At 67.1% G+C, this 57,671-nt stretch carries 51 protein-coding genes, 1 tRNA gene and 1 pseudogene (1 of these 53 running past the window's edge); 41 read left to right on the forward strand and 12 right to left on the reverse strand.

Going from position 1 to position 57,671, the window contains the following annotated elements:
* From DOM67_RS06165 to DOM67_RS06175, 3 genes and pseudogenes are all read left to right on the forward strand, one after another.
* Window positions 1-269, forward strand: a pseudogene (locus tag DOM67_RS06165) (hypothetical protein); the annotation flags it as partial.
* A 385-nt stretch (window positions 270-654) separates the two neighbouring features.
* Window positions 655-1,950 (forward strand): hypothetical protein, encoded by a 1,296-nt coding sequence (locus DOM67_RS06170; protein ID WP_110674781.1) that lies wholly within the window; start codon window positions 655-657, stop codon window positions 1,948-1,950.
* The gene (locus tag DOM67_RS06175) at window positions 1,950-2,981 is read left to right on the forward strand and encodes a tyrosine-type recombinase/integrase (RefSeq protein ID WP_110674782.1); all 1,032 of its coding nucleotides are present in this window, start codon (window positions 1,950-1,952) and stop codon (window positions 2,979-2,981) included. Before DOM67_RS06170 ends, DOM67_RS06175 begins: the two co-directional genes overlap by 1 nt.
* A gap of 32 nt (window positions 2,982-3,013) precedes the next feature.
* Here DOM67_RS06175 and DOM67_RS06180 read toward each other — a convergent pair.
* A tRNA-Leu gene (locus DOM67_RS06180) sits at window positions 3,014-3,100 on the reverse strand.
* Between the two features lie 189 nt (window positions 3,101-3,289).
* Here DOM67_RS06180 and queA point away from each other — a divergent pair.
* From queA to DOM67_RS06210, 6 genes are all read left to right on the forward strand, one after another.
* Window positions 3,290-4,324, forward strand: coding sequence for a tRNA preQ1(34) S-adenosylmethionine ribosyltransferase-isomerase QueA (queA, locus tag DOM67_RS06185; RefSeq protein WP_110674783.1), 1,035 nt, complete (start codon window positions 3,290-3,292; stop codon window positions 4,322-4,324).
* Between the two features lie 206 nt (window positions 4,325-4,530).
* Window positions 4,531-5,649, forward strand: coding sequence for a tRNA guanosine(34) transglycosylase Tgt (gene tgt, locus DOM67_RS06190; RefSeq protein WP_110674784.1), 1,119 nt, complete (start codon window positions 4,531-4,533; stop codon window positions 5,647-5,649).
* Window positions 5,650-5,763: 114 nt separating this feature from the next.
* A complete protein-coding gene (yajC, locus tag DOM67_RS06195) occupies window positions 5,764-6,096 on the forward strand; it encodes a preprotein translocase subunit YajC (protein WP_106419738.1) in 333 nt (110 codons plus the stop codon).
* Between the two features lie 104 nt (window positions 6,097-6,200).
* Complete coding sequence (gene secD / locus DOM67_RS06200) at window positions 6,201-8,048, forward strand: protein translocase subunit SecD (protein WP_110674785.1); 1,848 nt, start codon at window positions 6,201-6,203, stop codon at window positions 8,046-8,048.
* A gap of 12 nt (window positions 8,049-8,060) precedes the next feature.
* Window positions 8,061-8,972, forward strand: coding sequence for a protein translocase subunit SecF (secF, locus tag DOM67_RS06205; RefSeq protein WP_110674786.1), 912 nt, complete (start codon window positions 8,061-8,063; stop codon window positions 8,970-8,972).
* Window positions 8,973-9,111: 139 nt separating this feature from the next.
* Window positions 9,112-10,248, forward strand: a complete 1,137-nt coding sequence (locus tag DOM67_RS06210) for an AI-2E family transporter (RefSeq protein ID WP_110674787.1) — start codon at window positions 9,112-9,114, stop codon at window positions 10,246-10,248.
* Between the two features lie 45 nt (window positions 10,249-10,293).
* On the opposite strand, the gene DOM67_RS06215 is transcribed toward DOM67_RS06210, so the two are convergent.
* Entirely contained in the window at window positions 10,294-11,721 is a 1,428-nt protein-coding gene (locus tag DOM67_RS06215; protein ID WP_110674788.1) for a sigma 54-interacting transcriptional regulator, read from the reverse strand.
* A gap of 177 nt (window positions 11,722-11,898) precedes the next feature.
* On the opposite strand from DOM67_RS06215, the gene speB reads away from it, so the two are divergent.
* The 7 genes from speB (at window position 11,899) to DOM67_RS06250 (ending at window position 21,547) form a co-directional block, all read left to right on the forward strand.
* Window positions 11,899-12,867, forward strand: coding sequence for an agmatinase (gene speB, locus DOM67_RS06220; protein ID WP_110674789.1), 969 nt, complete (start codon window positions 11,899-11,901; stop codon window positions 12,865-12,867).
* An 83-nt stretch (window positions 12,868-12,950) separates the two neighbouring features.
* Window positions 12,951-14,354, forward strand: coding sequence for a sodium:solute symporter (locus DOM67_RS06225; protein WP_110674790.1), 1,404 nt, complete (start codon window positions 12,951-12,953; stop codon window positions 14,352-14,354).
* Complete coding sequence (locus DOM67_RS06230; RefSeq protein ID WP_110674791.1) at window positions 14,351-15,940, forward strand: 5-guanidino-2-oxopentanoate decarboxylase; 1,590 nt, start codon at window positions 14,351-14,353, stop codon at window positions 15,938-15,940. Before DOM67_RS06225 ends, DOM67_RS06230 begins: the two co-directional genes overlap by 4 nt.
* Window positions 15,941-16,004: 64 nt before the next feature.
* Complete coding sequence (locus DOM67_RS06235; protein ID WP_110674792.1) at window positions 16,005-17,345, forward strand: cytosine permease; 1,341 nt, start codon at window positions 16,005-16,007, stop codon at window positions 17,343-17,345.
* Window positions 17,342-18,085 (forward strand): MBL fold metallo-hydrolase, encoded by a 744-nt coding sequence (locus tag DOM67_RS06240; protein WP_198651736.1) that lies wholly within the window; start codon window positions 17,342-17,344, stop codon window positions 18,083-18,085. The genes DOM67_RS06235 and DOM67_RS06240 overlap by 4 nt, the downstream gene beginning before the upstream one ends.
* A gap of 21 nt (window positions 18,086-18,106) precedes the next feature.
* The gene (locus DOM67_RS06245) at window positions 18,107-19,549 is read left to right on the forward strand and encodes an aldehyde dehydrogenase family protein (protein ID WP_110674793.1); all 1,443 of its coding nucleotides are present in this window, start codon (window positions 18,107-18,109) and stop codon (window positions 19,547-19,549) included.
* Window positions 19,550-19,705: 156 nt separating this feature from the next.
* The gene (locus tag DOM67_RS06250; protein ID WP_198651737.1) at window positions 19,706-21,547 is read left to right on the forward strand and encodes an autotransporter domain-containing protein; all 1,842 of its coding nucleotides are present in this window, start codon (window positions 19,706-19,708) and stop codon (window positions 21,545-21,547) included.
* 234 nt (window positions 21,548-21,781) lie between these two features.
* Here the strand turns inward: DOM67_RS06250 and DOM67_RS06255 are convergent, their stop codons facing one another.
* Window positions 21,782-22,576 (reverse strand): inositol monophosphatase family protein, encoded by a 795-nt coding sequence (locus tag DOM67_RS06255; protein ID WP_110674794.1) that lies wholly within the window; start codon window positions 22,574-22,576, stop codon window positions 21,782-21,784.
* A 228-nt stretch (window positions 22,577-22,804) separates the two neighbouring features.
* Here DOM67_RS06255 and DOM67_RS06260 point away from each other — a divergent pair, with 228 nt between their 5' ends.
* From DOM67_RS06260 to der, 13 genes are all read left to right on the forward strand, one after another.
* Window positions 22,805-23,596 carry an RNA methyltransferase gene (locus DOM67_RS06260; protein WP_110675285.1) on the forward strand — a complete coding sequence of 264 codons (792 nt, stop codon included), beginning with the start codon at window positions 22,805-22,807 and terminating at the stop codon, window positions 23,594-23,596.
* A gap of 121 nt (window positions 23,597-23,717) precedes the next feature.
* Window positions 23,718-24,203, forward strand: a complete 486-nt coding sequence (iscR, locus tag DOM67_RS06265) for a Fe-S cluster assembly transcriptional regulator IscR (RefSeq protein WP_110674795.1) — start codon at window positions 23,718-23,720, stop codon at window positions 24,201-24,203.
* Window positions 24,204-24,326: 123 nt separating this feature from the next.
* The gene (locus DOM67_RS06270) at window positions 24,327-25,502 is read left to right on the forward strand and encodes an aminotransferase class V-fold PLP-dependent enzyme (protein ID WP_110674796.1); all 1,176 of its coding nucleotides are present in this window, start codon (window positions 24,327-24,329) and stop codon (window positions 25,500-25,502) included.
* A 44-nt stretch (window positions 25,503-25,546) separates the two neighbouring features.
* Entirely contained in the window at window positions 25,547-25,873 is a 327-nt protein-coding gene (locus tag DOM67_RS06275; protein ID WP_035469853.1) for an iron-sulfur cluster assembly accessory protein, read from the forward strand.
* A gap of 239 nt (window positions 25,874-26,112) precedes the next feature.
* On the forward strand, window positions 26,113-26,541 hold the full coding sequence (gene ndk / locus DOM67_RS06280) for a nucleoside-diphosphate kinase (RefSeq protein ID WP_110674797.1): 429 nt from the start codon (window positions 26,113-26,115) through the stop codon (window positions 26,539-26,541).
* Window positions 26,542-26,623: 82 nt separating this feature from the next.
* Complete coding sequence (gene rlmN / locus DOM67_RS06285) at window positions 26,624-27,757, forward strand: 23S rRNA (adenine(2503)-C(2))-methyltransferase RlmN (protein ID WP_110674798.1); 1,134 nt, start codon at window positions 26,624-26,626, stop codon at window positions 27,755-27,757.
* Between the two features lie 160 nt (window positions 27,758-27,917).
* A complete protein-coding gene (gene pilW, locus DOM67_RS06290; protein WP_110674799.1) occupies window positions 27,918-28,655 on the forward strand; it encodes a type IV pilus biogenesis/stability protein PilW in 738 nt (245 codons plus the stop codon).
* Window positions 28,656-28,692: 37 nt separating this feature from the next.
* Window positions 28,693-29,772 carry a RodZ domain-containing protein gene (locus DOM67_RS06295; protein WP_110674800.1) on the forward strand — a complete coding sequence of 360 codons (1,080 nt, stop codon included), beginning with the start codon at window positions 28,693-28,695 and terminating at the stop codon, window positions 29,770-29,772.
* A gap of 8 nt (window positions 29,773-29,780) precedes the next feature.
* A complete protein-coding gene (gene ispG / locus DOM67_RS06300; RefSeq protein ID WP_110674801.1) occupies window positions 29,781-30,896 on the forward strand; it encodes a flavodoxin-dependent (E)-4-hydroxy-3-methylbut-2-enyl-diphosphate synthase in 1,116 nt (371 codons plus the stop codon).
* A gap of 76 nt (window positions 30,897-30,972) precedes the next feature.
* Window positions 30,973-32,262 (forward strand): histidine--tRNA ligase, encoded by a 1,290-nt coding sequence (hisS, locus tag DOM67_RS06305; protein ID WP_110674802.1) that lies wholly within the window; start codon window positions 30,973-30,975, stop codon window positions 32,260-32,262.
* Window positions 32,263-32,386: 124 nt separating this feature from the next.
* Window positions 32,387-33,046 carry a tetratricopeptide repeat protein gene (locus DOM67_RS06310; protein WP_110674803.1) on the forward strand — a complete coding sequence of 220 codons (660 nt, stop codon included), beginning with the start codon at window positions 32,387-32,389 and terminating at the stop codon, window positions 33,044-33,046.
* Window positions 33,043-34,203, forward strand: coding sequence for an outer membrane protein assembly factor BamB (gene bamB, locus DOM67_RS06315; protein WP_110674804.1), 1,161 nt, complete (start codon window positions 33,043-33,045; stop codon window positions 34,201-34,203). Before DOM67_RS06310 ends, bamB begins: the two co-directional genes overlap by 4 nt.
* Before the next feature lie 236 nt (window positions 34,204-34,439).
* Window positions 34,440-35,843 carry a ribosome biogenesis GTPase Der gene (gene der / locus DOM67_RS06320; RefSeq protein ID WP_110674805.1) on the forward strand — a complete coding sequence of 468 codons (1,404 nt, stop codon included), beginning with the start codon at window positions 34,440-34,442 and terminating at the stop codon, window positions 35,841-35,843.
* Window positions 35,844-35,947: 104 nt separating this feature from the next.
* Here der and DOM67_RS06325 read toward each other — a convergent pair whose 3' ends face one another.
* From DOM67_RS06325 to DOM67_RS06340, 4 genes are all read right to left on the reverse strand, one after another.
* On the reverse strand, window positions 35,948-37,567 hold the full coding sequence (locus DOM67_RS06325) for a diguanylate cyclase (RefSeq protein ID WP_110674806.1): 1,620 nt from the start codon (window positions 37,565-37,567) through the stop codon (window positions 35,948-35,950).
* Window positions 37,557-37,946, reverse strand: coding sequence for a response regulator (locus DOM67_RS06330; protein WP_110674807.1), 390 nt, complete (start codon window positions 37,944-37,946; stop codon window positions 37,557-37,559). Before DOM67_RS06330 ends, DOM67_RS06325 begins: the two co-directional genes overlap by 11 nt.
* 1 nt (window position 37,947) lies before the next feature.
* Complete coding sequence (locus DOM67_RS06335) at window positions 37,948-41,415, reverse strand: ATP-binding protein (RefSeq protein WP_157958799.1); 3,468 nt, start codon at window positions 41,413-41,415, stop codon at window positions 37,948-37,950.
* Between the two features lie 99 nt (window positions 41,416-41,514).
* Window positions 41,515-42,390 carry an ATP-binding protein gene (locus DOM67_RS06340; RefSeq protein WP_110674809.1) on the reverse strand — a complete coding sequence of 292 codons (876 nt, stop codon included), beginning with the start codon at window positions 42,388-42,390 and terminating at the stop codon, window positions 41,515-41,517.
* Window positions 42,391-42,537: 147 nt separating this feature from the next.
* Between DOM67_RS06340 and DOM67_RS06345 the strand changes: the two genes are divergently transcribed.
* On the forward strand, window positions 42,538-43,158 hold the full coding sequence (locus tag DOM67_RS06345; RefSeq protein WP_110674810.1) for a hypothetical protein: 621 nt from the start codon (window positions 42,538-42,540) through the stop codon (window positions 43,156-43,158).
* Between the two features lie 183 nt (window positions 43,159-43,341).
* The gene (locus DOM67_RS06350; protein ID WP_110674811.1) at window positions 43,342-44,151 is read left to right on the forward strand and encodes a M48 family metallopeptidase; all 810 of its coding nucleotides are present in this window, start codon (window positions 43,342-43,344) and stop codon (window positions 44,149-44,151) included.
* Window positions 44,152-44,317: 166 nt separating this feature from the next.
* Here DOM67_RS06350 and aroE read toward each other — a convergent pair whose 3' ends face one another.
* The 3 genes from aroE to DOM67_RS06365 form a co-directional block, all read right to left on the reverse strand.
* Window positions 44,318-45,130 (reverse strand): shikimate dehydrogenase, encoded by an 813-nt coding sequence (aroE, locus tag DOM67_RS06355; protein WP_110674812.1) that lies wholly within the window; start codon window positions 45,128-45,130, stop codon window positions 44,318-44,320.
* Window positions 45,127-46,059, reverse strand: coding sequence for an oxygen-dependent coproporphyrinogen oxidase (hemF, locus tag DOM67_RS06360; RefSeq protein WP_110674813.1), 933 nt, complete (start codon window positions 46,057-46,059; stop codon window positions 45,127-45,129). The genes aroE and hemF overlap by 4 nt, the downstream gene beginning before the upstream one ends.
* 103 nt (window positions 46,060-46,162) lie before the next feature.
* Window positions 46,163-46,711: a Sua5/YciO/YrdC/YwlC family protein gene (locus DOM67_RS06365; RefSeq protein ID WP_110674814.1), complete on the reverse strand. Its 549-nt coding sequence runs from the start codon at window positions 46,709-46,711 to the stop codon at window positions 46,163-46,165.
* 205 nt (window positions 46,712-46,916) lie between these two features.
* On the opposite strand from DOM67_RS06365, the gene DOM67_RS06370 reads away from it, so the two are divergent.
* Window positions 46,917-47,759, forward strand: a complete 843-nt coding sequence (locus DOM67_RS06370) for a 5'-nucleotidase, lipoprotein e(P4) family (protein ID WP_157958800.1) — start codon at window positions 46,917-46,919, stop codon at window positions 47,757-47,759.
* Between the two features lie 87 nt (window positions 47,760-47,846).
* Here the strand turns inward: DOM67_RS06370 and dprA are convergent, their stop codons facing one another.
* On the reverse strand, window positions 47,847-49,001 hold the full coding sequence (gene dprA, locus DOM67_RS06375) for a DNA-processing protein DprA (protein WP_110674816.1): 1,155 nt from the start codon (window positions 48,999-49,001) through the stop codon (window positions 47,847-47,849).
* Entirely contained in the window at window positions 48,998-50,116 is a 1,119-nt protein-coding gene (locus tag DOM67_RS06380) for a LysM domain-containing protein (protein WP_198651738.1), read from the reverse strand. Before DOM67_RS06380 ends, dprA begins: the two co-directional genes overlap by 4 nt.
* Before the next feature lie 188 nt (window positions 50,117-50,304).
* Here DOM67_RS06380 and def point away from each other — a divergent pair, with 188 nt between their 5' ends.
* The 9 genes from def to trkA form a co-directional block, all read left to right on the forward strand.
* Entirely contained in the window at window positions 50,305-50,817 is a 513-nt protein-coding gene (def, locus tag DOM67_RS06385; RefSeq protein ID WP_110674818.1) for a peptide deformylase, read from the forward strand.
* An 85-nt stretch (window positions 50,818-50,902) separates the two neighbouring features.
* Window positions 50,903-51,919 carry a methionyl-tRNA formyltransferase gene (gene fmt / locus DOM67_RS06390; RefSeq protein ID WP_110674819.1) on the forward strand — a complete coding sequence of 339 codons (1,017 nt, stop codon included), beginning with the start codon at window positions 50,903-50,905 and terminating at the stop codon, window positions 51,917-51,919.
* Complete coding sequence (gene rsmB / locus DOM67_RS06395; RefSeq protein WP_110674820.1) at window positions 51,916-53,277, forward strand: 16S rRNA (cytosine(967)-C(5))-methyltransferase RsmB; 1,362 nt, start codon at window positions 51,916-51,918, stop codon at window positions 53,275-53,277. The genes fmt and rsmB overlap by 4 nt, the downstream gene beginning before the upstream one ends.
* A gap of 326 nt (window positions 53,278-53,603) precedes the next feature.
* A complete protein-coding gene (locus DOM67_RS06400; RefSeq protein ID WP_110674821.1) occupies window positions 53,604-53,921 on the forward strand; it encodes a metalloregulator ArsR/SmtB family transcription factor in 318 nt (105 codons plus the stop codon).
* Window positions 53,914-54,279 carry an SRPBCC domain-containing protein gene (locus tag DOM67_RS06405; protein WP_110674822.1) on the forward strand — a complete coding sequence of 122 codons (366 nt, stop codon included), beginning with the start codon at window positions 53,914-53,916 and terminating at the stop codon, window positions 54,277-54,279. The genes DOM67_RS06400 and DOM67_RS06405 overlap by 8 nt, the downstream gene beginning before the upstream one ends.
* Before the next feature lie 23 nt (window positions 54,280-54,302).
* Entirely contained in the window at window positions 54,303-54,911 is a 609-nt protein-coding gene (locus DOM67_RS06410) for an ATP-dependent Clp protease proteolytic subunit (RefSeq protein ID WP_110674823.1), read from the forward strand.
* A gap of 152 nt (window positions 54,912-55,063) precedes the next feature.
* Window positions 55,064-55,855: a nicotinamidase gene (locus DOM67_RS06415; protein ID WP_232825157.1), complete on the forward strand. Its 792-nt coding sequence runs from the start codon at window positions 55,064-55,066 to the stop codon at window positions 55,853-55,855.
* Between the two features lie 45 nt (window positions 55,856-55,900).
* On the forward strand, window positions 55,901-56,107 hold the full coding sequence (locus DOM67_RS06420; RefSeq protein WP_110674824.1) for a dodecin: 207 nt from the start codon (window positions 55,901-55,903) through the stop codon (window positions 56,105-56,107).
* A 254-nt stretch (window positions 56,108-56,361) separates the two neighbouring features.
* Window positions 56,362-57,671, forward strand: the 5' portion of a protein-coding gene (gene trkA, locus DOM67_RS06425) for a Trk system potassium transporter TrkA (RefSeq protein WP_110674825.1). The gene runs 64 nt beyond the window's last position; only the first 1,310 of its 1,374 coding nucleotides appear in the window; it begins with the start codon at window positions 56,362-56,364; the stop codon falls past the right edge of the window.

The following is a 57,671-nucleotide window of genomic DNA, read 5'->3' on the forward strand; positions in this document are numbered from 1 at the left end:
TGCTGCTGGTGCCCACGTTCGCCCTGGCGTTCCGCTATCCCCAGCACACCGCCGCCGCCCTTCCGGTCCTGTTCGCCTCGATCCTCATCAACGCCACCCCGGCCCGCATGGTCGTCAGCCTCGCTACCGCCGTCGTGCTCATCCTGCTGGCCAACGGGTCTCTCTCCTGGCGCATACCGGTCCCGGCCATACCGCGCCCCCTGCGGCTCTCCTGGTACCCGCTGCATCTGGTCGTCATCACCCTGGTCACTGGAGGCATCACGTCATGAGGGGATCAACACGGACTGCCGGGGACCGACGACTAGTGAGTGGGGGTAGACGAATCTGTCGTCGGGCATCGGTAGTCGACCTATCAACTACCCAACCCACTGATTACAGAGGTGAAAGATGAGGGTCACTCGCGAAAAAAACTGCTACTGCCATACCTGCGGCCGAGATTTTCACTACCTGGGCATCACTAACCACCGCAAGTCGCATCGCAATCGCGGTGAAGACTGCACGATCACGTACACCCATGGCGACACCATCACACATCGCGCTCCAACGAGAGATGAACAGACCATCCCGGCGAGACCCTCCCTGTAACACGTCTCGCTAACTAACTATCGATCTGACCATAACGGCTCACTACGTACAGTTTTGGAGTATTCGACAATGAAGACCTGGGAACGCTATTCGCTGGCATCGCTCGCCAAAGGCACGCAGGACGAGAAGGGGCGTTTGTTCATCAGTCCCAAGGGACAGCGCAACCACGGCAACATCAAACTCCTGCACGCCGGCGTCGACACCGTGCGTCAGCTCTACGCCGGGAAGCCCTGCATGGCGCTCTTCGATCAAATCATCGAGGTCTACCGCGAAGGCCGGGGCGCCACCATGGACCTGTTCGGCACCACCTGGAGCGTCGGCGCGGGCAACACCCAAAGCGGCTTTCGCTACCGCCTGCAGAACAACGACCTGGGCGTCATCGTCCTGTTCTACGCCCGGCACGTGAAGGCCGAAGACATCGGCACCCACCTCAAGATCGAGCTCTCCCCGCACTTCATCCACGAGCACAGCACCACCGACGTGCAAGCCTATATGGATGGCATCGCCAAGCAGCTCCTCGCCTACGTCGAGCCCATGGGCTGTGCCGTGCACCTCGCGCTAGACGTTCAGGGCTGGCAGCCCCCCGCCGACTTCATGGAACGCTTCGTCACCCGCTCTAAGAAAGTCACGCGCATCAACGGCATCGACGACTTCAGCTTCAACCACGGCCACATCGCCACCTCCTACGGCAACGCCGAAACCTTCATGTTCGGCACCGCGGGCGCCCTCCAATGCTGCATCTACAACAAGACCAAGGAGGCCCACTACCGCGACAAAATCCACTTCTGGGAGAGCATCTGGCAGAAAGCGGCCAGCGATGACCCCATGGCCTCCGACTACGATCCCGAGCGGGACGTGTGGCGAATCGAGATGCGCTTTCATCAGTCGGTGCTGCGTGAGTTCGCCCAGGGCACCCCCTGCAACGTCGACACCGGCGAATGCCTCGACATGGATCACGGCTTCAAGCGCTTCACCGACACCGTGCCCCACCTCACCGGCCTCTGGCGCACCGCCATGGGCAAGTATCGCCTCGACCATTCGCGTGACCTGATCGACAGCGCATGGCAACTCCTGCAGGAAGACGCCCGCTTCTACGATCACGAACCGCACCTGCTCTACAAGCGAGCGCGAAAGGCCCCGGGACTCGGCAACGAAAAGAACGTCGCCCTGGTCGTGGGTAATCTCATCTCCCTCTACGCACGCCAGGGCTTCACTATCCAGCAAGCCATGCAAGGGCTCTCCCGTTGCGGGGCCTGGGACGACATCGCCAACTACTACCGCCGACGGGGATTGGATGCGGGACAGCTACGCCAGCTCATCGAACAACGGCTGGTAGAGAGGCGATTACTCGGCAAGGCGGCTTAATGGCGATAAAAAGAACAAAGGGTGGATGGCAAGTCGATCTTCGGCCCAACGGCCGTGACGGCAAGCGCGTACGCCGAATTTTCAAGACCCAGGCCGAAGCCAGGCGCTTCGAAGGCAAGATACTGGCTCAGGTCGCCGATGGCAGCCGCTACACGCCCACCAAGCGTGACAACCGCCGTCTCTCTGATCTCATCCAGATGTGGTACGACTTCCACGGCGTCTCGCTGAAGGACGGTAAGCGTCGCTATCATCAGCTCCTGGCGCTCGCCAACAAGATGGGCAACCCACTGGCACGCACCATCACACCGATGGATGCCGCCCGGTTTCGCCAGCTACGGCTCGCGGAAGGCATTACCCCGACCACAGCCAACCACGATCAAGCGCATCTACGGGCCGTGTTCAATCGCGTGGCCAAGCTCGGCCAGTGGCACCTCTCCAATCCCTTTGCCGGCATCCAGCCGATCAGGGTCGACGAAACCGAGTTGAGCTACCTCACCGAATCGCAGATACGTGACCTCCTCGCGATCCTGGACCGCCGCACCAACAAGGATGCCGCTCTGATCACCCGGCTCTGTCTCGCAACCGGTGCCCGCTGGTCGGAAGCCCAATATCTGCGCGCCGAAAACCTCCGCGATGGTCGCGTCACCTTCACCGGCACCAAGAACGGCCGTAACCGCACCATCCCGCTGCCCCAGGACCTTTATCAGACGCTGGTCGCGCACGGTCGGCGCATCGGTAGACTTTTCCCGACCACGGGCTATAACCCGTTTTCGGATGCGATCAAGGAGGCGGGGATTCAGCTCCCCAAGGGGCAGAGAACGCACGTGTTACGCCACACCTTTGCCAGCCATTTCATGATGAATGGCGGAGACGTATTAACGCTGCAAAAGATTCTGGGGCACCAGACCATTACGATGACGATGCGCTACGCACACCTGTCGCCCGATCACCTGACGGACGCGATCAAGTACGCGCCAAAGCTGTGTGGACAAAAAGTGGACACTTTCCAAAAAAGGGAAGAATCAAGCTGAGGGGAAGGGAATGCTAAGTGCTTGATTTTACATGGTGCCGGCGGTCGGACTCGAACCGACACACTGTCTCCAGCGGCGGATTTTGAATCCGCTGCGTCTACCAATTCCGCCACGCCGGCAGCGGAGTGGCATTATACGGACCCCGGCCTTTGCGTCAATCACTGCGCTGACTTCGCTCCCCGCCTGCTTTATCATGGCGCCCTCGCGAGGGTTGCCCGCCGGCCCTCGATGCCGCGTCAGCGGCCTGTTTCGAGTGGCCGCGGTCGCCTGCGGTCACGTCATTCCTTTTTCGCCGATTCATGAGTGCCATGCAGCGCGCCGACTTCCATTTCGATCTCCCCGACGAGTTGATCGCTCGCTACCCTTCCGAGCAGCGCACCGATTGCCGCCTGCTGTGCGTCGATGGCCCTTCCGGGGCGCTGGCGCATGAACGCTTCCCCGATCTGCTCGGACATCTCGAACCCGGCGACGTGGTGGTGTTCAACGACACGCGGGTGATCCCGGCACGTCTGTTCGGCCAGAAGGCGAGTGGCGGCAAGGTGGAGATGCTGCTGGAGCGCCCGCTGGATGCCCATCGCGGCCTGGCCCATATGCGCGCCAGCAAGTCGCCGAAGCCGGGCACCGAGCTGATCTTCGAAGGCGGCATCCACGCTGTGGTCGAAGGCCGGCAGGACGCCCTGTTCGAGCTGCGCTTCCTCGGCGAGACCCCGCTGATCGCGCTGCTCGAACAGTACGGGCATATGCCGCTGCCACCCTATATCACCCGCGAGGACGAACTCGCCGACCGCGAGCGCTATCAGACCGTCTACGCTCGCCGCGAAGGCGCGGTCGCCGCGCCCACCGCCGGCCTGCACTTCGACGAGGCGATGATGGCGGCGCTGCGGGCCAAGGGGGTCGAGATCGCCTTCGTCACCCTGCACGTGGGGGCCGGTACCTTTCAGCCGGTGCGCGTCGACGATATCCGCGAGCACCATATGCACAGCGAGTGGCTGGAGGTCGACGAGCAGGTCTGCGCCAGCGTCAACCGGGCGAGGGAGGCGGGCAAGCGTGTCGTCGCCATCGGCACCACCAGCGTGCGCTGCCTGGAGAGCGCCAGCCAGGACGATGGCCGCCTGGCGCCCTACCGCGGCGAAACCGACATCTTCATCTATCCCGGCTATCGCTGGCGCTGCGTGGATGCCCTGGTCACCAACTTCCACCTGCCGGAGTCGACGCTGCTGATGCTGGTCTCTGCCTTTGCCGGCTATGAGAGCGTGATGCGCGCTTATGCCGCTGCCGTGGAGGAGGCGTACCGCTTCTTCAGTTACGGCGATGCCATGTTCCTCACGCGCCAAGACGCGTGATCGTCCGGGCACGCATCGCCCAAGTGCCGGTGACCTGAGCAAGAGAGAGCCGATCGCAGGGTCGCCGAGCGCTAGCGAGATAGCCAGGTCGCCGAGCGTAGAGAGATAGAAAGAAAGACATTCAGCGGGCCCCGAGTGGCCCCAAGCGTTGCGCACGATTGCCGGCGCGCCGAGAGACAGAGAATTCTATGCGACACGAAAGCTTCATGAAGTTCGAACGCCTGGGCCAGGATGGCCGCGCCCGGCGCGGCCGCCTGACCTTCCCCCGCGGCACGGTGGAGACCCCCGCCTTCATGCCGGTGGGCACCTACGGCACGGTCAAGGGGATGACCCCGCGTGACGTCGAGGCGATCGGCGCCGAGATCATTCTCGGCAACACCTTCCACCTGTGGCTGCGCCCGGGGACCGAGGTGATCGAGGGTCACGGCGACCTGCACGACTTCTCCCAGTGGCAGGGTCCGATTCTCACCGACTCCGGCGGTTTCCAGGTGTTCTCGCTGGGTGCCATGCGCAAGATCACCGAGCAGGGCGTGCACTTCCGCTCGCCGGTGGATGGCGCCAAGGTATTCATGGGTCCGGAGGAGTCGATGGCGGTCCAGCGCTCGCTGGGCTCGGACATCGTGATGATCTTCGACGAGTGCACCCCCTACCCCGCCACCGAGCAGGAGGCACAGAAGTCGATGGAGCTCTCGCTGCGCTGGGCCAAGCGCTCGCGCGAGGCCCACGGCGACTCGCCCTCGGCGCTGTTCGGCATCGTCCAGGGCGGCATGTACCCGGAGCTGCGCAAGCGTTCGCTGGAGGGGCTGCTCGAGATCGGCTTCGATGGCCTGGCGATCGGCGGTCTCTCGGTGGGCGAGCCCAAGGAGGAGATGATCGGCGTGCTCGACTATCTGCCCCAGTGGATGCCGGAAGAGCAGCCACGCTATCTGATGGGCGTGGGCAAGCCGGAGGACCTGGTCGAAGGCGTACGCCGCGGGGTCGACATGTTCGACTGCGTGATGCCGACCCGCAATGCCCGCAACGGCCACCTGTTCACCGCCGAAGGCACGGTGAAGATTCGTAACGCCACCCACCGTCACGATACCCGGCCACTGGAGTCGGATTGTGACTGCTACACCTGCCAGCACTTCTCCCGCGGCTATCTGCACCACCTCGATCGGTGCGGCGAAATGCTCGGCTCGATGCTCAACACCATCCACAATCTGCGCTACTACCAGCGCCTGATGGCCGGTTTGCGCGGGGCTATCGAAGCGGGTACATTGGCCGACTTCGTAGCACAATTCTATCGGCGGCGGGGGCTTCCCGTACCGCCTGGGGTCGACTGACAAGAGACGGGCTGGCCGGTGGCGACGCCGGCGGGCCTGGTAAGTCTCGTAACGTATCACCCGTTCACATCGCAACTCTCGCGACTTTCATCGCGCAACTTCGGAGAACCATCCATGCTGGACTTTTTCATCCCTGCGGCACACGCCCAGGATGCAGCCGCACCTGGCGGTGGTGGCATTGCCCAGATCATCATGCTGGTCGGCTTCGTGCTGATCTTCTATTTCCTGCTGTGGCGCCCGCAGTCCAAGCGTGCCAAGCAGCACAAGCAGCTGATCTCCAACCTCTCCAAGGGTGACGAAATCGTCATCGGCGGCGGGCTGATGGGCCGCATCACCGAGGTGACCGACGACTTCATCAGCATGGAAATCGCCGAAGGCACCGTGGTCAACGTGCAGAAAAGCGCCGTGGCCTCCGTCCTGCCCAAGGGTACCCTGAAGTCGCTGTAATCCTTCGGGCCACCGGCATCACCGCCGGTGGCCTGCCTCATTTCCGCGACAGTCTTCGCACGACGATCCCCCCGATCGTCATTGAATGAAAGGACAGGGCTTCCATGCTCAATCGTTACCCCCTGTGGAAGTATCTGCTGATACTCATCGTCTTCGCCGTCGGTGTCATCTACGCGTTACCCAATCTTTATCCGCAGGACCCCGCCGTTCAGATCAGCACGACCAATGGCACCCTGGACAGCCAGCAGCTAGAGCGTGTGACCCAAGTTCTCGCCGACGACGGCATCGCGGTCAAGTCGGCCAACATGACCGGCAACTCGAGTGCCCTCATTCGTCTCGACAACGCCGAACAGCAGTTACCCGCGCGCGACGCGATCGACAAGGCGCTCGACGACAACTACACCGTGGCGCTCAACCTGGCCGACTCCACGCCCGAGTGGTTGACCAGCCTGGGCGCGACCCCGATGAAACTCGGCCTCGACCTGCGCGGCGGCGTGCACTTCCTGCTCGAAGTGGACATGCAAGCCGCGGTCAAGCAGCGTCTGGAAGCCACCGCCAGCGCGATCCGCGCCGACCTGCGCGACCAGCACATCCGCTACCGCGGCACCGAGATCGACGGCAACGCGCTGCATCTCGAGTTCGCCAACGTCGAGGATCGTAACGCCGCCCGCGACCAGATCCGGCAGAACTTCCGCGAGTTCCAGCTGCAGAGTCGCGAAGAGGGCCGCCGGGCCTTCCTCGACATGTCGCTCACCGAGCAGTCGATCAAGGACATTCAGGACTACGCCGTCGAGCAGAACCTGACCACGATCCGCAACCGCGTCAACGAGCTGGGGGTTTCCGAGCCGCTGGTCCAGCGCCAGGGCCCCAACCGTATCGTGGTCGAGCTGCCGGGGGTGCAGGACACCGCCGAAGCCAAGCGCATCGTCGGCGCCACCGCCAACCTGGAGTTCCGTCTCGAGGCGCGCCCGGATGCGCCGGCTTCCGAGACCGAGACCTTCCCGTTCCGCAACAACCCGCAGCGCACCGCGACCCTGTCGCGTGACGTGATCATCACCGGTGACCGCGTCTCCAGCGCCAGCCAGGGCTTCGACCAGAACGGCCGCCCCCAGGTCAACATCAACCTGGATGGCACCGGCGGCTCGCTGATGAACCAGGCCACCCGCACCAATATCGGCCGCAGCATGGCGGTGCTCTATATCGAGCACAAGACCCAGACACGCACGGTGATGAAGGATGGCAAGCAGGTGGTGGAACACATCCCCTCCACCGAGCGCAGCATCATCAGCCTGGCGACCATCCAGAGTGCACTGAGCAACCGCTTCCGCATCACCGGTCTGGACTCCCCGACCGAAGCGCGTGAGCTGGCGTTGCTGCTGCGTTCCGGTTCGCTCGCCGCGCCGATCTACTTCGTGCAGGAGAGCACCATCGGACCAAGCCTGGGGGCGCAGAACATCCAGCGCGGGATCTTCTCGGTGATCGTCGGCGGGCTGCTGGTGGTGGCCTTCATGCTGATCCGCTACAAGGCGTTCGGCGTCATCGCCAATGTCGCCCTGGCGGTCAACCTCACCCTGCTGATCGCGGTCATGTCGCTGCTGGGCGCCACGCTGACGCTGCCCGGTATCGCCGGTATCGTGCTCACGCTGGGGATGGCGGTGGATGCCAACGTGCTGATCTACGAGCGCATACGCGAGGAGCTCAGGCGCAAGACACCGGCACAGCAAGCGATTCACGCCGGCTACGGGCGCGCCTTCACCTCGATCGTCGACGCCAACCTGACCACGCTGCTGGTGGCGGTGGTGCTGTTCTCCATAGGCACCGGCCCGGTCAAGGGCTTCGCGGTGACGCTGTCGATCGGCATCCTGACCTCGATGTTCACCGGCATCATGGTGTCGCGTGCCCTCGTCAATCTCTCCATCGGCGGCAAGCCGTTGAAGAAACTCTGGATCTAGGAGACGCGAGCCATGCGCCAATTCGATTTCATGGGCAAACGCCGCATCGCCTTCATCGTCTCGATCGTGCTGACGATCGTCTCGGTCGGTGCCCTCGTGCTGCTCAACCTCAACCTGGGTCTGGACTTCACCGGCGGCACCGTGGTGGAGCTGCACTACGCCACCGCGCCCTCGCTGGATGACGTGCGCGCCCTGCTCGCCAGCCACGGCTTCGAGAACTTCCAGGTCCAGACCTTCGGTGCCGCCAACGAAGTGCTGGTGCGCCTGCAGCAGACCTTCAACAACGATGTCGGCAATCAGGTGGTCGCCGCGCTCAACGCCAAAGGCGCTTCGATCGACCTGGTCCGCGCCGAGTTCGTCGGCGCCCAGGTCGGCGGCCAGCTGCGTGACCAGAGCGGTCTGGGCATGCTGGTGGCGATGGCCGGGGTCGCGATCTACGTCGCCTTCCGCTTCCAGTACAAGTTCGCCCTGTGCGCGCTGATCTCGCTGGTCCACGACGTGGTGATCGTGCTGGGGCTGTTCGCGCTGTTCCAGTGGGAGTTCGATCTCACCGTGCTGGCCGGGATCATGGCGGTCATCGGCTACTCGCTGAACGACACCATCATCGTCTACGACCGTATCCGCGAGAACATTCGGCTCTCGCGCAGCGACGACATGGCGCAGATCTTCAACGAAGCGATCAACCAGACCCTGTCCCGTACCTTGGCGACCTCGGGCACCACCTTGCTGGTGCTGTTCGCGCTGTTCTTCCTCGGCGGAGACATGATCCACAACTTCTCGATCTCGCTGATCCTGGGGATCGTCGCCGGTACCTTCTCTTCGGTCTATGTCGCCGCAGCGCTGCTGCTGGTGTTCAAGCTGGAGCGCCAGGACCTGATCCCGGCGAAGAAGGAGAACGTCGAAGGCGAAGAAGAGCTGCCCTGAGCCGCGAGACGTATGCCGGACCCAAGGCCTCTCTCAGGAGAGGCCTTTTTCATGCCAGCCGCCGCGCTCGAGACTCGACGCCAGCGCGCCGAGCTGGGGTATGATGAGTCGCCTTCCACGCTTGCCATCAGGGAGATCCATGGCTCCTATCTTTGCCGATTCCAGCGTCGCCCGCTGGCTGCTGGTGCTGGTGATGATCGCCGGCGTCTACTTCTTCATCGACTTCCTGATTCCGGTACTCGCCGCGCTGATCATCTGTGTCGCCAGCTGGCCGCTCTACCGCTGGCTGCTGGCGCGCTGCGGCCAGCGTCGCACCCTGGCCGCGAGCATCGCCCTGGTGCTGATCATCCTGTGTCTGGTGATTCCCATCGTGATGGCCTGCACCTACGCCTTCCAGGAGCTCAAGGGCTGGATCGGCTGGCTGCTGGCCGCCAATCAGCACGGCATTCCCGCGCCGGGCTGGGCCGCCGAGCTGCCGGGGATCGGCAGTTGGGTACACGAACAGTGGCAGACCTACCTGGCCGAACCGCATGCGCTGGAGTCCTATCTCCAACTGGTGGGTGGCGAGCACATCGGCAATATCTCGCGCTGGGTGCTGGCGCTCGGTAGCAATGCGGTGCATCTCGCGCTCACCCTGCTGTTCATGCTGATCACGCTGTTCTTTCTCTACCGCGATGGGGTGGGCATGGCGCGCCAGCTGGATATCGTCGGCGAGCGTATCCTGCCGGCGCGCTGGCAGCGCTTCTCGCGGGTGGTACCGGCGACCATCAGTTCGACCGTGGTCGGTATGGGGCTGATCGCCCTCGGCGAAGGCGTGGTACTGGGTACCGCCTACTGGATCGCCGGGGTGCAGTCGCCGGTGGTACTCGGGGTGATCACCGCCTTCATGGCGCTGGTCCCCGGCGGCGCCCCGCTCACCTTCACGCTGGTCTCGCTCTATCTGATCGCCACCGGCCACCTGCCCAACGGCATCGGGCTGTTCCTGTGGGGCGCAATCGAGCTGTTCGTGGTCGACAAGACGCTGCGCCCGCGGCTGGTCGGCGGGCCGATCAAGCTGCCCTTCCTGCCCACCTTCTTCGGCCTGATCGGCGGCGTGAAGACCATGGGGCTGGTGGGGCTGTTCGTGGGCCCGGTGCTGATGGCCCTGCTGGTCGCCAGCTGGCGCGAGTGGCTGCACGACGACGAGGCCCCGGACGCCCCCAGCGAGGCGGAGCGCTGGGGCTACGGCAATCCGCGGCTGATCGCCCGTTATACCGGCCAACACCCTGACCGCTAGGCATCCCGATCGCTACGCGCCCTTATCGATGAGAGCAATGGGCGCTCAACTGTCTCCCCGCTCACGCCCCAGGGTGATGGCGTAGCGCTTCAGCTTGCGCACCACGCTGGGCTGGCTGATGCCCAGGCGCTCGGCCAGCGCATAGGTGGAGCCGTGGGTCTGGGCTAGCTGGGCCAGAATACGCTGCTCGTGGGCCGCCAGCGCGGCTTTCAGCCCCTCCCCTTCGCCGAGCAGCGCACCGCTCGCCGGTTCCGTCGGATGCTGCGACGGCGGCGCCCCGGCAGTGCCCGGCTCACCCCCCGCCGGGCCGCCGATCACACTGCTCTCCGCCGCCAGCCAGGCGCGCTCCAGCCAGTTCTCCAGCTCACGCACGTTGCCCGGCCACTCGGCGCTCATCAGCTCGGCCCAGGCCCGTGGGTGGAGCATCTTGTCATCGCCGTAGCGGCGGTTGAGCCGTTCCAGCTGGCGCTCCGCCAGCCCACGGATCTCCTCGCGGCGCTCGCGCAGCGGCGGCAGGGTCACCGGGATCACGTTGAGCCGGTAGTAGAGATCGAGCCGGAAGGCGCCCTCCTCCACCTGCCGCGCCAGATCGCGGTTGGTCGCCACCACCAGGCGGAAGTCGACCCGCCGCGAACGGGTGTCGCCGAGCCGGGTAAGGGAGCCATCCTGAATCACCTTGAGCAGCTTGGACTGCATGGTCAGCGGCAGCTCACCGATCTCGTCGAGGAACAGAGTGCCGTTGTGCGCCTGCTCCAGCAGCCCCGCCTTGCCCTGTCGCGCCGCGCCGCTGAAGGCGCCGGGCTGGTAGCCGAACATCTCCGACTCGAACAGCGACTCGGGAATCGCCGCACAGTTGACGTCGACGAAGGCGCCATCGCAGCGCCGGCTCCAGCGGTGCAGCTGGCGCGCAAAGGCGGTCTTGCCCACCCCCGACTCCCCCAGCATCAGCACCGTGGCATCGGTCGGCGCGCTGCGCTTGAGCAGTTGGGTGATCTCGCGCATCAGGCGGCTCTTGACCACCAGCTCGCCGGCCTCGGCGGGCGTCTCCGCCGGCGCCTCGTGGTGGCGCTTGAGATGATCGGTGAAGCGCTGCTGGAGCAGCGCGTACTCATCCTGCAACAGACGCAGATCGGTGAGGTCCCGCGAGCGGCTGATCACCCGCACCAGACGCCCGCCGACATACACCGGATGCGCCTCCGCGATCACCTGGCGGCCGGTGCCGGTGCGCTGCATCAGCTGCGCCGGCTGGCCGGTACGGATCACTTCGAGCGACACCGAGGGCGAGAGCACGCCGCTGGCCTGCAGCGCCTGCACGGTGGTCGCGCACAGCGCCTCCCGCGGCATGCCATAGACCGTCGCGGCGCCGGGGCTGACATCGAGGATGCGCCCCGCGGCATCGACCACGAACAGATGGTCCTGGGCGGTATGGACCATGGCCCCCAGGGTGGCGCGGTCCGCTTGGGCCTCAGACATCGGCGTCTCCGATTCGACTTTGCATCATTGATACGTCAATGAATCAACAGCGACAAGACATCAATACAAAAACGCATCAATGCGCGTCGGCAGGTTCGCAAAATCAATGGGTTACGGTTGGCACGCTTTATGCGTGGTGATGTCCGATCCCTCGACAATCACAACCCAGGAGATGGTATGTCCCACCAGCCTACGGATCGCGCCCCGCTCAACCAGCCACTGGGCGGTAACGAGATGCCCCGTTTCGGCGGCCCGGCGACCATGATGCGGCTGCCGACCCAGCAGAGCGCTGCCGGGCTCGATGCCTGCTTCGTCGGTATCCCGCTGGACATCGGCACCTCCAATCGCCCCGGCACCCGTTTCGGGCCGCGCCAGATCCGCGATGAGTCGCGCATGCTGCGGCCGTTCAACATGGCCACCCGCGCCGCACCCTTCGAGAGCCTGCAGGTGGCGGACATCGGCGATGTGCCGATCAATACCTTCGATCTCAAGAAGAGCGTCGGCATCATCGAGCGCTTCTACCACGAACTGCTCGGCCACGACGTCATCCCGCTGACCCTGGGCGGCGATCACACCATCGCCCTGCCGATCCTGCGCGCCATGGCCAAGAAGCACGGCCCGGTGGGGCTGATCCACGTCGATGCCCATGCCGACGTCAACGATCAGATGTTCGGCGAGCAGATCGCCCACGGCACCCCCTTCCGCCGCGCCGTGGAAGAGGGGCTGCTGGATACCCAGCGCGTGGCCCAGATCGGCCTGCGCGGCACCGGCTACGCCGCCGACGAGTTCGACTGGGGCCGCGAGCAGGGCTTCCAGGTGGTGCCCGCGGAAGCGTGCTGGCACCAGAGCCTGACACCGCTGATGGCAGAGATTCGCGAAAAGGTCGGCGGCGGACCGGTCTATCTGAGCTTCGACATCGACAGCCTCGACCCCGCCTACGCCCCGGGCACCGGCACCGTCGAGATCGGTGGGCTGACCATTCCCCAGGCGCTGGAGATCATCCGCGGCTGTCACGGCCTGGATATCGTCGGCTGCGATCTGGTCGAGGTCTCGCCACCCTATGATGCCCACGGCCAGACCGCGGTGGTCGCCGCCAATCTGCTGTTCGAGATGCTCTGCGTGCTGCCCGGCGTGAAGCGCCGCTGACGCCAACCAGTCGCAGGTCATCACCGTTCACATCTGAATTCACAACAACAATCGCCGCCGGCACGGCGGCAGGGTAAAACGTCATGATGCTGGATCTTATCGTCGTCGCGCTCTACGCGGCGGGCATGCTGCTCCTCGGCTGCTGGGGCATGAAACGCGCCCGCAGCAGCGACGACTATCTGGTGGCGGGCCGCCGCCTGGGCCCGGGGCTCTATCTGGGCACGCTCTCCGCGGTGGTGCTCGGCGGCGCCTCCACCGTGGGCACGGTCAAGCTGGGCTACGTCTACGGCCTCTCCGGACTGTGGCTGTGCGGCGCCCTGGGCCTGGGGTTGATCGTGCTCAGCCTGGTGCTGGCCAAGCCGCTGGCCAAGCTCAAGCTCTACACCATCACCCAGCTGCTCGAGCGCCGCTACACGCCGGCGGCCAAGAGCGTCAGCTCGGCGGTGATGCTCGCCTATGACCTGATGATCGCGGTCACCTCGACCATCGCCATCGGCACCCTGGTCACGGTGCTGTTCGCGCTACCCTCCTGGGTCGGGGTGGTGATCGGCGGCACCATCGTGGTGGTCTACTCCACCCTCGGCGGCATGTGGTCGCTGACGCTCACCGACATCGTCCAGTTCGTGATCATGACCGTGGGCATGCTCGGCCTGATGCTGCCACTGACGGTGCACTATGCCGGCGGCTGGGACACGCTGGTCGCCAGCGCCGCGCCGGGGCACTTCTCGCTCACCGGGATCGGCTGGTCGACCATCGTCACCTACTTCGTCATCTACTTCCTGGGCATCCTGATCGGCCAGGACATCTGGCAGCGGGTGTTCACCGCCCGTTCGACCCGGGTGGCCCGTTTCGCCGGCACCGCCGCGGGGGTCTACTGCCTGATCTACGGTGCCATCGGCGCGCTGGTGGGGGTGGCTGCCAGCGTGCTCCTGCCCAATCTCGCCGATCCCAACAACGCCTTCGCCGCGGTCGCCCAACTGGCGCTGCCGGACGGCCTGCGCGGGCTGATCGTGGCCGCCGCCATGGCCGCGATGATGTCCACCGCCAGCGCCGGCATGCTCGCCGCTTCGACCTTGATGACGAGGGACCTGCTGCCGGCCCTGGGCGGCGGGCCGCAGAGCGAGCGGGTCTCGAGCTACCGCCTGTGGACGCTGCTCATGGGGCTGGTCACCATCGTCATCGCGCTGCTGGTGGATGACGTGATCGGCGCCCTGACCATCGCCTACAACCTGCTGGTCGGCGGCATGCTGGTGCCGATCCTCGGCGCCCTCTACTGGCGGCGGGCCTCCAACAGCGGCGCCATCGCGGCGATGGCCGCCGGCTCGCTGGGGGTTGTGGCGTTCATGCTCAAGGATGGCCTGCTGGCCAACTCGCCGATCTACGCCGGTCTGGTGGCGAGCCTGGCGAGCTTCGTCGTGGTCAGCCTGCTGCGTCCGGATACTAGCCGCCCCGTGGCCGCCGAGACCCAGCCGGAGCAGCGCGCATGAGCGTGGCACACTGGCTGGTGCGGGCGCTGGAAGCGCTCGGCATCGATACCGTCTTCGGCATTCCGGGTGTCCACACCATCGAACTCTATCGTGGGCTTGAGGGCAGCCGGCTGCGCCACGTCACGCCGCGCCACGAGCAGGGCGCGGGCTTCATGGCCGATGGCTATGCCCGCGCCAGCGGACGCCCGGCGGCCTGCTTCATCATCACCGGCCCGGGGATGACCAATATCGCCACGGCGATGGGCCAGGCGCTCGCCGACAGCGTGCCCATGCTGGTGATCTCCAGCGTCAATCGGCGCGCCGAGCTGGGCATGGGCGAAGGCCGGCTGCACGAGCTGCCATCGCAGCAGCAGACCCTGAGCGGGGTCAGCCTGTTCAGCCATACCCTGCTCGACCCGGCCAATCTGCCACGGGTGCTGGCGCGGGCCTGGACGCTGCTGCATACCGGGCGGCCCGGGCCGGTGCACATCGAGATACCGCGGGACCTGCTCGATGCGCCGCTCGACGCAGAACTGCCGCGGCCCGGGCGCTGCCATCCACCCCAGGCGGCGACGGCGGCGCTCGACCAGGCAGCGGCATGGCTCGACGCCGCCCGGCGCCCGCTGCTGCTGCTGGGCGGTGGAGCGATCGCCGACCCGGCAGCGGCGCGGGCTCTGGCCGAGCGTCTGGATGCTCCCACCCTGACCACCATCAATGCCCGCGGCGTGCTGGGGCGGGCGCACCCGCTCGATCTCGGCGCCAATGCCACCTGGCCCGAGGTGCGCGCGCTGGTGGCGGAGGCGGACGTGGTGCTGGCGATCGGCACCGAGCTGGGCGAAACCGACTACGACGTCACCTTCGATGGTGGCTTCACGCTTCCCGAACGGCTGATCCGCATCGACATCGATCCGCGCCAGCTGTGCGGCAACCATCTACCGGCGCTGGGCATCGTGGCCGAGGCCGGTGCGGCGATGCGCGACCTGCTGCCCCGGCTGGCGCCGGGTTCGCATGCTGCGGCCGCTCGCGTGGCCAAGCTGAAGGCTGCGCTGGCGCTGGCCATCCGGCCGGATTTCGCCCCCTTCGTGCCGCTGTTCGATGCCCTGGACCAGCACCGCCGCGACGCCGTACTGGTCGGTGACTCCACCGCACCGGTCTACGCCGGCAACCATCTGGCCCAGCGCGAGGCAACGCGCGGCTGGTTCAATGCCTCCACCGGCTACGGCACGCTCGGCTACGGCCTGCCGGCGGCCATCGGCGCGGCGCTGGCCTACCCCGAGCGCCCGGTGGTGGCGCTGGTCGGCGATGGCGGCGTGATGTTCACCCTGGCCGAACTGGCCACCGCCGTGGAGCTTGCGCTGCCGCTCACCCTGCTGCTGTGGCACAACGCCGGCTATGCGGAGATCCGCCAGGCCATGACCCACGCCGGCATCGCCCCGCTCGGCGTCGACCCGGCGGCACCGGCGTTCCTGCCACTGGCGCAGGCCTTCGGCTGCGGCGCCGAGCGCGTATCGAACCCGGCGGCGCTGGCAGAGGCCCTGGCCGCACCCTGCACGGCCCCACGGCTGATCGAGATCGATGCCGCGGCGTGGGCAGCGGCCTGCGGCTGAAGCCGGGCCGCCCCGGACATACAAGCAAGACCCAACGACAAAGACAACGACCGAGGATCTCAACATGGCTTTCTTCGACCGCCTGCTCGGGCAGGACACGCTCGACGAGCATCAGCACAAGAGTCTCGGCGCCTTTGGTACCGTCGCCCTGTGGCTGGGTGCCAATGTCGTCGTCACCACCATTCTCACCGGCATGCTGCTGGTGCCGGATCTCCCCTTCACCACCGCCATGGGCAGCGTACTGGTGGGCTCGCTGATCGGCGCCGTGCCGCTGCTGCTGGTCGGGCTGATGGGCCAGCGCACCGGGCTGCCCTCGATGGCGCTGACCCGCCGCGCCTATGGGCCGCTGGGCAGCCGGCTGATCTCGCTGGTCAACATGGGCGTACTGATCGCCTGGAGCTGGATCCAGGCGCTGCTCGCCGGGATGAGTCTCGACTACGCGATCCAGGCGACCACCGGCTACTCCAACCTGGCGCTGATGACCATCCTGTGCGAGAGCGTGGTAGTGCTGATCGTGCTGCGCGGCCATCTGGGCATCGAGCGGGTCGAGCGCTGGGCGGCGGTGGCCATGGTCGGGCTGGCGGCGGTAGTGCTGTATCAGCTCAACCGCCACTACGACGTCAGCGCGCTGCTGGACATGCCGGTCGAGGCGCGCAACGGCATCACCCTCGGTATCGCCTTCGATATCGTCATCGCCACCGCCTTCTCCTGGATCTCCTCCTCGGCGGACTACAACCGCAACTGCAAGAGCAGCGCCATCGCCGTGTGGGGCACCTATATCGGCTACGTGCTGGCGGCGCTGCTGGCGATGGGGCTGGGCGCGGCGGTATCCGGGCTTTCGGTGCTCAACGGCATGCCCCAGACCTACGACCCGACGCGGCTGCTCTCCGGCTTCGGCTTCGGCCTGCCGGCGGCACTGGTGATCTTCTTCTCGGTGATGACCACCAACGTCATGGCGGTCTACAGCGCCACGCTGTCGTGCATGAACGTCTCCCCCGGCATGGCGTTCTGGAAGCCGGCGCTGGTGATCGGCGTGGTGACGGTATTCGGCGCGCTGATCCCGGGCATCCTGGATCAGTTCCAGAACTTCCTGTTGCTGATCGGGGCGCTGTTCATCCCCGCCTTCTCGGTGATCATCGTCGACTACTACCTGGTCGGGCGCGACGGCTACGGGCGCGAACTGCTCACCTCGCCGCACCAGCTGGGTCGGCCCACCGCGGCGGTGGCGATCGGCGCCTATCTGATCGGTGCTGCCCTCGCCGCCTACTGGTCGCTGGTCTCACCGCTGGCGTTCGGCGCCTCGCTGCCGGTATTCGTGATCACCGGCACGCTCTACTGGCTGGGGGCGATGCTGCTGACCCGGCCGCGCCCGCAGACCGACGCCGTCGAGGAGTCGACGCCATGAGCGGATTCAGCCTGCCCCGGGGCGACGCCGCCCGCTGGTATCGGCTGCAGCCCCTTGCCGACGCCATCACGCTGATCGACGAACCGGGGATCAAGCCGTTCTATCGCTGCAACATCTGGCACGTGCGTGGTCGCCAGCGCGATCTGGTGGTGGACTTCGGGCTGGGCGCGGTGCCGCTGCGCGAGCGGGTGGCCCTGCTCAGCGAGCGCGATATCGTCGCCGTGGCCAGCCATACCCATTTCGACCACATCGGCAGCGCCCACGAGTTCGACTGCTGCCACGTGCACGCCGCCGAGGCGGATATCCTCGCCGCACCGGACAACGCGCGCACGCTGGCCGCGCGCTTTCTCGACGACGCCATGTTCGACACCCTGCCCCCGCTGCCCTATGCCCACAGCGGTTATCGTATTCCGGCACCGGCGGCGATCCAGCCCCTCGAGGATGGCGACGTGATCGATCTCGGCGACCGCCGCTTCGAGGTGATCCACACCCCCGGCCACTCGCCCGGGGGCATCGCACTATGGGAAGCGGCGAGCGAGACCCTGATCGCCGGCGACATCATCTATGACGGCGAACTGATAGAAGACGCCTACCACAGCGATCTCGACGACTACGCCGCCAGCCTGCGGCGACTGCGCCGACTGCCCCTGAGAGTGGTGCACGGCGGCCACTTCCCCAGCTTCTCGGGGCAGCACTGCCACGCCCTGATCGACGCCTGGCTCGCCCGCCACGACGCCTGAATCCGCTTCGGAGCCGCTTCCATGCAACGACTGACGCAACAGTTCATCGCCAACCGCTGGCAGGATAGCCCGACCACGCGCCGGCTGACGGTGAGCGACCCCTACCAGCAGTGCACGCTGGCCGAGATCACCGCCGGCGCAGCCACCGACGTCGATGCCGCGGTGAACGCGGCCCGCGACGCCCAGCCGGCCTGGCATGCCCTCGGCGGAGCGCGCCGCGCGGCCTATCTCGAGGCCCTGGCCACCGCCCTGGAGAGCCGCCGAGAGACGCTAACCCGGCTCACGGCACGCAACAACGGCAAGGCCCTGGCCGAGACCCATATCGACCTCGATGACGCCGTGGCCTGCTATCGCTACTACGCCACCCAGGCGCAAGACCTGGAAGCGCGCCAGGGGCGCCCGGTGGAACCCGCGGCGGATATCGATGCCCGCATCTATGAAGAGCCCGCCGGCGTGGTGGGCCTGATCACAGCGTGGAACTTCCCGCTGGTGACCAGCGCCTGGAAGATCGCCCCAGCCCTCGCCGCCGGCTGCTGTGTGGTGTTCAAGCCCTCGGAGGTAGTGCCGCTGCCGGAGCTGGCCCTGGCCGAGATCGCCGAACAGATCGATCTGCCGCCCGGCGTGTTCAACCTGCTGCTGGGCGACGGCGAAGGCATCGGCGCTCCGCTGAGCGCCCACCCCGGTATCGACAAGCTCTCGTTCACCGGCAGCAACGCGGTGGGCGAGACGGTGATGCGCGCCGCCGCCCGCGGCAGCCGCGGGGTCTCGCTGGAGCTCGGCGGCAAGTCGCCAATCCTGGTGCTCGACGATGCCGATGTCGACAGCGCCGCCGACTGGGTGATGGCAGGGATCTTCTTCAACAGCGGCCAGATCTGCTCGGCCACCTCGCGGCTGCTGGTGCACCATAGCCTGGCCGAGGCGCTCTACGCAGCGCTCGCCCAGCGGATCGATGCCCTGTGCCTGGGCGACCCGCTCGCCGCCGGGACCGACATGGGGCCGATGACCAGCGCCCGGCAGCGCGAGCGAGTGGAAGCCTATCTCGCCCTCGCCGCCAGCGAGGGGCTGGTCGCGGTGCGCGATGCCAGCCACCGCCAACTACCGCCCCAGGGCGAGTTCGTCGCCCCCACCCTATATCGCGACGTGCCGGTGACCAGCCGCCTATGGCAGGAGGAGATCTTCGGCCCGGTGCTGTGCGCGCGCAGCGTGGCCAGCGACGCCGAGGCGATCGCGCTGGCCAACGCCAGTGACTTCGGTCTCGCCGCTACCGTGATCGGTGGCGACCTCGACCGTGTGCGTGGCGTGGCCCGGGCGCTGCGCGCCGGCAGCGTCTGGCTCAACGGCGAGCAGCGGGTGCTGCCCCAGGCCGGCTGGGGCGGCTTCGGGCGCAGCGGCATCGGCCGCGAGCTGGGCCCCTGGGGGCTCGCCAGCTACGTGGAGATCAAGCATGTGATCGGCCCGGCGTGAGCAGCGGCAAGAGGACATGCGACCTTTCTCTTACAGCCGCGGCGGCGGCGCTGTGTCATAACGTAAACGCTCGTTTGAGAACCGCTCGTCGCCCCGCTATCAGGGCCGGCCTGCACTCCCACGCGCCATGACAACAGCTCACAAGGGATCGACACCATGCCAATGCCGCGCTCTCGGCAACTGGCGCTGGGGATGATCGTCGGGGCCAGCGCCCTGCCGCTCCCGGCGCTGGCCGCCTCCAGCTTCCATGACACCTTCGACGACACCGTTTTCTTCGGCGATAGCCTGAGCGACACCGGATACTTCCGGGGTGCCATCGGCAGCGCGCTCTCGCTGACCCCGAGCCAGCAGGCCTTCATCGGCCGTTTCACCACCAACCCCGGGCCGGTATGGGCCGAACGGGTCGCCGGCCACTACGCCAGCAACGCCCAGCCCAGCAATGTCGGCGGTAACGACTACGCCGCCGGCGGCGCCCGGGTGACCACCCCGGCGTCGACCCCGTTCGGCGCGGCACCCGCCCTCAGCGAGCAGGTCGCGACCTACCTCGCCAGCACCGGCGGTGTGGCCGATGGCGATGCCCTCTATGCCGTGTGGGGTGGTGCCAACGATCTGTTCGCGGTGGCCGGCGGTGCCGACGCCCAGAGCACCATCACCACCGCGGTCACCGGCACCGCCGGTCTTCTCGCCACGCTGGAAGGTGCCGGCGCGCGCCATGTGCTGCTGTTCAACATTCCCGACTTCGGCCTGACGCCGCGCTTCAATGGCGATCCCGCCACCAGTGCGGGTGCCACAGCGCTGGCGCAGCAGTACAACAGCGCGCTCTATGCGGCGGTCGCCGCCAGCGGCGCCCAGGTGATTCCGGTGGATACCTTCGGCCTGCTGCAGGAAGTGGTCGCCGAGCCCGCCGCCTACGGCTTCACCAATGTCACCGACCGCGCCTGTACCCAGACGCTACCGCTGTGTACGCCCAACACCCTGGTCGCCCCCGGCGCCGACGAAAACTATGTGTTCGCCGACGACGTCCACCCCACCACCGCCACCCATCGGATCATCGGCGAGTACGTGATCTCGCTGCTCGAAGCCCCGCAGCAGCAGCAGTTGCTGACCCATTCGGCGGTTCTCAGCGGACGCTCCCGGGCCAATCGGGTCGCCGAGCACCTGAACGCGGTGCCGCTGGCCAACGGCCTGCGCTGGTGGGGCGATCTGCGCGCCGAGCATCAGCAGCTCGATTCCGGCGATCTGTATGACGCCAGCATGCCGGCGGGGCTGTTCGGGGTGGACTGGTATCAGGATGGGCTGGTACTGGGCGGGTTCGTCGGCTACGGCGATCAGGATGCCGACTTCGGCGACGGCCGCGGCGACTTCCAGCGCAAGGACACGACCCTCGGGCTCTTCTCCGGCTGGTACGCCGACAGCGCCTGGGTCAATGCCCAGCTCAGCTACAGCTGGCTCGATTACGACATCGACCGCGAAGTGCAGCTCGGCAGCGCGACCCGCCACCACCGCGGCTCGCCGGACGGCAGCAACCTGACTGCGGCGCTCAACGCCGGCTACGAGTTCCGCGCCTTCGCGATCCCCGAGGGCGACGTGCGCACCGGGCCGATCGCCGGTGTGACCTGGCAGCGGGTCAAGCTCGACGGCTATGACGAAGAGGGAGAGGCGTCGACCTCGCTGAGCTACCCCGACCAGGACATCGATTCGGTGGTGGGCCGGGTCGGCTGGCAGATCCGCCGCCACGGGCCGACGCTCAACCCCTACCTGCAGCTCACCTACAACCACGAGTTCGAAAAGAGCGAAGGCGTCGCGGCGACCCTGCAGAGCCTGCCGCAGCTGGGCGACTATCGCGTGCCCAAGCTCACCTTCGACCGTGACTATGTCGAGGTCAACGTCGGCGCGCGGGCCACGCTCTGGGGCATCGATACCCAGCTCGGCGCCAGTGTCGATCCCGACAATGCGCGCACCAGCACGCTGTTCGTGAATCTGGGCAAGCGCATCTGAGCAAGCCGGGGCGCCCTCGGCGCCCCGCTTCCGCGCAGCGTAGACAAGCCATCCAGACGCCGGCGTCGGAAACATGCCCTGAAAACGTGAGCTGAAAACGAGAGCTTGAAACGCGAGTGGAAAACGGGGGACTGAAAACAGGGGGCCGAAAACAGAGACACCCCGCCGGCAAAACCGGCGGGGTGTCTTTATATCAGCGGCGCCTGGCGCCCTGCGGGCGTGGCGACCGACGCCTCAGACGCTCGCTTTAAGCTGTTGTGCCAGGGCCTTGTAGAGGCGCGGGCCGGCAGCCATCAGGGTGCCGCCCACTTCCACGCTGGGCGAGCCGTCGATGGCGCCGGAGAGCGCACCGGCCTCCTTGAGCAGCAGCGAGCCGACCCAGTGATCCTGCTCTTCGAGACCGAGCACGAAGGCGGCATCGGTGCGGCCAGCGGCGAATTCGAGCAGGTCGAGCAGCGCACAACCGCTGCCGACGAGCGTGTCGATCTGCGGGCCGAGACGCTCGACCACGGTGAGGTACTGCGGCAGCCAGCGCGAGCGGTACTCTTCGCTGGGCCAGGAGAGCGCAAGACGCGCACCGGGGACGCCGACCGTCTTGGAGACGCGCAGACGCTTGCCATTGCCCTGGGCACCGCGGCCGCGGCTGACCAGGAACTCGTCGTCGCTGAACGGCGCAACGATCACCGCATGCTCGGGACGTCCCTTGACCAGGCAGACCATCGAGATCGCGAACTGGCGACTCCCCACACCGAGGTTGGACTCGCCGTGGATGGGCTCGATGTGCCATACGGTGTCGCGCTCCTCACCCTTGCCTTCACGGTAAGGGGTGAAGCGGCCGGACACGCCGTGTTTGGGGTAACCGCGGGTGAGCTGATGCACGATCAGCGTTTCGGCGTTACGCGCGGTGTCTTGCAGCAGACCGGAGGTGGCCTGCTCATCGTGGCTGACTTCGAGACGGTCGCGGATGCGAACGAACTGTTCAGCGGCGCTACGTGCAGCACGCAGCGCGAATTGAACCATCGGATGCATGGATCTGGCCTTGGTATCTATCGAGAACGGTATCGAGAGCGGGATCGAAAGCTGTTAAAGAGCGCGGCAGAGTCTAACAGAGCACGGGCATGCTAGACTACGCGTTTTCCCGCTTTGCGCCCGATGGCCGACGCTCTCATGCTCGCCACCCCTGGGCTCGGTATCCCGCGACTCGACACTCCCAGGCTCGACAGACCCATGTCCGACACCTCCAGGCCCGACAGCTCCATGCTCGACCGTATTCGTATCGTTTTGATCGGCACCAGCCACCCCGGCAATATCGGCGGGGCCACCCGCGCCATGCGCAACATGGGGCTCGACGATCTGGCGCTGGTGGCACCGCGCTGCGACCCCAAGGATCGCGAGGCCTACTCGCGGGCCTCCGGTGCCAACTCTCTGGTCGACGCCGCCCGCGTCCACGACCAGCTCGAAGAGGCGGTCGCCGACTGCACCCTGGTGGTGGGTGCCAGTGCGCGTTCACGCCATCTGCCGTGGCCGCTGATCGGCCCCCGGGCGCTGGCGGAGAGCCTGCCCACGGCGCTGACCCCGGCCCAGAGCCGGGTCGCGCTGGTGTTCGGCCGCGAGGATACCGGGCTCACCAATGCCGAGCTGCAGCGCTGCCATCGCCACGTGCACATCCCCACCAACCCCGACTTCAGCTCGCTCAACCTCGCCGCGGCGGTGCAGGTGCTGGCCTACGAGTGCCGCCAGGCATGGCTCGCCACCCGCGAAGCGGCCCCGGACGCGGATGACGACGCCGCGCAGCCGTTCGGCGTGGCCTGGGACAACCCGCCGGCCAGCCACGCCGACATGGAGCGCTTCTTCGCCCATCTCGAGCGTACCCTGACCACGCTGGAGTTCCACGACCCGGACAACCCGCGCCAGCTCATGGCACGCCTGCGCCGGCTGTTTCTGCGTGCCCATCTCGACAGCATGGAGATGAATATCCTGCGCGGCATCCTCGGCACCATGGACAAGCGCCTGCGCGACACCGCCCCGGCGCCACGCGACGGCGAGTGAGCGCGCCGACGGGCTCGCCTCGCGGGGTGCCGGGGTGGCGCGACGCCGCGGGGAATGGTTGACCGTTCTACTCGGGTTTTCCATAATGCCGGCATCTTTGCAGCGACCGCCGACTCCTCCGATGCGTCTGACCACCAAAGGCCGCTATGCCGTCACCGCCATGCTCGATCTGGCGCTCAACGCCGATCAGGGACCGGTATGCCTGGCCGATATCTCCAAGCGCCAGGGCATTTCGCTCTCCTATCTCGAGCAGCTGTTCGCCCGTCTGCGCCGGGCGCAGCTGGTGACCAGCGTGCGCGGGCCGGGCGGCGGCTATCGGCTGGGGCGCACCCCCGAGGCGATCTCGGTCGCCGGGGTGATCGATGCCGTCAACGAGTCGGTGGACGCCACCCGCTGTCACGGCCAGGCCGACTGCCAGCAGGGCAGCAAATGCATCACGCACCATCTATGGTGCGATCTTTCCGACGAGATCCAGCGCTTCCTCAGCGACATCACGCTGCAGGAGCTGGTACGCCGGGAAGAGGTGCGAGTGATCGCCGAACGCCAGCGCCAGGCGCCGGTGTCGCGTCAGGATGACCCGGCAACGATCACGGTTTCGTCGCACTGAGCGACTATGTTTTAGAGGCAACTTGTTTTAGAGGCACCCTGCTTTAGAAGCACCTTGCTTTAGACAGGCGTTGATTTGAAAAGACGTCACGCCCCTCGACCGACTCTAGAGATCTACCGTGCCATGAGCGCTCCCCTCTATCTCGATTACGCCGCCACCACCCCTGCCGACCCCCGCGTGGTCGAGCAGATGATGCGTCACCTGACGCTCGACGGTGTCTATGCCAACCCCGCCTCGCGCAGTCATATGCCGGGCTGGCTGGCGGAGCAGGCGGTGGAGCAGGCACGCCGTCAGGTGGCGGATCTCATCGGTGCCGACCCGCGCGAGATTGTCTGGACCTCGGGCGCCACCGAGGCGGACAACCTGGCCTTGACCGGGCTGATGCGCGCCAACCGCGCCCGTGGCCGCCATCTGGTCACCTCGATCATCGAGCACAAGGCGGTGATCGATACGGCCAAGGCGCTGGAGGCCGAGGGCTTCGAGGTCACCTGGCTGACCCCGACCCAGGAGGGCCTGATCACCCCGCAGGCGCTGCGCGAAGCGATGCGCGACGACACCGTGCTGGTGTCGCTGATGGCGGTCAACAACGAGCTGGGTAGCGTCAACGATATCGCCGCCCTGGCCGAGGTCGCCCACGCTCACGGCGCCTTCTTCCATACCGATGCGGCCCAGGCCGCCGGGCGCCTGGCGCTGGACGTCACGGCGATGGGCATCGACCTGATGTCGCTGTCGGCGCACAAGGCCTACGGCCCCAAGGGGATCGGCGCGCTCTACGTACGCCGCGACCCGGCGCTACGCGTGGAGGCACTGATCCACGGCGGCGGCCACGAGCGCGGCATGCGCTCCGGCACCCTGCCCACTCATCAGATCGTGGGCATGGGCGCGGCCTTTGCGCTGGCCCTGGACGAGCGCGAGCAGGATGACGCGCACCTGCGCGAGCTGCGCGAACGCTTCCTCGACGGGCTCGCGCCCTGTTCGGGTATTCACAACCATTCGCCGGCGGCGCACAGCGTGCCCAATATCGTCAATCTCGCCTTCGACGATGTCGACGGCGAGTCGCTGCTGATGGCCCTGCGCGGGCTCGCGGTCTCCACCGGCTCGGCCTGCAACTCGGCCAGCGTCGATCCCTCCTATGTGCTCAAGGGGATCGGCGTGCCCCACGCCCAGGCGCTGGCATCGATCCGGTTCAGCTTCGGCCGCTTCACCCGCGCCGACGACATAGACAGCGCCGTGGCGGAGATCCGCCACGCGCTAGACGGCCTGCGCCGACCGGCCAGTGCCGCCATGCATCAACGCTAGGCGAAGCCAGCCAAATGACTCGCCACGAGCAGGGAGAGATAGGCATGCAAAGCATCAGCATCAGTGAAGCCGCCGCCAACCAGATCCGCCACGTGCTCGCCGAGCGCGGCAGCGGCCTGGGACTGCGGGTGGCGGTCAAGCCGAGCGGCTGCTCCGGCTACAGCTACGTGCTCGATATCGCCGACGAAGCGCGCGACGACGAGATCGCTTTCGAGGAGCGCGGGGTCAAGGTGCTGGTCGACCGCGAGGCGCTGGCGATCCTCGATGGCACCGAGGTCGACTACGTCAACGAAGGGCTCAACCGCTTCTTCCGCTTCAACAACCCCAATGTCACCGACGAGTGCGGTTGCGGCGAGAGCTTCAGCGTTTGAACGCAAGCGTCAGCGTCTGATCCCGCGGAGCGGCCGGGGTGCGTCCCTCGGATGCTTAGGCTACAATGGCGCGATTTTTCGGCCCCTTCTCCCAGAGTATCGAGGTAGAAAGCGCCTGGCCGAAACCGTTTTCGACGACGCGCCACTCCGGTGGCGCGTCGTTTCATCTATCCCAACCGGATACCCGGCCGCCATCGCGGCCGGTTCCATCTTTCTCTACTGATCAGGAGACCGAACTCATGGCTACCGAGCGCACGCTGTCCATCATCAAGCCCGATGCCGTTGCCAAGAACGCGATCGGCGACATCTACAGCCGTTTCGAGAAAGCCGGCCTGCGCATCGTCGCAGCCAAGATGCTGCACCTTTCCCAGGCGCAGGCGGAAGGCTTCTACGCCGAGCACAAAGAGCGCGGTTTCTTCGCCGACCTGGTCGCGTTCATGACCTCCGGTCCGGTCATGGTCCAGGTCCTCGAAGGTGAAGGCGCCGTGGCCAAGAACCGCGAGCTGATGGGTGCGACCAACCCGAAGGAAGCCGAGCCGGGCACCATCCGCGCCGACTTCGCCACCTCCATCGACGCCAACGCGGTACATGGCTCCGACGCCACCGAATCCGCCGCGCGCGAAATCAGCTACTTCTTCGAAGAGAGCGACATCTGCCCGCGCGGCTGATTCGCCCGACGACCGGCCGCTGCGGCCGGTCGTCGCCCGCGTCCCCCGGACACCCCGCCATTCTCGAGCCGGTCCCGTTGCCATGAGCGCTGCCACTGACACCCCGCGTACCAATCTTCTTGGGCTATCCCGCGAACAGATGGAAGCCTTCTTCGTCTCGTTAGGCGAGAAGAAGTTTCGCGCCGCCCAGGTCATGAAATGGATTCACCAGGAAGGCTGCGACGATTTCGAGTCGATGACCAACCTGTCGAAATCGCTGCGCGCGCGTCTGGCCGAGCACGCCGAGATTCGCGGCCCGGGCGTGGTCTACGAAGGCACCTCCAGCGATGGCACGCGCAAGTGGGTGCTCGAGGTCGAGGACGGCAGCTACGTCGAGACCGTGCTGATCCCCGCCGACAACGGTACGCGCCGCACCCTGTGCGTCTCGTCCCAGGTGGGCTGTTCGCTCGACTGCAGCTTCTGCTCCACCGGCAAGCAGGGCTTTCAGCGCAACCTCACCAGCGCCGAGATCATCGGTCAGGTGTGGGTCGCCCAGCAGCGTGCCGGCGGACGCATGAGTGCCGCCGACGGACGCCGCGCGATCACCAATGTGGTGATGATGGGCATGGGCGAGCCGCTGCTCAACTATGACAACGTGGTGCCGTCGATGAAGCTGATGCTCGACGACAACGCCTACGGTCTGTCCAAGCGCCGGGTGACACTCTCCACCTCCGGCGTGGTGCCGATGATCGACAAGCTCGGCGACGAGCTCGACGTGAGCCTGGCGATCTCGCTGCATGCAGCCAATGACGAGCTGCGCAACGAGCTGGTACCGCTCAACCGCAAGTACAACATCCGCAAGCTGCTCGACGCCTGCAAGCGTTATCTCGACAAGTGTGGCGACGCCCGCCATATCACCATCGAGTACACCCTGATCAAGGACGTCAACGACCAGCAGGCACATGCCGAACAGCTGGCCAAGCTGCTCGACGAGCTGCCGTGCAAGATCAACCTGATCCCGTTCAACCCGTTCCCGCACTCGGGCTACGAGACCCCGTCGCGCAATCAGGTCATGCGCTTCCAGCGCTGGCTCTATGAACTGGGCTACACCGCGCCGGTGCGCTCGACCCGCGGCGACGATATCGACGCCGCCTGCGGCCAGCTGGTCGGCCGGGTCAAGGATCGTACCAAGCGCCACGAACGCTATATTCAGTCGATCCAGCTAGACGCCGACTGAACCGGTTGCGCTGCGCCCCATCCGGTGCCGATCGCACCCTCGCCGCCTTGACTTCGATCCGGTGCGGCGCTTTGATGGGGGCCCCAAAACCGCTTTGTTTTCAGCCGTTCGGAACAAAGGCCAGCACGCGACGTGTGTCCGAACCGCGGGAGAGCCGTCAATGAGCCGCCAATTCTGTCCACCACCGGTACGCGCTGTCGCTATCGCCGTGGGCCTGGCGTGCCTGATGAACGGCTGCGCCACCCCGGTGGCCTCCAACGCGCCCCGGGCCGAGAGCAAGAGCGATGCGGCCGCCGCCTACACCCGTCTGGGCAAGGCGTATCTGGCCGAGAACAATCTGCCGCGCGCCCAGCAGGCGCTGGAACACGCGCTGAAGCTCGATGCGCGTGACGCCGATGCGCTGGAGGGCCTGGCACTGCTCTATCAGCGCCAGCGTGAACTCGACCTCGCTGCGCGCTTCTTCGAGCGCGCGCTGGCGGCGGCTCCCGATGCCACCCGTATCCGCAACAACTACGCCGCACTGCTCTATCAGCGCGAAAGTTACGCACAGGCATGCCAGCAACTGGCGCTGGCGAGCCAGGACATCACCTATACCAAACGCGCCCAGCTGTTCGCGAATCTGGGCCAGTGTCAGGGCAAGACAGGCGACATCCAGGCGGCGCAGGCGAGCTATCGCCGCGCGCTGGACATCGATCCGCGCAACGCGCGGAGCCTGCTCGCCCTGGCACGCATCGATCATACGCAGGGTAATAACGAACGCGCCTGGGAACGCTTGCAGCGTTACTTCACCGTGGCCGGCACCAGCACCGAGAGCCTGCGCCTGGCGAGCGACATCGCCAGCGCCCAGGGCGATTCGACGCGGGCGGCCTTCTACCGTCAACAGCTCGGCGGTTCCTGAGGCGCATGGACCCTAGAATGCAAAAGGATTTTCGCGCATGAGCGCAATCGACGAACAGCAGCAAGAGAGCGAACGCAGCTTCCCATCAGAGTCCGCCGGCAGGATGCTGCGTGCGGAACGTGAGCGCCAGGGACTCAACCTCGACGAAGTGGCGCTGCAGCTCAACCTGCGCCCCAGCGTGGTCGAAGGGCTCGAGCAGGACAACTTCGAGCAGGTGCCCATCGCCGCCTACCGCCGCGGCTATGTGCGCGCCTACGCGCGTCTGCTGGGCATGAACGAAAGCCAGGTGGTGAGCGCCTACAACGCCACCCATGGCCAGTCCGATGTCGAGCGCAAGGTCTCGCCGGTGAACACCTCGCGGCCGCCCTCCCGCGTCGGCGCCTGGGTGTTCCGGCTGTTTACCCTGCTGGTGATCGTCGGACTGATCGGCCTCACCCTGCTGTGGTGGCAGAGCCGCGAGGGCAACGACCTGTTCGGTGGCGGCAGCGACGACGCCCCGATCGCGGTCGACTCCCTCGACGGCAAGCGCGACGCGGCACCGACCGCCGACACCAGCAGCCAGCTCACGCCCAACAGCGATACCGCGCTGCCACCGGTGCCGACCCCGACCGACACCCCGGCCGCTGACGGCACCGCACCCAGCGTGGCGAGCGCAGGCGGCAGCGCTGCACCGACCAGCGACAGCACGCCGCCGGCGGCGGACGAGCGCGAAGCCCAGTCCGTCGCCGCCAGCGCCCAGGGCACGGGAACTCAAGGCACTGCCGCTCAAGGCTCTGGCACTCCAGGCAGTGCCGACCAAGGCGCCGCGACCCAGGTCAGCAGCAGCGGGGGTAGCGACACCGCCGAGAGCCCCCAGAGCGGACCCAGCGCCGACGTCAACACGCTCGCGCTGACCTTCAAGCAGCAGTCCTGGACCGAAATCTACGACGCCACCGACAAGCGCATCTTCAGCGGTCTGCAGTCCGCCGGCAGTCAGGCGACTGCCCGCGGCAAACCGCCCTTCCGTCTGACCATCGGCAACGCCAGCGGTGTCTCGCTGCGCTATCGCGGCCAGACGGTCGACCTTGGCCAATACACCGGCGGCAACAACGTCGCCCGCTTCACGCTGGGAGACTGAGAAGCACCATGCACATGCACTCTCCGATCACCCGCCGACTCTCGCGCCAGATCCATGTCGGCAACGTCCCCGTCGGCGGCGGTGCGCCCATCTCCGTGCAGAGCATGACCAACACCGACACCCTCGATGTCGATGCCACGGTCGCGCAGATCGAGCGCCTGCAGGTGGCCGGCGCCGATATCGTGCGCGTCTCGGTGCCGGACATGGACGCCGCCGAAGCGTTCGGCAAGATCAAGCGTCGGGTCAGCGTGCCGCTGGTCGCCGATATCCACTTCGACTACAAGATCGCCCTGCGCGTGGCCGAGCTGGGTGTCGACTGCCTGCGCATCAACCCCGGCAATATCGGCCGCGAGGAGCGGGTGCGTGCGGTGGTCGACGCCGCGCGCCACCACGGCATCCCGATCCGTATCGGGGTCAACGCCGGCTCGCTGGAGAAGGATCTGCAGAAGAAGTACGGCGAACCGACGCCGGAAGCGCTGGTCGAATCCGCCATGCGCCATATCGATCACCTCGATCGCCTCGACTTCCCCGACTTCAAGGTCAGCGTCAAGGCCAGCGACGTGTTCATGGCGGTCGCCGCCTATCGCCAGCTGGCGACCCAGATCGAACAGCCGCTGCATCTCGGTATCACCGAGGCCGGGGGTCTGCGCTCGGGCACGGTCAAGTCCTCGATCGGCCTGGGCATGCTGCTGATGGATGGCATCGGTGACACCATCCGGGTCTCGCTGGCCGCCGATCCGGTGGAAGAGATCAAGGTGGGCTATGACATGCTCAAGAGCCTGCGACTGCGCTCGAAGGGCATCAACTTCATCGCCTGCCCCAGCTGCTCGCGCCAGAACTTCGACGTGATCGGCACCATGAATGCCCTCGAGGAGCGCCTCGATGACATCATGACACCGCTCGACGTCTCGGTGATCGGCTGCGTGGTCAACGGCCCGGGCGAGGCCAAGGAGAGCGATATCGGGCTCACCGGCGGCAGCCCCGCCAACCTGGTCTATATCGACGGCAAGCCGGCGAGCAAGCTGCGCAACGACCATCTGGTCGACGATCTCGAAGCGCTGATCCGGGCCAAGGCCAAGGAGAAGGAAGCGCGCGACGAGGCAGTGATCGCCCGCGGGGCCTGAACCCTTTCCCTCGAAGAACCATCCAGCGCCGGCGGGCCGGGAGTCCGCGGCGCTTTGCTTTAGGCAGGAGTGTCAGTTGAGCAACAAGATACAAGCCATCCGCGGCATGAACGATCTTCTGCCGGATCAGTCGCCCGCGTGGCAATACCTGGAGCGCCAGTTGCGCGCGCTGGTGGAACGTTACGACTACCGCGAGATCCGCACCCCGATCGTCGAGCAGACCGGTCTGTTCGCGCGTTCGATCGGCGAAGCCACCGACGTGGTCGAGAAGGAGATGTACACCTTCGACGACCGCAACGGCGAGAGCCTGACCCTGCGCCCGGAGAACACCGCGGCGGTGGTGCGGGCGGCGATGGAGCACGGCCTTTTGCACAACCAGACCCAACGGCTCTGGTACATGGGCCCGATGTTCCGCTACGAGCGGCCGCAGAAGGGGCGCTATCGCCAGTTCCACCAGATCGGTATCGAAGCCTACGGCATGACCGGGCCGGATATCGATGCCGAGATCATCCTGCTCTCGGCGCGCCTGTGGCGCCAGTTGGGCATGTCCGAGCACGTCACCCTGGAACTCAACTCGCTGGGCTCGCCCGAGGCCCGGGTGCGCTATCGTGAAGCGCTGGTGGCCTACTTCGAGGCCCACCGCGAGGTACTCGACGAGGATTCTCAGCGGCGCCTGACCAGCAACCCGCTGCGCATCCTCGACTCCAAGAACCCGGACATGGCCGAGATGCTCGCCGGCGCCCCGCAGCTCTTCGACCACCTCGACGACGAGTCGCGCGAGCACTTCGAGCAGCTCAAGGCGACCCTGGATGACGCCGGCATCGGCTACCGGCTCAACCCGCGCCTGGTGCGCGGGCTCGACTACTACTCGCGCACCGTGTTCGAGTGGACTACCACGGCCCTCGGCAGTCAGGGTACGGTGTGCGGCGGCGGCCGCTACGACGGTCTGGTCGAGCAGCTCGGCGGCAAGGCAGTGCCCGCGGTGGGCTTCGCCATCGGTCTCGAACGGCTGATGCTGCTGCTGGAGACCCTCGGGCTGATTCCCGATGAGGCCAAGGGCGGCGTCGACGCCTACCTGCTGGCGATGGGTGACGGCGCCGAGCGCCAGGCCCTGCTGCTGGGCGAGCGTCTGCGCGACGCTCTGCCGGCGCTGCGCCTTCAGGTACACTGCGGCGGCGGCAGCTTCAAGAGTCAGATTCGACGTGCCGACCGCAGCGGCGCGTGGGTCGCGCTGATCCTGGGCGAGGACGAGATCGCCAACGGCCGCCTCACCCTCAAGCCGCTGCGCGACGACGGCGAGCAGCAGACCCTGGATCAGGACGCGGCCATCGCCTGGCTCGCCGAACGGATCGTCGGCGAGTCGTGACGCCAGCCGCCGTCTCCGGCCGCCCTACCGCGGCGCCGGAGACCGCATCTGCGCGACGGTAGACGTCATCGATAGCGCGCCTGATTGAGCGGGCGCCGAGTCACACAGTGTAAGGAGACCGCCCGTGGCGGAGCTGAGAAGCGAAGAAGAACAGCTGGATGCGATCAAGGAGTGGTGGAAGTCCAACGGCACCGCGCTGCTGGTCGGCATCGTCGTCGCCGTGGCGCTGGTGCTGGGCTGGCACGCCTGGCAGCGCCATCAGGAGAACCAGTCCGCCGAGGCTTCGGTGACCTATCAGCAGCTCATCGCCATCGCCGCCAGCGATAGCCTCGATGACAAGGCGCGCGCGCAGGCCTTCGAACTGGCCGACAAGCTCGAAAGCGACCACGGCGGCACGCTCTACGCCGATCTCGCCGGCCTGATCGAGGCCAAGCTGGCGGTGGGCGCCGACGACGATGCCCGTGCCCGCAAAGCGCTCGAACCGGTGATCGCCGACAGCGACCGCCCCTACATGCAGGGGCTGGCGACGCTCGAGCTGGCACGCCTGCAGATCGCCGCCAAGGACGCCAAAGGCGCGCTCGACACCCTCGACGGCAGCTTCCCCGAAGCGCTCGAGGCACAGCGCCAGGCGGTGCGCGGTGACGCCTTCGTCGCCCTCGACCGCGACGACGACGCCCGCCAGGCCTATCAGCAGGCACAGAACCTGGCACAACAGACAGACCAGACACTCTACGGCCTTCAGCTCAAGCTCGACGATCTCGGTGCAGAGGACGCTACCCCATGAAATTGACCCGCCTACTCCTGCCCCTGGGGCTGACCGCGACGCTGCTGGCCGGCTGCGCCGGTGGCGTCGAACCCCAGTATCCGCCCAAGGAGCTCAAGGACTTCCCCGCCACCGTCGAACTCGACGAACGCTGGAGCCAGGACATCGGCGAAGGTCTGGGCCGCGCCCAGTACCCGCTGACCCCGCTGGTCGATGGCGGCACCATCTACGCCGTCGACCAGACCGGCGACCTGCGCGCGATCGACACCGACAGCGGTGATACCCAATGGGAAGTGGAGCTCGGCACGCCGATCTCCAGCGGTATCGGCGCCGATCCGGGCCGCCTCTACCTGGGCACCCGCAACGGCGAAGTTCTGGCGGTGGATCGCACCGACGGCAGCATCGCCTGGCGTTCACGGGTCTCCAGCGAAGTGCTGGCGCCGCCCCAGGTCAACAGCCAGCTGGTGATCGCGCAGAGCGTCGACGGCGCGGTGACCGCGCTCGACCGCGCCGATGGCCAGGAGAAGTGGGTCTACTCCAGCTCGATGCCGGCGTTGACCCTGCGCGGCACCGGCACGCCGCGGACCATCGACCCGGTCACCTTCGCCGGCTTCGCCAATGGCCGTCTGGTCACCCTGGACAACCGGAGCGGCCAGCCGCTGTGGGACATGCGCGTGGCCGTGCCCCAGGGCCGTACCGAAGTCGACCAGCTGGTCGATCTCGACGGCCAGCCGGTGCTGACCCGCGACGGGCGTCTGTTCGTGACCAGCTACAACGGCCGCCTGGTGGCGCTCGAAGCGACCTCCGGCAAGGTGCTGTGGGAGCGCAAGGAGTCGAGCTATCTGACCCCGCTGGTGGTGGGCAACTACCTGTTCACGGTCAATGCCGCCAGCCACGTGCTCGCCATCGAGGCCGACTCCGGCCGGGTGATGTGGGACGCCGACACCCTCGAAGGGCGCTGGCTGACCTCGCCGGCCTTCGTCGACGGCAATATCGCGGTGGGCGACTATCAGGGCTACGTGCATCTGCTCGACGCCACCACCGGCGAGATGAGCGGGCGTGTCCACGTCAGCGGCAGCGGCCTCACCCTGCCCCTGCTGACCGGCGACAAGCGTCTCTACGTCTATGCCAACGACGGCCGCCTGGTCGCCTACGACCTCAAGACCGTCAAACCCTGAGACGCGCGCTCTGCGTCCTGACGACGGCCCCGCTCAAACGGGGCCGTCGTCGTCTGGGGCTCGGCGTGACGTCCGGCGCCGCGGCGCAGGATCGCGGTCTGTGCCGGGCGGCGGTCTATGCTAGAATCGCGCCAGAACGCGAGGCGAAGTGTATCTTTGCCCTCGCCCAACCCTGACGTCGCCGTACGCCTATCCCGCGCCGGCGCCATTCTCCCGCTGCTCGTTTGCGAATCGCCATGACCCCCGTTATCGCCCTGGTTGGCCGCCCCAATGTCGGCAAGTCGACGCTGTTCAATCGCCTGACGCGCTCGCGCGACGCGCTGGTCGCCGATTTCCCCGGCCTCACCCGCGACCGCAAGTACGGTAACGGCCAGCTCGGCGACAAGGCCTACACCGTCATCGATACCGGTGGTATCAGTGGCGACGAGCAAGGCATCGATGCCGCCATGGCGGAGCAGTCGCTCACCGCCATCGACGAAGCCGATATCGTGCTGTTTCTGGTCGATGCCCGCGCCGGGCTGATGCCGGCGGATCAGGCGATCGCCAATCACCTGCGGGTGAATCAGAAGAAGACCTGGCTGGTGGTCAACAAGACCGACGGCATCGACGAACAGATCGGCATGGCCGACTTCTGGGGGCTGGGTCTCGGCGATCCGCGGCCGATCGCCGCTTCCCACGGGCGCAACGTCACCACGCTGATCGACGAAGTTCTCGAGCCGTTCCCCGCGCGTGACCCGCTGGCCGGCCCCCAGGGCGGCCACCCCGGCGTGCACATCGGCGTGATCGGCCGCCCCAACGTGGGCAAGTCGACCCTGGTCAACCGCATGCTGGGCGAAGATCGGGTGGTGGTGTTCGACGAGGCCGGTACCACCCGCGATGCCATCGAGATCCCCTTCGAGCGCCGCGGCAAGCCCTACGTGCTGGTCGATACCGCGGGTATCCGGCGGCGCAAGAACGTCACCCTCACCGCCGAGAAGTTCTCGATCGTCAAGACGCTCGAAGCGATCAAGGAGTGCCATGTCGCGATCATGGTGCTCGACGCCCGCAGCGGCCTGGTGGAACAGGATCTGCACCTGCTCGACTACGTGCTGTCGAGCGGCCGGGCGCTGGTGCTGGCGGTGAACAAGTGGGACGGTCTGGAGCAGGAGGCGCGCGAGAAGATGCGCTCGGATATCAAGCGCCGCCTCGGTTTCGCCGACTACGCCGATCTGCACTTCATCTCGGCGCTGCACGGTACCGGGGTGGGCGATCTCTACAAGTCGGTCGACAAGGCCTTCGCCAGCGCCAACAGCCACTGGTCGACCAACCGTCTGACCACCATCCTTCAGGACGCGGTCAGCGAGCATCAGCCGCCACTGATCAACGGCCGCCGGATCAAGCTGCGCATGGCCCACCAGGGGGGCAGCAACCCGCCGATCATCGTCGTCCACGGCAACCAGACATCGGCGCTCCCGGAAGCCTACAAGCGCTATCTCACCAACACCTTCCGCAAGGTGCTCAAGGTGCGCGGTACGCCGATCCGCTTCGAGTTCCGCTCCGGCGACAACCCCTACGACAAGAACAGCGACGCCAGCGACCGCGAAAAGGCACGCGCGCGTCAGCTCAGTCGGACCAAGGAAGCGCGCAAGAACCGCCGCTGAGGCTCAGCACCTAGCGGTGGCACGCTTCTCAGCGTGCCGCCGCAGATCGGCTTCGCAGCACCGACACGTGCTGTTTTTCAGAGATGTCTAGTTTTCAGATATGCCTAGACACTGGTGTCGCGGGCCACGCATACCCGATTGCGCCCGCTCTGCTTGGCTTCGTACATGGCGCGGTCGGCAGCCTCCAGCAGCGCGCCGGCGTCCGTCCAGTCGAAGGTGCTCGACACGCCAGCGCTGAAGGTGGCATGGAACACCGCCTTCCCCGCCACGCACTCCATCTGGGCAAAGCTCTCGCGGATACGCTCGATCGCCTCACACGCGTTGTCCAGCGAGCACGCCGGCAGCACCGCCACGAACTCCTCGCCGCCGTAACGGCCGACATGATCGACCCGACGCAGGCGCTGGCGCAGCAGGTTGGCGAGCAGGCGGATCACGTAGTCGCCGGTGCCGTGGCCGTAGGTGTCGTTGATCGACTTGAAGCGGTCGATATCGATCATCACCACACACGCCTCGGCGCCGCTGCGCTGGGTGCGTGACTGCTCGATCTCGATCAGTTCCTTGATCGCCGGGTGCTTGATCAGCCCGGTCAGGCCGTCGCGGGCCAGTGCCTGGCTCAACTGCCGCGAGCGCTGGGCGCGCGCAGTCACCGCCGCGGTCAGCGCCACGTCTGAGATCGGCTTGACCAGAAAGTCATCACCGGCCTGGGCCAGCGCCTGGGCCTGGCGCTGGGCATCCGACTCCGCCGAGAGATAGATCAGCGGGATACGCAGCCAGTCGTCGTCGAAGCGGATCAACCGCGCCAGTTCCGTTCCCGAGCAGCCCGGCATGTTGATGTCGATCAGCACCAGATCGGGCACGAACTCGCGCAGGCCGCGTAGCACGTCACTGGGCTGGTCGATCACCCGCGACTCGATGCCGGCCACCTTCAGCGTCAGGCGGAAATGTTCGGCCAGCTCGACATCGTCGTCGACGATCAGCACCCGGTAAGGGTCCTGTTGCGGCAGGCTGACCAGATGGCGCAGACGCCGTTCCAGCGCCGGCACGTCGAGGGGATGGGTAAAGAAGCCCTGAGCGCCGGCGCGTACGGCCTGCAGGCGGGCGTCGAAGCTCCGGTCATCGCTGAGCAGCACCCGCATCGCACTGGGTACCTCGGTGACACTGGCTTGCCATACGGCGGGCTCGACATGGGCCGTGTCGATGATCACCACGTCGGGCCGCCACGAACGCCACTCCTCGATCTCGGTCAGACAGCGGCAGTCGTAGCCAAAGCCACTCAGCGACTGCAGTAGCCCATGCGTGTCGCCCTCGGCCATGATCGCGATCCGAATCGCACGCTCGCCGCTCACCAGCTCGTAGTCCGCCTGTGGCTCTGCCACCGACGCCGTAGCGCTGTTCTCGAGCAGCCGGTAGCTACCCGAAAGACGGTCATGCAGCGTGGTCAGCATCGGCGACGTGGGCGCCACTGCGGTCTCCAGCACGGTCTGTACCCACAGCTCCATCTCGCGCGCTTCCTGCCCCAGCGCCGGATAGCCGAAGGTCCCCGCGGAGCCGGCGATGCGATGCAGCCCGTGGCGCAGCGACTCCAGCGCCTCGGGCTCGACCGCGCGCTGGCGTGCGGCGAGCTCCCGCGCCTGCGCCATCAGCGTCTGTAGATCGTTGCCGATACGCTCGGCGTACTGCTCACGCAGCGCCGCCAGACGCCTTTGAACCTCTTCACCCTGCATCCGAGCGCTCCCAGATCTCACGCAGCTGGGCCGCCAGCGTCATCGGATCGAACGGCTTGATCACCACATCGAGCGCCCCGATGGCGCGGTAGTGATCCAGCTCGCTGGGCTGCACCTTGGCGGTCATGAAGATCACCGGGATCTCGCGCGTCTCGGCCTGCTCGCGCAATTTACCCAGCGTCGTGGGGCCATCGATGCCGGGCATCATCACGTCCAGCAGGATCAGATCCGGCTGCCATTCGGCGGCCTTGTCCAGTGCCGACTGGCCATTGTCGCAGCTGGCGACCTCCATACCGCCAACCACTTCGAGGGCGATCCGCGCCACTTCCTGAATCGACGGATCGTCCTCGACATGCAGGACACGATGTAACGCTTGCATGTCAGCTCTCTCCCTGTGTGTCGTTGCCGTCAGCTCGATGTCCCTGCAGCTGGCGGTCGAAGGCTTCGCGCAGCGCCTCGGCGGAGAGCCCGGGCCGCGCGATCGCGGTGTCGACCCGGCCAAGCAGGGTCGGCGCCAATGCCTGCTCGGAAAGGATGATCACCGCCGGGTGGTGCGGCAGCTGGCTGAGCAGCGGAATGATCTCCCAGCCCGGTCCGTGGTTCTCGGTCAGGTCGAGCGAGATCAAGCCGTATTCGTTGCTATCGAGCAGGTAGCGCGCCTCGGCCACCGAGCGTGCCACGTCCAGCGTCATGCTCGCAGCGACTTGACCGGCAACCCGCCGGGTCAACTCGGCATCGCTCTCCACGTGCATGATGCGCGCCCGCCGCGGGACGGCAGTGAGCGAACCCTGCAGCGCACTGGACAGGCGCTGTTCGTCGAACGGCTTGGCCAGCCAGTCGACCGCCTTGAGCTGGCCGCCGATCTCCAGCTGCCCCTCCTCGGCGATCGCCGACACCACCAGCACCGGCAGCTCCCGCGTGGCCGGCTGATCGCGCAACTGACGCAGCAGTGTCAGCCCGTTACCGTCGGGCAGCATCAGATCGAGGGTGATGGCGTCGAAGCTACGTCGCTCGACCCAGCCTAGCGCCTCTTCCAGAGTATGCGCGATCTCGGCCTGATAGCCCCAGCGCCGTACCATCATCGCCAGCAGCAGCGCGGTGTCAGGATCGTCTTCGACGATCAGCAGTCGCGAGGCGGGATCGACAGGCATCTCGGCGATGGTCGCCGGCATCGGCAGCGCCACCTCGGGTTGGTCTGCCGACTGGCGCTCGATCCGCGGCAACTCGAAGAAGAAACACGCCCCCTGGCCCTCTTCGGAGAAGAAACTGATCGAACCGCGCATCCGCTCGACCAGTTCCCGGGTGATCGCCAGGCCCAGACCGGTGCCTCCCTGCTTGCGCGTGCTGGACGCGTCGGCCTGGGAGAACTTCTGGAAGATGCGATCGTGGAACGCTTCGGGGATACCCGGGCCGTGATCGATCACGCTGACCCGTACGCGCTCGCCGATCGGTTCGACCCGGATCTCCACCTGCATGTCCGGGGGCGAGAACTTGGCGGCATTGGAGAGCAGGTTGCTCATGACCTGCTGCAGGCGCATGGCATCGACGTTCACATCGGTTCGCTCCATGCGCTCGGTGACCACATAGTGAACCTTGAACTGATCGGCGTAGGCCTGATTGGACTCGATCGCCTGGTCGATCAGCGGCATCAGCGGCTGTTCCTGCATCTGGAACGTCATCTTGCCGGCGACCAGCTTCTCCATGTCGAGCAGGTCGTTGATCAACAGGATCAACCGTTTGGCGTTGCCATGCGCCACCGCCAACATCGAACGCATGCTCTCCGGTGGTTCGCCCAGGGCCCCCCCCTGAATCAGACCCAGCGACCCGGAGATCGACGTCAGCGGGGTGCGCAGCTCATGGCTGACGGTGGAGATGAACTCCCCCTTCAAGCGTTCGTTATGCTTACGCTCGGTGATATCGTGCAGGAAGCCGTGCCAGGTGGTGCTGCCATCCTCCTCGCGTTCGGGCACCGACTGCCCCGACAGCCAGATGACGTCACCATTGGCTTTTTGCACGCGATACTCGCAGTGCCACGGGGTCAGATTCTTCTCCGACTCGCTGATCGACTCCACCAGCAGATCTCTGTCTTCCGGCACGATGCGCTCGAAGACCTGGGTGGCATCCTGTTTGGCCTCCTCCGGCGTCACACCGTAATAGGCGCGTATCGCCTCGCTGGCGTAGGGAAACGAGGGGTGTCCATTGAGATCCTGATGATACTGGTAGATCAGCCCGGGAACCTGGGAGGCGATCTTGGCCAGACGCCCGGATAGCTCCTCGCGCGCTTCGACCTCCTGCCAGCGCATCAGGGTACCGCCGACCCAGCGCGCCAGCAGGCGCACGAACTCGCGGTCGGCCTCGTCGAACGGACGCCCGCGCACGCTGTCGCCGCTGAACGCCAGCGCACCCAAGCGCTCGCCGTGGACCCAGATCGGCGCGCCGATGTAGCTCTTCAGCCCGAACAACCGGCGGCAGCGGTGATCGCGCCAGCCCTCGGCGTCGGCATCGGAGAACGCCACCACGTCGTTACTCGCCACCACCTCACTACAGTAGGTATCGCGGGTCTCCAGTACCTGCCCACGCGCGAAGCGATTGTCCGGCGAATAGCCGGCCTGGATGATGTAATCCTCGCCATCGATCTGGTTGGCGACCGCGAATGGCAGGTCGAGATGCGCCGCGCCCATCTTGAGCGCGCGCTCCATCAGCAGCGGAAACGAGGTCTCCTGCAGCGCGGCGATGTCGTTGAGCGTCTGCAGCGCCTCCTTCTGCGCCTCTAGGCTCTGATTGACCGCGACCAGTGAGCGCTTCTGCTGCTCCAGGCGCTGCTGGTGATACAACATGGTCTCGCGGGTGACCCGGCGCGTGCCCCACAGCAGCAGCAGCAGGCAGGCTTCGGCAATCAGCCAGGCCACCCCCCAGCGCAGCCAGGTGGCGACCACCTGCTGATGGCGGTGATGATACTGGGCGCTGATGTCCTTCCAGATGGCGATCGCCGCCACGACCTGCGAGCGCTCGTCGCCGCTCCGGCTCACCGGCAACAGCGTCAGCAGATAGTGATGGTGCTCACGTCCATCGACGATTCGCCAGTCGGCCCGCGTCCTCACGTCTGGGAAGCGATATTGATCGAGCCAGTCGGCAATGCTCGCGTCGGAGCTTTCATTCACCCGCCACGATATCTGACCGCCATTTTTGCCCCCTTGGCGCGCGAGAACGGCGACACCGCTCTCCAGCTGCTCCGAGAGCTGTTCGACATTGGCGACCAGGCCGAACTCCACCTCCAGCAAGCCGACGAGCTGACCGCCATTCTCGCCATCAGGCGCCCTGATGGGCGCGATGGCAGCCGTGGTCGCCCGCTCACCGTCGAACTCGATGCCGAAGACCGGCTCCCCGGTAGCCGCGCTCTGCTGCAACAGATAGTCGCTGTCCGCGATGCTCTCCCGTTCCACACCAGGGGGCTCGGTGTGCAGAAACGGATGACGATCATCCGCCCCGGGCAGGAAGACATTGAGCTCCAGGGCACCGCCAGCCCGCAGCGACTGCCAGTAGGGTCCGATGTTGTCGCGCAGGCGCTCTCGAAGCGTCGCCAGCTGGTCCGGCGAGGACGCCTGCGCAGCTTGCGCCATGAGCCCACGGACCACCGGGTCGGCCACCAAGGTGGTGGCCAGCACCTGGACCCGGCGCTCGAGCCCGGCGCGGGTCGCACTGACCGTGATGCCCTGCTCCTGGGACTGGAACGCCAGATCGCGCTGGAACGCCTCGCGATCATTGTGCAGTGCCTGGGTCAGCATGAAACCGAAGAATGCCGTCAGCAGCACACTTCCCAGCAAGGTCGTCAGCAACGGTAAACGCAAGACTTTCACCCAGGACCTCTCATCAGCGCTGAAAAAGTATGAGCACGTCCCTCAGACTTTTTCGCGAGAGAAATGCCCTGGCGAAAAGCTTAACGCATCTTACTGATATTGCATTTGGCGAATAGCCTCGGTTCCCACCCACTGACAGGCGAATTGCCACGCCGCACGGCCGCTACGCACCCCACGCAAAGTGGCATAGCGCAGCGCCTCGGCACGCGCCGCCTCATGCCAGGCATCGGCGCCGCCGAGATGCTCGACCCAGTGGCGGCACGCCTCGAGATAGGCCTGCTGATCGAAGGGGTGGAACGCCAGCCACAGACCGAAACGGTCGGAGAGGGAGATCTTCTCCTCCACCGCGTCGCCATGGTGCAGCTCGCCGTCGACCAGTTGGGTCTGCTGGTTGTCGGCCATCGACTCCGGCAGCAGATGGCGGCGGTTGGAGGTGGCGTAGAGCAGCACGTTCTCCGGCGGCCCGGTCAAGGTGCCATCGAGCACGCTCTTGAGCGCCTTGTAGGCATCGTCGCTGCCCTCGAAGGAGAGGTCGTCGCAGTAGACCACGAAGCGGTGCTGATGATCGCGCAGGCGCTGGACCAGCAGCGGCAGCGCCACCAGATCGTGGCGATCGACCTGGATCAGGCGCAGCCCCTCGCCGGCCAGGCTGTTGAGCAGCGCGCGCACCATCGACGACTTGCCGCTGCCGCGGGCGCCCCACAGCAGCGCATGGTTGGCCGGGCGCCCCTGCAGAAAGGCGCGGGTGTTGTCGACCAGCGCCCGCTTCTGACGCGCCACGCCGATCAGATCGTCGAGTCCCACCGCATCCCGCGGCGCCACCGGCACCAGTTGACCGCCCAACGGATGCGACTGCCACAGCGCCGCCACGTCGCGGGTCCAATCCACCGCCGGGGGCTGCTCGGGTAGCCACGCCTCGACACGCTCCAGCAGTCGGCTCAGCCGTTGGGCCAGCTCTCCATCCATCTCTCGAATCTCCTCGGGTCGATATTGCGGGTCCGGCGCTGGCGGGGATTGCCAATCGCCACGATGGGCGTATCTTGTGCCGCGCGCGCCGCCGGGTCCAGTCGGCCCGGCCACGCGCGCCCCCATGACTCCCTTCGAGGAGAGACGATGACGTCTCGTGCCCGCCTTGCCTGCGTTCTACTGCTGCTCTCCCTGCTCGGCGGCTGCCTTGCCCTGCCCCAACTCGGCGTCCTGCTCGGGCGTATCGCGCTCTCCTCGCTCGGCGTCGATAACGTGCGTATCGGCAACTACCACTTCGCCCCCGGCCTCGCAGGCATCGACGAACGAACCCTGCTGAACTCGGGCCTGGCCCTGGCCGGGCTGCCGGTGAACATCGATCTGCCGCTGGCGCTCTCGCTGCCCGCCAACGCACCGGCGATCGAGCTCCAGGGCTTCTCTTGGGAACTCCAGGTGCCCGGGGCCGAAGCGGTGGCCGGTGAGTTCGATCAACCGGTGCCCCTGCGCGGCGGTGAGACCACCACGGTGACACTGCCGGCGGCGCTCGAACCGCGCGGCATCGACGCCCTGCCCAGCCGCGCCCAGAAGGTCGCTTCGCTGCTCGATCTGGCGCGCCGTCTCAGTACCAGCGGCGAACTCCCGCCGGGCAGCCGGCTCAGCCTGACCCCGGCCCTGCCGCCGGCGCTGGCCCGGGTGGTCTCCGCCCCGACCGTGCAACTCGATGTCGGTGGAGAGAGCGGCTCGGAGCCCATCGAGACGCCCACGCAGTGACCCAGAAGCCGGTCCGGGGTCGGCAACCGCGGCCCCCGGAGGCGCACTGGTTGACCGCCCGGGCAGGCCGGGTATCTTGGACGGGCTGATGCGCAGCGTAGGGCCGGATCGGGCACCGCCAGACCACCCTCGACGTCAGCCAAGACAGCAACGATAACGCCAGACTCGTATTCGGAGACCCGCATGTCACTCCCCCTCTCGCGCCGCGCCCTGGGCGTTCTCGGCGTCGCGGCGCTGCTCAGCGCCTGCAGCACTTCGCCTATGGGACGCAACCAGCTCGCCTTCTACTCCGATGACGAGCTGGCCCAGATGGGCAAGCAGAGTTTCAGCCAGTACGAGCAGCAGCTGCCCACGGTGGGCGGTGCCCAGGCGCGCTACGTGCAGTGCGTGGCCGACGCCATCACCGCCCAGGTGCCGGCCAGCGACGGTATCGGCAAGTGGCAGGTGAAGCTGCTGTTCAAGGATGACAGCGCCAACGCCTTCGCCCTGCCCGGCGGCTATATCGGTGTCAATACCGGGCTGCTCAAGGTCGCCACCAATCAGGACCAGCTCGCCGCGGTGATCGGCCACGAGGTCGGCCACGTACTGGCACATCATGCCAACGAGCGGGTCTCCACCCAGGCCGCCACCCAGACCGGACTCTCGGTGCTGCAGAGCGCTGCCGGGCTACAGGGCGCCGGCGGCGAACAGGTGATGGGGCTGCTGGGGGCCGGGGCGCAGTACGGCGTGATCCTGCCGTTCTCGCGCAAGCAGGAGTCGGAAGCCGACCTGGTGGGTCTGGATCTGATGGCGGACGCCGGATTCGACCCCCGCGCCAGCCTCAAACTGTGGCAGAACATGGCCGCCAACAGCCAGGGCGAGCCGCCGGCGTGGATGTCGACCCACCCCAGCAACGACCAGCGCATGAGTGGGTTGAAGAATCGTCTCGACGAAGCGGTACCGCGCTACGAACAGGCCAAGGCGGCCGGGCGGCGGCCCAACTGCAAGGCGTGATTCCAGGCAACCCCAACTGGTCACGACAACGGCCGCCGCCGGAATCCTCCGGCGGCGGCCGTCTACTATCTGCCATCTGCTATCCAACGATGCGCTACGGACGTGCGATCTCGAATGACTGACTGGGCGCAGCGTGCGACGCCGCTACCGGCAGCTACGCGCGGCCTCACAGTTCGGCGCGCAGCCTCTCACGCAGCGCCGCGGTTTCCGGGCGCACCTGACGCCACAGCCAGAACGACTCCGCGGCCTGCTCGAGCAGCATGCCCAGGCCATCCAGCGTGCGCGCGCCGCGCGCTTCGGCCCAGCGCAGGAACACCGTGGGCTCGGCGCCGTACATCATGTCGTAGGCCAGCGCCTCGGATGCGAACAGTGTCTCCGGTAGCGGCGGCAACTCGCCGGCGAGGCTCGCACTGGTGGCGTTGATCACCAGATCGAAGTCACCCTCCAGCGCCTCGAAGCCGCAGCCGTCGACCCGCCCGCTGCCGGCGAACAGCGCCGCCAGTGCCTGCGCCTTGGCCGGAGTGCGATTGGCCACGCGCAGCGTATCCACACCAGCCTCGAGCAGCGGCTGGATCACCCCGCGGGAGGCGCCGCCCGCCCCCAGCAGCAGCACCCGCGCGCCCGCCAGCGGGGCGGCGTGGGCCTGCAGATCGCGCACCAGGCCGACGCCATCGGTGGTATCGCCGCGCACCCGGCCATCGGCGTCCAGCCACAGGGTGTTCACCGCACCGGCGAGGTGCGCGCGCGGCGTGTGCACCTCGGCCAGGGCGAAGGCATCCTGCTTGAACGGTACGGTCACATTGGCGCCACGGCCACCGGCGGCGACGAAGGCGCGCCAGGCGCCGGCGAAGTCATCAGCGGGTGCCTCGATCGCCTCGTAAACCAACGCTTCGCCGGTCTGCGCGGCGAAGGCAGCATGAATGCGCGGCGATTTCGAGTGGCCGATGGGGTTGCCGAAGACAGCGTAACGATCGCTCATGCGGGTTGCGGCTCCTGGGTGACGTTCAGCCAGTCGTGGGGTTGGAGATAGGCGAGCAGGCGCGCCTCCGGGCTACCCGGCTCCGGGGTCCACTGATACTGCCAGCGCGCGATCGGCGGCATCGACATCAGGATCGACTCGGTACGCCCACCGCTCTGCAGCCCGAACAGGGTACCCCGGTCCCAGACCAGATTGAACTCGACGTAGCGCCCGCGACGGAACGACTGATACTCACGCTCGCGCTCCCCGAAGGGGGTCTCGCGACGGCGCTCGGCGATCGGCAGATAGGCGTCGAGGAAGCTGTCGCCGACCGCACGCTGGAAGGCAAAGCACTGTTCGAACGGCCACTCGTTGAGATCGTCGAAGAAGAGCCCGCCGACGCCGCGGGTCTCGTTGCGATGCTTGAGGAAGAAGTAGTCGTCGCACCACGCCTTGAAGCGCGGATAGACCGACTCCCCGAATGGCTCGCAGGCGCGCTGGGCTACCTGATGCCAGTGCTGGGCATCCTCCAGGTAGGGATAGTAGGGCGTCAGGTCGAAGCCGCCGCCGAACCACCACACCGGCGCCTCGCCGGGCTTGTCGGCGATGAAGAAGCGCACGTTGCCGTGGGAAGTGGGGATGTGCGGGTTGCGCGGGTGCAGCACCCAGGAGACCCCCACGGCGTGGAAGCTGCGCCCGGCGAGCTCGGGGCGGGCGGCGGTGGCCGAAGCGGGTAGCTCGGCACCGTACACATGAGAGAAGTTGACCCCGCCCTTCTCGAACAGCGCGCCCTCCTCGATCACCCGACTGCGCCCACCGCCGCCCTCGGCGCGCTCCCAGGAGTCCTCGGCAAAAACCTTGCCGCCATCCAGCGCCGCGAGCGAGTCGCACAGGGAGTCCTGCAGCGAGAGCAGGTAGGTCTTGACGCTATCGAGGTGCGAATGTGCCATGGTCGATGTCCTTCTGCGGGGAACGGAAAATAGGGCGCCGGCTGCCAAGGGGCGGATGGCGGCTGTCAGGCGGACTCGGCGCAGCGTATGACAGCCGCCCGGCTCAGGGGCGTAGGACCCGGTCGCTGAGCAGGTCGCGAATCGTGCTGGGGCGATCGCGGCCCCCCAGAGGGCCGTCGACGATCGCCGCCACGGCGTCGCCGAAGGTCTCGCGCACCGCCTGCGCGCTCATCGCTGGCGCCTCGCCGGCGCGGTTGGCCGAGGTGGAGACCAGCGGCCCGCCCCAGGCGGCACATAGCGACTGCACCAGCGGATGGTCACTGACCCGCACCGCCAGGGTAGTGTGGTTGCCGCGCAGCAGCGGCTGGGCGCGTCCGTTGTCGGGGATCAGCCAGGTATTGGGCCCGGGCCAGCTGGCTGCCAGGCGCCCGCGCTGCTCGGCGTCGAGCCCGTCGAGCCACGGCGCCAGCTGCGCCAGGCTGCCGGCGATCAGAATCAAGCCCTTGTCGCTGGCGCGCCCCTTGAGCGCGATCACCTGTGCCAGCGCATCGGCGTCGTCCGGGTCACAGCCCAGACCCCAGACGCCCTCGGTGGGGTAGGCGATCACGCCCCCCTGTTCCAGCGCCGCGATTGCGGCGGCCCACTCTGACATCTCCGCTTCCTCGAGTTGCCGTATTCAAGCTGCGGCGATGGTAACACGACGCCTCTATAGTGCCCCCGCGCCCGAGCGTCGCACCCCGCCACGCCGGGCGGCGAGAATGGCGCCAGCGGCTTGCGCCGGCCATAGTGAAGCAGCAGGCAGCGCGACGGCCCGCGCTGGCGTCACATCGACTTCCACCTTGTCTCAGGAGCCCAAGATGACTCGATCGCCCCTCTCTCTCGCCCTGCTCGGCCTGGTCTGCGCCGGCGGCCTCAGCGCCTGCGCCCAGCAGCCGGCCCAGCAGACGAGCCAGCCGCCGGCGCCCGCGCTTTCCGATCAGTTGGTGATGGCGACACTATGGATGCAGACCTCCGGCGAGTACGCCGCGCTGAGCCACCAGGCGTTCAATCTCGCGCGGCGCAATCTCGACCGTGCCCTGGCCGCCTCCGACGGGCAGCAGCGCCCGCCGGCGATCGTGGTCGATGTCGACGAGACGGTGCTCGACAACACCCCCTACGAAGCGTGGCTGATCGCCAGCGGTCAGGACTACCAGAGCGCTACCTGGCAGCAGTGGGTGGACAAGGCCAGCGCCCGGGCGATGCCCGGTGCCAAGGCGTTTCTCGACTACGCCGCCTCGCGCGGGGTGGAGGTGTTCTATATCACCAACCGGCGCGCCGAAGAGACCCAGGCCACGCTACGCAATCTGCGCCAGGTCGGCTTCCCCGACGCCGACGAGGCGCACTTCCTGCCACGCGCAAAGAGCAGTGACAAGAGCGCCCGCCGCCAGCGGGTGGCACAGTCGCACTGGGTGATTCTGCTGATGGGTGACAATCTGGGCGACTTCTCCGCCGGTTTCGACCGTGACACCGCCGAAGCCCGGCGCGCCGCCGTCGAGGCCCAGCCGGACGCCTTCGGCAGCCGCTACATCGTGCTGCCCAACCCCGCCTATGGCGCCTGGGAGGGTGCGCTCTATCAAAACAATTGGCATCTGAGCGACGAACAGAAGGCCCGCGCCCGGCACAATCACCTGCAGATGTGGAGCGGCCCCGAGACCCCCTGAGCCGCGCGATTCATCAAAACACCCAACGTGAACGGCCTCCGGACGGNNCCGTCCGGAGGCCGTACGCGGCCCCTATCTAGCCGACGTTCAAGCGCGGCGGCGTACCCAGCCACCCGCGGTCTGCGCCACCCGCCCCTCCAGCTCGAGTTCGAGCAGCGCCAGCTGCAGCGTGGCCACGGACTCGCCGCACGCCGCGACCAGCACGTCGATCGGCGTCGGGGTGTCGCTCAGTTGCGCCAGCACACCAGCATTCGGCCCGGCCGCAGGCCCTGCACTCTCCAGCGGTGTCGGTGCGGTCACGGATGGCGCCGTTTCCAGCGCATCGTCGGCCGGTGTCGGCGACCAGTGACCCAGCTCCGCCAGCAGATCGTCGATGTCGCGCACCAGTGCTGCCTCGCCGCGCTGGATCAGCCGCAGGCAGCCGCTGGCCTGGGGGTTGTGGATCGAGCCCGGCAGGGCGAACACCTCCCGCCCCTGTTCGAGGCCCAGGCGTGCGCTGACCAGCGAGCCGCTCTTCTCCGCGGCTTCTACCACCAGCACGCCCCGGGCCAGCCCGGTGATCAGACGATTGCGCCGCGGAAAGAAGCGCGGATGCGCCACAGTATCGGCCGGATGCTCCGAGAGCAGCAGGCCGCGCCCCGCCAGCAGATCGCGGTAGAGCCCGGCGTGGCGTGGCGGATAGATCACGTCGACGCCGCAGCCGAGCACGCCGACGGTAGCTCCGCCCGCCTGCAGCGCCGTGTGCTGGGCGATGCCATCGATACCCAGCGCCATGCCGCTGACCACGCCGAAGCCGCGTGCGATCAGTTCCCGCGCGAAGTCCGCAGCGTTGTCGCGCCCTTCACGAGTCGGCTTGCGCGTGCCCACCACGGCAATCGCCGGTGGCGCCAGCGCGCTCAGGTCGCCCTTGGCCCACAGCACCAGCGGCGGGTCGGGGAGCTGATCGAGCAGCGTGGGCCAGTCGGAATGGGCCGGATGCAGCAGATGGTGGCGCGGGCTTTCGGCCTGCCACGCCAGGGCCGCGGCAACCGCGCCCTCCAACGGGCTGCGCGCCGGGTGATCGAGCCACAGCCGCAATGGCTGGGCCAGTGTGGCCGGTAGCGCCGCCAGCCAGCCCTGCGGCCAGGCTAGCGACTCGGGCTCACGCCAGCGCTGCAGTAGCGGAGCCAGCCGTGCAGGGCCAAGCCCGGGCAACGCGGCCAGCGCCAGCCAGTCACGCAGCGTGGGGGACGCCGAACTCACCGTGCCTCCGTACGCGCCACGCTGGCGCCGAGCGCCTGGGGCGTGGTCAGCCGATCCCCCACCGCCAGCGCCTCGGAAGTCCGCATCACCAGCGCATAGGCGAGATGATCGAAGACCCGGAACACCATCACCGCGCCCGCCTCGTGGTCCGGCAGGGTGATCCAGCCATTGCCGTCGGCGGCGCGCACCCGCTCGCCCTGGCGCATCACCTGCAGCACATGCCCCGGTTCGAGGCCGTCGGCACGTCCGCGGTCGATCGCCACCACGTCGTCACGGCCGATGAATCGCACCCCGCCGGGCACCGCGAGCAGCGTCGCGGTCACCGGCGAGGTCGGCGCGCGCGGCACGAACTCGGTGGTGATGCCGCCGTCATCCAGCGTCAGCAGGGTATCCCCGGCGCGTATCTCGCGTCCGGCATCGAGCACTTCCAGCTCGCTGACATCATCATGGCGCTGCACCACCCGCGCCTCGCCCAGGCGCTGCAGCTCCCGCCCCAGGGGCGTGCCGTCAGCGGGGTCGCGGTAGTCGTCTCCCGCGCGGTAGATGCCCAGACGCGTGCCCACCGGCGGCAGCCGCCCCTGGGCGTAGAGCCGGTCCCCCGCGCCGCTGAGCAGGCGCCCGCCCTGACCCGCCATCACCTGCGGCGCCGACGCCAGCAGAGCAGGATCGACGATCCGGTAGGCCTTCAGGAACACCCGCACCCGCTCCAGCGGCAGGCTGGGCAGCGCCTCACGCACCGGCGCCCGGCGCACCTTGGGCGAGAGCCTGACCGTCCCGCCGTGGGCGCGCTCGACGCCGATACTGGGTTCGCCGGCGTGGGTTTTCAGTACCAATACATCGCCGGGATAGAGCTGTTCGGGCCCGGCTACCCCGGGGTTGCGTCGCCACAACTCGCGCCAGGACCAGGGATCTTCGAGAAAGCGCGCCGCCACGCCCCACAGCGTGTCCCCCGGGCGCACCTGGTAGCGACTCGGGGCATCGGGCTTGAGGGTATAGGCCAGCGCCGGCACGGCGCCCGGCCCTGCCAGCGTGAACAGCAAAAGCGCCCCCACCAGTACCGATGACGCCAGCCGGCGGACGAACCGAGTGGATGAGAGCCGGGGGCTGATCGCCATCGCTGAATTCCTGCCGCTGGATATCGTGAACACGGCACCGCCGCGCCTGTCAGGGATAGATCGGCCCGTAACGGCGGGACTTGAATCCCCCGACACCGGCGACATCGCATCGCGGGATTTTGAGAACGCGGCATGGCGGCTCTACAATAGAGGATTACGTCAACACGCCGACGGGCACCCAGAACGCTATGGCCATCAGAACCATCCTCGAATATCCCGATCCCCGCCTGCGCACCAAAGCCGCCCCGGTGGCGCAGGTCGACGACGAGATCCGCGCCCTGGTCGACGACATGATCGAGACCATGTACGACGCCTCGGGCATCGGTCTGGCGGCGACCCAGATCGACGTCCATCAGCGCGTCATCGTCATGGACGTCAGCGACGACCGCAGCTCGCCGCTGGTGCTGATCAACCCGAGCTACACCGCGCTCGACGATGAGCGCCAGCCGCTGCAGGAAGGCTGCCTGTCGATCCCCGACTACTACGCCGAAGTGCCGCGCGCCCTGCGCGTCCATCTGAAGGCGACCGACCGCGATGGCAACGCCTACGAGCTCGACGCCGACGGTCTGCTCGCCCACTGCATCCAGCACGAGTGCGATCACCTCGAAGGCGTGCTGTTCGTCGACTATCTGTCGCCGCTCAAGCGCGACCGTGTGCTCAAGAAGATGCAGAAGCGCCACAAGCAGGATCAGGACGCCTGATCCGGATTCGCCCATGACAGTCTTCGTTCGAGGCCGGCCGTCACCGTGACGCCGGCCTTTCGTGCTTCGAGAGGAACCCCGCCGCATGAGCCACAGCACCGACGGCCGATCGCTACGCATCGTCTTCGCCGGCACCCCCGACTTCGCCGCCGAGAGCCTCCAGGCGCTGCTCGACTCGCGCCACCGGGTCGTTGCCGTCTACACCCAGCCCGACCGCCCTGCCGGCCGCGGGCGCAAGCTGACACCGAGCCCGGTCAAGCAGCTGGCGCTGACCCACGCCCTGCCGGTATGCCAGCCGATCTCGCTCAAGACCGCCGAGGCGCAGCAGGAGCTGGCCGCGTTCGAAGCCGACGTGATGGTGGTAGTCGCCTACGGCCTGCTGCTGCCGCAGGCGGTGCTCGACCTGCCGCGGCTGGGGTGCCTCAACGTGCACGCCTCGCTGCTGCCGCGCTGGCGCGGTGCGGCCCCGATCCAGCGTGCCATCGAAGCGGGCGACGCCGAGAGCGGTATCACCCTGATGCAGATGGATGCCGGCCTGGATACCGGCGACATGCTGCTGGTGCGGCGCACGCCGATCGAGACGACCACCACCGGCGGCACGCTCCACGATACCCTGGCCGCGCTCGGCGGTGAGACCTTGATCGCCGGTCTCGATGCGCTGAGCGAGACCGGCCTCACGGCGACACCGCAGCCCGCCGACGGCGTCACCTACGCCAGCAAGCTCTCCAAGGCCGAAGCCGAACTCGACTTCCTCGAGCCCGCCGCGGCACTGGCACGCCGGGTACGTGCCTTCAACCCGTGGCCGGTGGCCTGGACCCGTCTCGACGGCGACAGCGTACGCCTGTGGCTGGCCGAGGCCGAGGCGGACACCGCCCAGGCGGCCACGCCCCCCGGCACCCTGCTCGCTCCGGCGGAAGACGCCCTGCGGATCGCCTGTGGCAGCGAAGGCCGCGAGGTACTGCGGGTCACCCGGCTGCAACTGCCGGGCGGCAAGCCGCTGGCAGCCCGTGACCTGCTCAACGCCAAGCCCTCGCGGCTCGGCGCCGGAGCGCGCCTCGGCCAGCCGGCAACCCTGGAAGGACCGACGGGAGAAAGCGCATGAGCGGCGTCAGTGCACGTGTCGTAGCGGCCAGACTGCTGGTCCCGGTGATCAACGGCGAGGGCTCGCTGGCCTCACTCGATGCCGAGATCGCCGCCCAGGGTGTCGCCGAGCGCGACCGCGGCTTCGTCAAGGCGCTCTGCTTCGGCGTCTGTCGTGCCTATCCGCGCCTGGAGGCACTCTCGGCAGAGCTGCTGCGCCAGCCGCTCAAACGCCGCGACAGCGACATCCAGGCACTGCTGCTGCTGGGGCTCTACCAGCTCTTGCACATGCGGGTGCCGGCACACGCCGCGGTCAGCGAGACCGCCGGTGCCGCCCGCGGGCTGGGCAAGGATTGGGCCACCCGCGTACTCAACGGCTGCCTGCGCCGCTTCCAGCGTGAATCGGTGGCACTCCAGGCCAAGGTCGACCGCGACCCGCCGGTGGCGCTGTGGCACCCCGCCTGGCTGCTCAAGGCGCTGCGTCAGGCCTGGCCCGAGGCCTGGCAGGCGCTGTGTGCGGCCAACAACGACGCCGGCCCCATGACTCTGCGCGTCAACCGCCGCCGCGTGGCCCGCGATGCCTATCTCGAGCGCCTCGGCGCCGCCGGTATCGAAGCCACCGCCTGTCACTACGCCGCCGACGGCATTCAGCTCGCCGGGGCGGTGGACGTGCATCAGTTGCCGGGCTTCGCCGAGGGCGATGTCAGCGTGCAGGACGAATCGGCCCAGCTCTGCGCCGACCTGCTGGCGCCGGCGCTCGAGGGTCGCGACGGCGCCCGGGTCTTCGACGCCTGCGCCGCCCCCGGCGGCAAGAGCGCGCACCTGCTGGAGCGCTTCACCCTCGATCTCACCGCCAGCGATATCGACCCCGGCCGGCTGGCGCGGGTCGGTGCCACCCTGGAGCGGCTCGGTCTCGATGCTCGCCTGAGCGCCCTCGACGCCAGCAGCGCCATGCTCGCCGAGACGCTGGGCCATGCCCCGGAAAGCGCCGACACCGCAGCGCCGAGCGCGGGCTTCGATGCCATCCTGCTCGATGCCCCCTGCTCGGGTACCGGCGTGATCCGCCGCCACCCGGACATCAAGCTGACCCGCCGTGCCAGCGACATCGGCGAACTCGCCGCGCTGCAGGCACGCCTGCTCGACAACCTGTGGCGCCAGCTCGCCCCCGGCGGCACCCTGCTCTACGCCACCTGCTCGGTACTGCCGGCCGAGAACGCCGAGCAGATCGCTGCCTTCCTGGCACGCACCCCGGACGCCCGCGCCACCACTCCCGAAGCCCTCGCCTGGGGCCAGACCGCCGGCCACGGCCGCCAGCTGCTGACTGCCCAAGGCGGCCACGACGGCTTCTTCTACGCCCGGCTGGAGAAGGTGGCCGACTAGGTCCAGATCCAGAGAGAGGCAGGCACATCGCCTGCCTCTCTCTGTGATTCGCAGCGACAGCCACGTTGACTAAAGACGATCGCATCCTGAGCCTGCCCTCGAGCCCTTGATGGCAGCCTGCCGTGACAGGGGCGCGGTGACGTTTGACAAAAAGATAAGTACAGACTTATCTTTTAGGTAGGGATGACGACAGGTCGTGGGATAGCCGGTAGCGACTGGACAGACAAATAGCTGGATAAACCGATGCCCAGGCAGACAAGCTCAGGTTTCTCTGCAAACGGGGAGGGATGTGGGTGAAAAGATAAGTTTTCACTTATATCAATAACATGAACGAAGCCACGATATTTCACGCACTCGCCGATCCCAACCGTCGGGCCTTACTCGACCGTCTGCGACTCGCCGAGCTCAACGCAACCGAACTGCGCCAAGGCCTGGGCATTTCCCAGCCTGCCGTGTCACAGCATGTCGCCGTGCTCAGGAAGGCCGGGCTGATCGTGGCCAGCCGCCAGGGGCGACAGGTGCGCTACCGTATCGACCCAGACGGCCTGCGGCCGCTGCTCGACTGGCTCCAGCGTTATCAGGGCTTTTGGCCACAGCGTCTCGACAATCTGCAAACGCTTCTCGAGGAGATGGATCATGAGTGAACGGGAGTCACGACAGGCCGAGATCGTGCACGAGTGCGACTTCGACCATCCGCTCGAACAGGTCTGGAAGGCCGTGACAACGCCAGCTCTGCTGGCCAGATGGATCGGCTTGGCGCCGGGTGGTGGCGACACTGCACGCAGCGAGATCGACTACCGCATCGTCGAAACGCAGGCGCACGAACGCGTCTGGTTCGCCTGGCACGACCCCGCGACCGACCAGCCCCAATCGACGGTGCTGATAGAGCTGGAACCACTCGCGCCAGACAGGACACGCTTACGTCTGACGCATCGCCCCGGCGTCATGCATCAGCGAGCCGCCAACGACAGTTACCACTCAACGCGGGCCCTCGCCGCCTGACCGCCACCACCGGAGAAGCCGACATGAATAGCCGCTTGCAGCTCGTTCCCATGGTGGTGGAGCAGTCCTCCCGGGGCGAACGCTCATTCGATATCTACTCCCGCTTGCTGAGGGAGCGCATCGTGTTCCTCAACGGCGAGGTCAATGATGACTCTGCGGCACTGATCTGCGCGCAGTTACTGTTCCTGGAGTCGGAGAATCCTGAAAAGGAGATCTCCTTCTATATCAACTCCCCTGGCGGGGTCGTCTCCAGTGCCTTCGCCATCTACGACACCATGCAGTTCATCACCGCCCCGGTCGCGACGCTCTGCATGGGAATGGCCTGTTCGGCGGCCTCGTTCCTGCTGATGGGGGGTGAGCCAGGGCGACGGATGGCGCTGGCCAACGCCTCGGTGGTGATCCACCAGCCGTTGGGCGGCTTTCGCGGCCAGGCGTCGGATATCGCCATCCACGCGGCCAACATCCAGAAAACCAAGCGCCGGCTGATTGCACTCTATGCGCACCACTGTGGCCAGGACGAGGCAACCGTCGAAAAAGCGCTCGACCGTGACAACTTCATGGACGCCGAGCAGGCCCGCAACTGGGGACTGATCGACACTGTCATGACGCGGCGCAGCGACTTGGCGGCCTGAGCGGCAGGCGAGCAACATCCCGCCGAACAACTCAACGCGCTCATGGTTCACGCGTCACCAGGCCATTCTGACAGGCCGAGCACCCCGCCGACTTGCGCCCTGGCGGGCACGCTTCGATACTGAGGGTGGATACCGGATCAGGGAGGCCGCCCGTGCCCGCCAAGAGCGTGTCAGATCGCCTCGCGTCACCCCGCGCCTCAACCGGCGCCAATACCACCGATGCCGCCTGTGCGGTGGCCACCAGTGAACCCGCGTCGGAGACCGAGACCGCGTTCACGCCCCACACCCAGACCCAGCCGGCGTTGCAGTCCCTCGACGGCATCGCCGAGCACAGTGCCTTGGTGATCATCGATGTGCAGCCTGACTTCATGCCCGGCGGGGCGCTCGCCTGCGCCGAGGGCGATGCGATTCTCCCCGGCCTCGCCTGGCTGCTGGCGCAGCACGCCTTCGGCCATGTCGTGGCGACCCAGGATTGGCATCCCGCCCGCCACGTCTCCTTCGCCTCGTGCCATCCGCCGCACCAGCCGTTCGAGGCGATCGAGCTCTACGGCCATAGCCAGACCCTGTGGCCGGACCACTGCATCCAGCGCAGCGAGGGCGCGGCGCTGCACCCGGCCATCGACTGGTCGCCGTGCGACGTGATCATCCGCAAGGGCACCGATCCGCGCATCGACTCCTACAGCGCCTTTCGCAACAACGTCGGCCCCGACGGCTATCGCCCCGCCACCGGGCTGGCCGGCTGGCTGCGCGACCGGGGCGTGAGCGATGTCTACGTCTGCGGCCTGGCCCGCGACGTGTGCGTGCTGTGGACCGCCGAGGACGCCGTGGCCGCCGGTTTCCGCACCCATTTCCTGTGGCCGCTGACACGCCCCGTCACTTTCGATACCGACGCCGACGTGCTCAAGCGTCTGGCGGCGCTCGAGGTCGCGGTGATCGAGGCCTGACGGTTATCACCCTGAAACGTTTTCATTCCCAGCAGGAGTCACTCCATGAGCGAGCACGTCTACAAGCAGGTCGAAATCACCGGTTCTTCCCCCGACGGCATCGAGGCTGCGGTGCAGAACGCCATCGCCAAGGCCAGCGAGTCGCTGCACGGCATGCGCTGGTTCGAGGTCACCGAGACCCGTGGCCATATCGAGAACGAGCGCATCGCGCACTGGCAGGTGACGGTCAAGGTGGGCATCTCCCTCGACTGACCGCCGCGGGCCGCGCGCACCTCGCGGCCCGCCCTCTCGCTCCCCGACATCGTTCGCTCAACGACACCGCTCACGACCGTAACGCTTCCTGGCACTTACCATCACCTTCGCGACCCATACCCTCGCGCGCGGATGGTGTCATTCCCCGGCCAGGGTCGTTATGCTACGCGCTGATCGAGGCGCGCCCGGCGCCAGGCGGTGGGTGGGCATCTATCCAGAGCTTCCCTTATTCAGTGCTTCCCTGACGGTTTGGCATGAAAATTATCATTCTAGGGGCCGGCCAAGTGGGCGGCACGCTGGCCGAGCACCTGGCCAACGAAGAGAACGACATCACCGTCGTGGATATCAGCGAAGTGCGTCTGCGCGAGCTGCAGAACCGCCTGGATATCCGCACGGTCGTGGGCACCGCGTCCTACCCCAACATCCTGCGCCAGGCCGGCGGCGAGGATGCCGACATGCTGATCGCGGTGACCAGCTCCGACGAGATCAACATGATCGCGTGCCAGGTCGCGCACTCGCTGTTCCGCACGCCGACCAAGATCGGCCGCGTGCGCTCGACCGCGTATCTGACACGCAAGAGCCTGTTCTCCAACGACGCCATCCCGGTCGACGTACTGATCAGCCCGGAGCAGGTGGTCACCGACCATATCCGCCGGCTGATCGAGTATCCCGGTGCGCTGCAGGTGCTCGACTTCGCCGGCGGCCTGGCCCAGCTGGTGGCGGTCAAGGCTTACTACGGCGGGCCACTGGTGGGCCAGGAGCTGGGCTTTCTGCGCCGCCACATGCCCGATATCGATACCCGGGTGGCCGCGATCTACCGCCGCGACCGGCCGATCATTCCTTCCGGCGACACCGTGATCGAGGCCGATGACGAGGTCTTCTTCATCGCCGCGCGCAAGGATATCCGCACCGTGATGGGCGAGCTGCGCAAGGTCGACCGCGACTTCCGCCGCGTGGTGATCGCCGGCGGCGGCAACATCGGCGAGCGCCTGGCCGAGACCCTCGAGCACAAGCATCAGGTCAAGATCATCGAGCACGACCTGAGCCGCTGCGGCACCCTCTCCGAGCGGCTCGACCGCACCGTGGTGCTGCACGGCAGTGCCACCAGCAAGCGGCTGATGCTCGAGGAGAACATCGAGGACTGCGATATCTACTGCGCGCTGACCAACGACGACGAGGTCAACATCATGTCGTCGATGCTGGCCAAGCGCCTGGGCGCCAAGAAGGTGCTGACGCTGATCAACAACGCCGCCTACGTGGACCTGGTCCAGGGTGGCGAGATCGATATCGCCATCTCGCCGCAGCAGACCACCATCGGCAGCCTGCTGACCCACGTGCGCCGAGGCGACATCGTCAACGTGCACTCGCTGCGCCGCGGTGCCGCAGAGGCGATCGAGGCGATCGCGCATGGCGACAAGCGCTCTTCCCGGGTGGTCGGGCGCACCATCGGCGAGGTCGATCTGCCCAGCGGCACCAGCATCGGAGCCATCGTCCGCGGCAAGGAGGTGCTGATAGCCCACGACGACGTGCTGATCGAGAGCGGCGACCACCTGATCCTGTTCGT

The sequence above is a fragment of the Salinicola sp. RZ23 genome (assembly GCF_003206675.1).
GTDB classification, from domain to species: domain Bacteria; phylum Pseudomonadota; class Gammaproteobacteria; order Pseudomonadales; family Halomonadaceae; genus Salinicola; species Salinicola endophyticus.

Coding starts and splice junctions, on each gene's coding strand:
- tgt (WP_110674784.1), top strand. CDS start 4,531: ATGAAGTTCGAACGCCTGGGCCAGGATGGCCGCGCCCGGCGCGGCCGC.
- DOM67_RS06240 (WP_198651736.1), top strand. CDS start 17,342: ATGAGCGGATTCAGCCTGCCCCGGGGCGACGCCGCCCGCTGGTATCGG.
- DOM67_RS06295 (WP_110674800.1), top strand. CDS start 28,693: ATGAGCGCAATCGACGAACAGCAGCAAGAGAGCGAACGCAGCTTCCCA.
- DOM67_RS06250 (WP_198651737.1), top strand. CDS start 19,706: ATGCCAATGCCGCGCTCTCGGCAACTGGCGCTGGGGATGATCGTCGGG.
- ispG (WP_110674801.1), top strand. CDS start 29,781: ATGCACATGCACTCTCCGATCACCCGCCGACTCTCGCGCCAGATCCAT.
- DOM67_RS06380 (WP_198651738.1), bottom strand. CDS start 50,116: ATGGCGATCAGCCCCCGGCTCTCATCCACTCGGTTCGTCCGCCGGCTG.
- DOM67_RS06245 (WP_110674793.1), top strand. CDS start 18,107: ATGCAACGACTGACGCAACAGTTCATCGCCAACCGCTGGCAGGATAGC.
- ndk (WP_110674797.1), top strand. CDS start 26,113: ATGGCTACCGAGCGCACGCTGTCCATCATCAAGCCCGATGCCGTTGCC.
- iscR (WP_110674795.1), top strand. CDS start 23,718: ATGCGTCTGACCACCAAAGGCCGCTATGCCGTCACCGCCATGCTCGAT.
- DOM67_RS06365 (WP_110674814.1), bottom strand. CDS start 46,711: ATGTCAGAGTGGGCCGCCGCAATCGCGGCGCTGGAACAGGGGGGCGTG.
- DOM67_RS06420 (WP_110674824.1), top strand. CDS start 55,901: ATGAGCGAGCACGTCTACAAGCAGGTCGAAATCACCGGTTCTTCCCCC.
- secD (WP_110674785.1), top strand. CDS start 6,201: ATGCTCAATCGTTACCCCCTGTGGAAGTATCTGCTGATACTCATCGTC.
- DOM67_RS06210 (WP_110674787.1), top strand. CDS start 9,112: ATGGCTCCTATCTTTGCCGATTCCAGCGTCGCCCGCTGGCTGCTGGTG.
- rsmB (WP_110674820.1), top strand. CDS start 51,916: ATGAGCGGCGTCAGTGCACGTGTCGTAGCGGCCAGACTGCTGGTCCCG.
- yajC (WP_106419738.1), top strand. CDS start 5,764: ATGCTGGACTTTTTCATCCCTGCGGCACACGCCCAGGATGCAGCCGCA.
- DOM67_RS06345 (WP_110674810.1), top strand. CDS start 42,538: ATGACGTCTCGTGCCCGCCTTGCCTGCGTTCTACTGCTGCTCTCCCTG.
- pilW (WP_110674799.1), top strand. CDS start 27,918: ATGAGCCGCCAATTCTGTCCACCACCGGTACGCGCTGTCGCTATCGCC.
- DOM67_RS06400 (WP_110674821.1), top strand. CDS start 53,604: ATGAACGAAGCCACGATATTTCACGCACTCGCCGATCCCAACCGTCGG.
- DOM67_RS06340 (WP_110674809.1), bottom strand. CDS start 42,390: ATGGATGGAGAGCTGGCCCAACGGCTGAGCCGACTGCTGGAGCGTGTC.
- queA (WP_110674783.1), top strand. CDS start 3,290: ATGCAGCGCGCCGACTTCCATTTCGATCTCCCCGACGAGTTGATCGCT.
- DOM67_RS06230 (WP_110674791.1), top strand. CDS start 14,351: ATGAGCGTGGCACACTGGCTGGTGCGGGCGCTGGAAGCGCTCGGCATC.
- DOM67_RS06215 (WP_110674788.1), bottom strand. CDS start 11,721: ATGTCTGAGGCCCAAGCGGACCGCGCCACCCTGGGGGCCATGGTCCAT.
- DOM67_RS06170 (WP_110674781.1), top strand. CDS start 655: ATGAAGACCTGGGAACGCTATTCGCTGGCATCGCTCGCCAAAGGCACG.
- speB (WP_110674789.1), top strand. CDS start 11,899: ATGTCCCACCAGCCTACGGATCGCGCCCCGCTCAACCAGCCACTGGGC.
- hemF (WP_110674813.1), bottom strand. CDS start 46,059: ATGGCACATTCGCACCTCGATAGCGTCAAGACCTACCTGCTCTCGCTG.
- rlmN (WP_110674798.1), top strand. CDS start 26,624: ATGAGCGCTGCCACTGACACCCCGCGTACCAATCTTCTTGGGCTATCC.
- DOM67_RS06175 (WP_110674782.1), top strand. CDS start 1,950: ATGGCGATAAAAAGAACAAAGGGTGGATGGCAAGTCGATCTTCGGCCC.
- aroE (WP_110674812.1), bottom strand. CDS start 45,130: ATGAGCGATCGTTACGCTGTCTTCGGCAACCCCATCGGCCACTCGAAA.
- DOM67_RS06275 (WP_035469853.1), top strand. CDS start 25,547: ATGCAAAGCATCAGCATCAGTGAAGCCGCCGCCAACCAGATCCGCCAC.
- fmt (WP_110674819.1), top strand. CDS start 50,903: ATGAGCCACAGCACCGACGGCCGATCGCTACGCATCGTCTTCGCCGGC.
- DOM67_RS06350 (WP_110674811.1), top strand. CDS start 43,342: ATGTCACTCCCCCTCTCGCGCCGCGCCCTGGGCGTTCTCGGCGTCGCG.
- DOM67_RS06235 (WP_110674792.1), top strand. CDS start 16,005: ATGGCTTTCTTCGACCGCCTGCTCGGGCAGGACACGCTCGACGAGCAT.
- DOM67_RS06270 (WP_110674796.1), top strand. CDS start 24,327: ATGAGCGCTCCCCTCTATCTCGATTACGCCGCCACCACCCCTGCCGAC.
- DOM67_RS06255 (WP_110674794.1), bottom strand. CDS start 22,576: ATGCATCCGATGGTTCAATTCGCGCTGCGTGCTGCACGTAGCGCCGCT.
- DOM67_RS06225 (WP_110674790.1), top strand. CDS start 12,951: ATGATGCTGGATCTTATCGTCGTCGCGCTCTACGCGGCGGGCATGCTG.
- def (WP_110674818.1), top strand. CDS start 50,305: ATGGCCATCAGAACCATCCTCGAATATCCCGATCCCCGCCTGCGCACC.
- DOM67_RS06330 (WP_110674807.1), bottom strand. CDS start 37,946: ATGCAAGCGTTACATCGTGTCCTGCATGTCGAGGACGATCCGTCGATT.
- der (WP_110674805.1), top strand. CDS start 34,440: ATGACCCCCGTTATCGCCCTGGTTGGCCGCCCCAATGTCGGCAAGTCG.
- DOM67_RS06405 (WP_110674822.1), top strand. CDS start 53,914: ATGAGTGAACGGGAGTCACGACAGGCCGAGATCGTGCACGAGTGCGAC.
- bamB (WP_110674804.1), top strand. CDS start 33,043: ATGAAATTGACCCGCCTACTCCTGCCCCTGGGGCTGACCGCGACGCTG.
- secF (WP_110674786.1), top strand. CDS start 8,061: ATGCGCCAATTCGATTTCATGGGCAAACGCCGCATCGCCTTCATCGTC.
- DOM67_RS06410 (WP_110674823.1), top strand. CDS start 54,303: ATGAATAGCCGCTTGCAGCTCGTTCCCATGGTGGTGGAGCAGTCCTCC.
- DOM67_RS06260 (WP_110675285.1), top strand. CDS start 22,805: ATGCTCGACCGTATTCGTATCGTTTTGATCGGCACCAGCCACCCCGGC.
- DOM67_RS06325 (WP_110674806.1), bottom strand. CDS start 37,567: ATGCAGGGTGAAGAGGTTCAAAGGCGTCTGGCGGCGCTGCGTGAGCAG.
- DOM67_RS06370 (WP_157958800.1), top strand. CDS start 46,917: ATGACTCGATCGCCCCTCTCTCTCGCCCTGCTCGGCCTGGTCTGCGCC.